Annotated in this window: 52 protein-coding genes and 3 pseudogenes (2 of these 55 cut by a window edge); 25 read left to right on the forward strand and 30 right to left on the reverse strand. The window is 67.5% G+C overall.

Annotated elements, in window-relative coordinates; translation table 11 throughout:
- Positions 1-2,332, reverse strand: the start of a protein-coding gene (locus tag ON22_RS31745) for an ATP-binding protein (RefSeq protein WP_033244820.1). The gene continues 3,134 nt to the left of window position 1, outside the view; the window shows 2,332 of its 5,466 coding nt (coding positions 1-2,332); the start codon lies at positions 2,330-2,332; its stop codon lies off the left edge, out of view.
- A 311-nt stretch (positions 2,333-2,643) separates the two neighbouring features.
- On the opposite strand from ON22_RS31745, the pseudogene ON22_RS37045 reads away from it, so the two are divergent.
- The 4 genes and pseudogenes from ON22_RS37045 to ON22_RS31765 all read left to right on the forward strand — a co-directional run.
- Positions 2,644-2,922 (forward strand): annotated as a pseudogene (locus tag ON22_RS37045) (LLM class flavin-dependent oxidoreductase); the annotation flags it as partial.
- A 73-nt stretch (positions 2,923-2,995) separates the two neighbouring features.
- A pseudogene (locus tag ON22_RS37050) lies at positions 2,996-3,268 on the forward strand (SDR family oxidoreductase); the annotation flags it as partial.
- A 153-nt stretch (positions 3,269-3,421) separates the two neighbouring features.
- Entirely contained in the window at positions 3,422-4,402 is a 981-nt protein-coding gene (locus ON22_RS31760; RefSeq protein ID WP_373280902.1) for an alpha/beta hydrolase, read from the forward strand.
- Between the two features lie 246 nt (positions 4,403-4,648).
- Entirely contained in the window at positions 4,649-5,350 is a 702-nt protein-coding gene (locus ON22_RS31765; RefSeq protein ID WP_033244823.1) for an MspA family porin, read from the forward strand.
- A gap of 66 nt (positions 5,351-5,416) precedes the next feature.
- On the opposite strand, the gene ON22_RS31770 is transcribed toward ON22_RS31765, so the two are convergent.
- The gene (locus ON22_RS31770) at positions 5,417-5,848 is read right to left on the reverse strand and encodes a hypothetical protein (RefSeq protein ID WP_033244824.1); all 432 of its coding nucleotides are present in this window, start codon (positions 5,846-5,848) and stop codon (positions 5,417-5,419) included.
- A 123-nt stretch (positions 5,849-5,971) separates the two neighbouring features.
- Positions 5,972-6,277, reverse strand: coding sequence for an ElyC/SanA/YdcF family protein (locus tag ON22_RS37715; protein WP_051158341.1), 306 nt, complete (start codon positions 6,275-6,277; stop codon positions 5,972-5,974).
- 284 nt (positions 6,278-6,561) lie between these two features.
- On the opposite strand from ON22_RS37715, the gene ON22_RS31785 reads away from it, so the two are divergent.
- Entirely contained in the window at positions 6,562-8,868 is a 2,307-nt protein-coding gene (locus tag ON22_RS31785) for an esterase-like activity of phytase family protein (RefSeq protein ID WP_033244826.1), read from the forward strand.
- A gap of 234 nt (positions 8,869-9,102) precedes the next feature.
- Here the strand turns inward: ON22_RS31785 and ON22_RS31790 are convergent, their stop codons facing one another.
- Entirely contained in the window at positions 9,103-9,891 is a 789-nt protein-coding gene (locus ON22_RS31790; protein WP_231508623.1) for an oxygenase MpaB family protein, read from the reverse strand.
- Between the two features lie 500 nt (positions 9,892-10,391).
- Between ON22_RS31790 and ON22_RS31795 the strand changes: the two genes are divergently transcribed.
- Complete coding sequence (locus ON22_RS31795; RefSeq protein WP_033244828.1) at positions 10,392-11,150, forward strand: PaaX family transcriptional regulator C-terminal domain-containing protein; 759 nt, start codon at positions 10,392-10,394, stop codon at positions 11,148-11,150.
- A gap of 346 nt (positions 11,151-11,496) precedes the next feature.
- On the opposite strand, the gene ON22_RS31800 is transcribed toward ON22_RS31795, so the two are convergent.
- On the reverse strand, positions 11,497-13,128 hold the full coding sequence (locus ON22_RS31800) for an acyl-CoA dehydrogenase family protein (RefSeq protein ID WP_033245308.1): 1,632 nt from the start codon (positions 13,126-13,128) through the stop codon (positions 11,497-11,499).
- Between the two features lie 207 nt (positions 13,129-13,335).
- Between ON22_RS31800 and ON22_RS31805 the strand changes: the two genes are divergently transcribed.
- The gene (locus ON22_RS31805; protein ID WP_081595980.1) at positions 13,336-14,007 is read left to right on the forward strand and encodes a DUF3159 domain-containing protein; all 672 of its coding nucleotides are present in this window, start codon (positions 13,336-13,338) and stop codon (positions 14,005-14,007) included.
- Between the two features lie 9 nt (positions 14,008-14,016).
- Here ON22_RS31805 and dhaL read toward each other — a convergent pair whose 3' ends face one another.
- Together dhaL and ON22_RS38290 are read right to left on the reverse strand one after the other, a co-directional pair.
- Positions 14,017-14,691 carry a dihydroxyacetone kinase subunit DhaL gene (dhaL, locus tag ON22_RS38285; RefSeq protein ID WP_051158343.1) on the reverse strand — a complete coding sequence of 225 codons (675 nt, stop codon included), beginning with the start codon at positions 14,689-14,691 and terminating at the stop codon, positions 14,017-14,019.
- A 12-nt stretch (positions 14,692-14,703) separates the two neighbouring features.
- Positions 14,704-15,699 (reverse strand): dihydroxyacetone kinase subunit DhaK, encoded by a 996-nt coding sequence (locus ON22_RS38290; protein ID WP_033244829.1) that lies wholly within the window; start codon positions 15,697-15,699, stop codon positions 14,704-14,706.
- A 399-nt stretch (positions 15,700-16,098) separates the two neighbouring features.
- On the opposite strand from ON22_RS38290, the pseudogene ON22_RS36160 reads away from it, so the two are divergent.
- Positions 16,099-17,054 (forward strand): annotated as a pseudogene (locus ON22_RS36160) (alpha/beta hydrolase); the annotation flags it as partial.
- Positions 17,035-17,385, forward strand: a complete 351-nt coding sequence (locus tag ON22_RS31825; protein ID WP_033244830.1) for an ectoine synthase — start codon at positions 17,035-17,037, stop codon at positions 17,383-17,385. The pseudogene ON22_RS36160 and the gene ON22_RS31825, both read left to right, overlap by 20 nt.
- A 29-nt stretch (positions 17,386-17,414) precedes the next feature.
- On the opposite strand, the gene ON22_RS31830 is transcribed toward ON22_RS31825, so the two are convergent.
- Entirely contained in the window at positions 17,415-18,659 is a 1,245-nt protein-coding gene (locus tag ON22_RS31830; protein WP_033245311.1) for a cytochrome P450 family protein, read from the reverse strand.
- 425 nt (positions 18,660-19,084) lie between these two features.
- On the opposite strand from ON22_RS31830, the gene ON22_RS31835 reads away from it, so the two are divergent.
- From ON22_RS31835 to ON22_RS31845, 3 genes are all read left to right on the forward strand, one after another.
- Complete coding sequence (locus ON22_RS31835) at positions 19,085-19,900, forward strand: class I SAM-dependent methyltransferase (protein WP_033244831.1); 816 nt, start codon at positions 19,085-19,087, stop codon at positions 19,898-19,900.
- A gap of 256 nt (positions 19,901-20,156) precedes the next feature.
- Complete coding sequence (msrA, locus tag ON22_RS31840; RefSeq protein WP_373280903.1) at positions 20,157-20,618, forward strand: peptide-methionine (S)-S-oxide reductase MsrA; 462 nt, start codon at positions 20,157-20,159, stop codon at positions 20,616-20,618.
- 90 nt (positions 20,619-20,708) lie between these two features.
- Positions 20,709-22,316, forward strand: a complete 1,608-nt coding sequence (locus ON22_RS31845; protein WP_231508624.1) for a bifunctional phosphatase PAP2/diacylglycerol kinase family protein — start codon at positions 20,709-20,711, stop codon at positions 22,314-22,316.
- Positions 22,317-22,374: 58 nt separating this feature from the next.
- Here the strand turns inward: ON22_RS31845 and ON22_RS31850 are convergent, their stop codons facing one another.
- Together ON22_RS31850 and ON22_RS31855 are read right to left on the reverse strand one after the other, a co-directional pair.
- A complete protein-coding gene (locus tag ON22_RS31850) occupies positions 22,375-24,018 on the reverse strand; it encodes an MFS transporter (RefSeq protein ID WP_033244833.1) in 1,644 nt (547 codons plus the stop codon).
- 24 nt (positions 24,019-24,042) lie between these two features.
- Complete coding sequence (locus ON22_RS31855; RefSeq protein WP_033244834.1) at positions 24,043-24,465, reverse strand: VOC family protein; 423 nt, start codon at positions 24,463-24,465, stop codon at positions 24,043-24,045.
- 333 nt (positions 24,466-24,798) lie between these two features.
- On the opposite strand from ON22_RS31855, the gene gad reads away from it, so the two are divergent.
- Positions 24,799-26,241, forward strand: a complete 1,443-nt coding sequence (gene gad, locus ON22_RS31860) for a glutamate decarboxylase (protein WP_051158344.1) — start codon at positions 24,799-24,801, stop codon at positions 26,239-26,241.
- A gap of 88 nt (positions 26,242-26,329) precedes the next feature.
- Here gad and ON22_RS31865 read toward each other — a convergent pair whose 3' ends face one another.
- From ON22_RS31865 to ON22_RS31875, 3 genes are all read right to left on the reverse strand, one after another.
- On the reverse strand, positions 26,330-26,695 hold the full coding sequence (locus tag ON22_RS31865) for a hypothetical protein (RefSeq protein WP_051158345.1): 366 nt from the start codon (positions 26,693-26,695) through the stop codon (positions 26,330-26,332).
- Positions 26,696-26,818: 123 nt separating this feature from the next.
- A complete protein-coding gene (locus ON22_RS31870) occupies positions 26,819-28,015 on the reverse strand; it encodes an NADH:flavin oxidoreductase (RefSeq protein WP_033244835.1) in 1,197 nt (398 codons plus the stop codon).
- A gap of 64 nt (positions 28,016-28,079) precedes the next feature.
- Positions 28,080-28,658, reverse strand: coding sequence for a TetR/AcrR family transcriptional regulator (locus ON22_RS31875; protein WP_033244836.1), 579 nt, complete (start codon positions 28,656-28,658; stop codon positions 28,080-28,082).
- Between the two features lie 214 nt (positions 28,659-28,872).
- Here ON22_RS31875 and ON22_RS31880 point away from each other — a divergent pair, with 214 nt between their 5' ends.
- On the forward strand, positions 28,873-29,727 hold the full coding sequence (locus ON22_RS31880) for a 3-hydroxyacyl-CoA dehydrogenase (protein WP_033244837.1): 855 nt from the start codon (positions 28,873-28,875) through the stop codon (positions 29,725-29,727).
- A 16-nt stretch (positions 29,728-29,743) separates the two neighbouring features.
- On the opposite strand, the gene ON22_RS31885 is transcribed toward ON22_RS31880, so the two are convergent.
- The 10 genes from ON22_RS31885 to ON22_RS31940 form a co-directional block, all read right to left on the reverse strand.
- Complete coding sequence (locus tag ON22_RS31885; protein WP_051158346.1) at positions 29,744-30,187, reverse strand: hypothetical protein; 444 nt, start codon at positions 30,185-30,187, stop codon at positions 29,744-29,746.
- 40 nt (positions 30,188-30,227) lie between these two features.
- Complete coding sequence (locus tag ON22_RS31890) at positions 30,228-30,908, reverse strand: hypothetical protein (protein WP_156052353.1); 681 nt, start codon at positions 30,906-30,908, stop codon at positions 30,228-30,230.
- A gap of 186 nt (positions 30,909-31,094) precedes the next feature.
- Positions 31,095-31,898 carry a CbbQ/NirQ/NorQ/GpvN family protein gene (locus tag ON22_RS31900; protein WP_033244839.1) on the reverse strand — a complete coding sequence of 268 codons (804 nt, stop codon included), beginning with the start codon at positions 31,896-31,898 and terminating at the stop codon, positions 31,095-31,097.
- A 147-nt stretch (positions 31,899-32,045) separates the two neighbouring features.
- Complete coding sequence (locus tag ON22_RS31905) at positions 32,046-33,575, reverse strand: nitric oxide reductase activation protein NorD (RefSeq protein WP_033244840.1); 1,530 nt, start codon at positions 33,573-33,575, stop codon at positions 32,046-32,048.
- Between the two features lie 185 nt (positions 33,576-33,760).
- Positions 33,761-34,378: a TetR family transcriptional regulator gene (locus ON22_RS31910; RefSeq protein ID WP_051158347.1), complete on the reverse strand. Its 618-nt coding sequence runs from the start codon at positions 34,376-34,378 to the stop codon at positions 33,761-33,763.
- 49 nt (positions 34,379-34,427) lie between these two features.
- Complete coding sequence (locus tag ON22_RS31915; protein WP_033244841.1) at positions 34,428-35,588, reverse strand: transcription termination factor Rho, short form; 1,161 nt, start codon at positions 35,586-35,588, stop codon at positions 34,428-34,430.
- A 676-nt stretch (positions 35,589-36,264) separates the two neighbouring features.
- Positions 36,265-37,626 (reverse strand): cryptochrome/photolyase family protein, encoded by a 1,362-nt coding sequence (locus ON22_RS31925; RefSeq protein WP_033244843.1) that lies wholly within the window; start codon positions 37,624-37,626, stop codon positions 36,265-36,267.
- Between the two features lie 97 nt (positions 37,627-37,723).
- Entirely contained in the window at positions 37,724-39,208 is a 1,485-nt protein-coding gene (locus tag ON22_RS31930) for an SDR family oxidoreductase (RefSeq protein ID WP_033244844.1), read from the reverse strand.
- 288 nt (positions 39,209-39,496) lie between these two features.
- A complete protein-coding gene (locus ON22_RS31935) occupies positions 39,497-40,231 on the reverse strand; it encodes an ATP-binding cassette domain-containing protein (RefSeq protein WP_033244845.1) in 735 nt (244 codons plus the stop codon).
- An 18-nt stretch (positions 40,232-40,249) separates the two neighbouring features.
- On the reverse strand, positions 40,250-41,017 hold the full coding sequence (locus ON22_RS31940; RefSeq protein WP_033244846.1) for an IclR family transcriptional regulator: 768 nt from the start codon (positions 41,015-41,017) through the stop codon (positions 40,250-40,252).
- Between the two features lie 121 nt (positions 41,018-41,138).
- Between ON22_RS31940 and ON22_RS31945 the strand changes: the two genes are divergently transcribed.
- The 5 genes from ON22_RS31945 (at position 41,139) to ON22_RS31965 (ending at position 45,497) form a co-directional block, all read left to right on the forward strand.
- Positions 41,139-41,630 (forward strand): SRPBCC family protein, encoded by a 492-nt coding sequence (locus ON22_RS31945; RefSeq protein ID WP_033244847.1) that lies wholly within the window; start codon positions 41,139-41,141, stop codon positions 41,628-41,630.
- Positions 41,631-41,739: 109 nt separating this feature from the next.
- Positions 41,740-42,603, forward strand: coding sequence for a 2-keto-4-pentenoate hydratase (locus ON22_RS31950; protein ID WP_051158348.1), 864 nt, complete (start codon positions 41,740-41,742; stop codon positions 42,601-42,603).
- A complete protein-coding gene (locus ON22_RS31955) occupies positions 42,600-43,571 on the forward strand; it encodes an acetaldehyde dehydrogenase (acetylating) (protein WP_033244848.1) in 972 nt (323 codons plus the stop codon). Before ON22_RS31950 ends, ON22_RS31955 begins: the two co-directional genes overlap by 4 nt.
- Positions 43,568-44,596 carry a 4-hydroxy-2-oxovalerate aldolase gene (dmpG, locus tag ON22_RS31960; protein ID WP_033244849.1) on the forward strand — a complete coding sequence of 343 codons (1,029 nt, stop codon included), beginning with the start codon at positions 43,568-43,570 and terminating at the stop codon, positions 44,594-44,596. Before ON22_RS31955 ends, dmpG begins: the two co-directional genes overlap by 4 nt.
- A gap of 160 nt (positions 44,597-44,756) precedes the next feature.
- Entirely contained in the window at positions 44,757-45,497 is a 741-nt protein-coding gene (locus tag ON22_RS31965; protein WP_033244850.1) for a hypothetical protein, read from the forward strand.
- A 152-nt stretch (positions 45,498-45,649) separates the two neighbouring features.
- On the opposite strand, the gene ON22_RS31970 is transcribed toward ON22_RS31965, so the two are convergent.
- Entirely contained in the window at positions 45,650-46,231 is a 582-nt protein-coding gene (locus tag ON22_RS31970; protein ID WP_033244851.1) for a TetR/AcrR family transcriptional regulator, read from the reverse strand.
- A gap of 192 nt (positions 46,232-46,423) precedes the next feature.
- Between ON22_RS31970 and ON22_RS31975 the strand changes: the two genes are divergently transcribed.
- Positions 46,424-46,699: a hypothetical protein gene (locus ON22_RS31975; RefSeq protein WP_033245318.1), complete on the forward strand. Its 276-nt coding sequence runs from the start codon at positions 46,424-46,426 to the stop codon at positions 46,697-46,699.
- Positions 46,700-46,934: 235 nt separating this feature from the next.
- Here the strand turns inward: ON22_RS31975 and ON22_RS31980 are convergent, their stop codons facing one another.
- The gene (locus ON22_RS31980; protein WP_033244852.1) at positions 46,935-47,729 is read right to left on the reverse strand and encodes a thioesterase family protein; all 795 of its coding nucleotides are present in this window, start codon (positions 47,727-47,729) and stop codon (positions 46,935-46,937) included.
- Between the two features lie 521 nt (positions 47,730-48,250).
- On the opposite strand from ON22_RS31980, the gene ON22_RS31985 reads away from it, so the two are divergent.
- Together ON22_RS31985 and ON22_RS31990 are read left to right on the forward strand one after the other, a co-directional pair.
- The gene (locus tag ON22_RS31985) at positions 48,251-48,904 is read left to right on the forward strand and encodes a GntR family transcriptional regulator (RefSeq protein ID WP_033244853.1); all 654 of its coding nucleotides are present in this window, start codon (positions 48,251-48,253) and stop codon (positions 48,902-48,904) included.
- Complete coding sequence (locus tag ON22_RS31990; protein ID WP_033244854.1) at positions 48,901-50,109, forward strand: MFS transporter; 1,209 nt, start codon at positions 48,901-48,903, stop codon at positions 50,107-50,109. Before ON22_RS31985 ends, ON22_RS31990 begins: the two co-directional genes overlap by 4 nt.
- 163 nt (positions 50,110-50,272) lie before the next feature.
- On the opposite strand, the gene ON22_RS31995 is transcribed toward ON22_RS31990, so the two are convergent.
- A complete protein-coding gene (locus tag ON22_RS31995; protein ID WP_086007839.1) occupies positions 50,273-51,496 on the reverse strand; it encodes an NAD(P)/FAD-dependent oxidoreductase in 1,224 nt (407 codons plus the stop codon).
- A gap of 63 nt (positions 51,497-51,559) precedes the next feature.
- Complete coding sequence (locus tag ON22_RS32000) at positions 51,560-52,033, reverse strand: RrF2 family transcriptional regulator (RefSeq protein ID WP_306306629.1); 474 nt, start codon at positions 52,031-52,033, stop codon at positions 51,560-51,562.
- Positions 52,034-52,276: 243 nt separating this feature from the next.
- On the opposite strand from ON22_RS32000, the gene ON22_RS32005 reads away from it, so the two are divergent.
- Complete coding sequence (locus tag ON22_RS32005) at positions 52,277-53,866, forward strand: AMP-binding protein (RefSeq protein ID WP_051158349.1); 1,590 nt, start codon at positions 52,277-52,279, stop codon at positions 53,864-53,866.
- Here ON22_RS32005 and ON22_RS32010 read toward each other — a convergent pair.
- On the reverse strand, positions 53,833-54,027 hold the full coding sequence (locus ON22_RS32010) for a hypothetical protein (RefSeq protein ID WP_033244856.1): 195 nt from the start codon (positions 54,025-54,027) through the stop codon (positions 53,833-53,835). The genes ON22_RS32005 and ON22_RS32010 overlap by 34 nt on opposite strands.
- On the opposite strand from ON22_RS32010, the gene ON22_RS32015 reads away from it, so the two are divergent.
- Complete coding sequence (locus ON22_RS32015; RefSeq protein ID WP_033244857.1) at positions 54,026-54,871, forward strand: mycofactocin-coupled SDR family oxidoreductase; 846 nt, start codon at positions 54,026-54,028, stop codon at positions 54,869-54,871. The two genes, ON22_RS32010 and ON22_RS32015, sit on opposite strands and share 2 nt — an antisense overlap.
- A 332-nt stretch (positions 54,872-55,203) precedes the next feature.
- On the forward strand, positions 55,204-55,644 hold the full coding sequence (locus ON22_RS32020; RefSeq protein WP_033244858.1) for a hypothetical protein: 441 nt from the start codon (positions 55,204-55,206) through the stop codon (positions 55,642-55,644).
- Between the two features lie 234 nt (positions 55,645-55,878).
- Here ON22_RS32020 and ON22_RS32025 read toward each other — a convergent pair whose 3' ends face one another.
- Together ON22_RS32025 and ON22_RS32030 are read right to left on the reverse strand one after the other, a co-directional pair.
- Positions 55,879-56,610, reverse strand: coding sequence for a TetR/AcrR family transcriptional regulator (locus ON22_RS32025; RefSeq protein WP_081595982.1), 732 nt, complete (start codon positions 56,608-56,610; stop codon positions 55,879-55,881).
- Between the two features lie 10 nt (positions 56,611-56,620).
- On the reverse strand, positions 56,621-57,499 hold the 3' portion of the coding sequence (locus ON22_RS32030) for a thiolase C-terminal domain-containing protein (protein ID WP_033244859.1). It continues 321 nt past the right edge of the window; only the last 879 of its 1,200 coding nucleotides appear in the window; its start codon lies off the right edge, out of view — the gene reads right to left on this strand; its stop codon occupies positions 56,621-56,623.

A 57,499-nucleotide genomic window follows, 5' to 3' on the forward strand; every position in this document is an offset into this window, starting at 1 on the left:
GGCTCTGCAGATAGGTGTGGAAGTATTCGCGGGCGCTGTGGACATGGCTGCGGCCGCCGCCGTCGTCGTCGAACGACCGGTTGTGGCTGAGTTCGGCCAGGTCGGCGAACACCTGCATCAGCTCGAGTTCCTCGGCGAGCGGCCGGTGATTATCGGCGACGGCCGCGCGGCGTGCGGTGAGGTAATCGTCGAGGACGCGGCGATCGTCGTGCGGGTCGACATCGAATCCCAGCAGCAGGCTGCGCAGATCCTGCAGGCCGCGGGTCATCCGCTCGTGCGGCAGGACCTGGGCGGATTCGGCGGGCAGATCCAGCTCGACCGATACGGTGGCGGCGGTATCCGCGGCGGCATCGTCCTCGGCGAGCGGTTCCAGGCGCAGCAAGGGGGCACCCGTCTCCACCTGGGTGCCGACGGAGACACCGATTTCCTTCACCCGGCCGCGGAACGGCGCACGCAGCACCGTTTCCATCTTCATGCTCTCCAGCACCAGAACCGGGGCACCTGCCTCGACCTCGGCACCGGCCTCCAGCGGGGTCGCCACCACCAGCGCCGGGGCGGGTGAACGGACGACGCCGCCTTCGTCACGGCTGATGCGGTGGGTGACGCCGTCGATATCGACCAGGTGCACCGGCCCGTGCGTGCCGGTGATCAGGCGATACCGCACACCGTTGACCACGACCTGCCCGGTGTGCCGGTCGAAACGTTCGAGGTCGACATCGGCGGTGCGGGTATCGGCGCCTCCCTCGAGCCCGACCCGGAACCGGTGCGCACCGATCCGCGCGACCCGCACCCGGTAGCTCGCACCGCGCAACTTCAGGTCGAGGGGCCGGCCGCTGTCGTGCTGAACCTGGGGGCGGCCGCCGGCGGCGGTGGACAGCAGCCGATGCTGTTCGACCCGCTCTTCTTCTTCGTAGGCATCGATGGCGGCGGCGGCCAGGGCGACACTGGAGTGGCGGTGCGAGACCAGTCGGCCTTCGACGCGCACCCGGTCGATCCACCCGGTATCGGCGCTGGCGTCGATCACCTCGGGCTGATCCAGCAGGTCGAGGACGAAGCTCTTGTTGGTGGCGCCGCCCTCGATGATCACCCGGGTCTGCGCGACGGCGCGACGCAACCGGCCCAGCGCCTGGTCACGGTTGCTGCCGTAGGCGATGATCTTGGCGATCATGGAATCGAAATCGGCCGGGATGGTGTCGCCCTCACTGACGCCGGTATCGACGCGGATACCCGGACCGGCCGGCAGGTCGAGATGCGCGATGCGGCCGGGAGCGGGCGCGAAATCGCGGTCGGGATCCTCGGCATTGAGCCGGGCCTCGATGGCGTGACCGCGTTCGGCCGGCGGTTCACCCTCGAGCTTGCCACCGGAAGCGACATGCAACTGTGCCCGGACCAGATCGAAACCGGTGGTGTATTCGGTGATCGGGTGCTCGACCTGCAGCCGGGTGTTGACCTCCAGGAACGCGAACAGCTGCTCACCGGGGTGGTAGAGGAATTCGACGGTCGCCGCGCCGCGGTAATCGACCGCGATCGCGAGCCGTTCGGCGGAGGCCTTCAGTTCGGCCGTCTGCTCCGGGCTCAGCACCGGTGAGGCCGATTCCTCGATGATCTTCTGATTGCGCCGCTGTACCGAGCAGTCGCGCACACCGAGCGCCCACGCGGTGCCCTGGCCGTCCGCGATCACCTGGACCTCGACGTGCCGGGCCCCGGTGACCAGCCGTTCCAGGAACACCACGCCGCTGCCGAAGGCGCGCACGGCTTCCTGCCGGGTGCGTTCGTAGGCGTCGGCGAGTTCCGACTCGTTCGTGATGACGCGGATACCGCGGCCGCCGCCACCGGCGGTCGCCTTCAGCATCAGCGGGTAACCGATAGTGCTCGCCGCGGCGAGCGCATCGTCGAGCGATTCGACCGCGCCGCGGCTCCACGGCGCCACCGGCACGCCGACCTCCTCGGCGATCAGCTTCGCGCCGATCTTGTCGCCGAGTTTGCGCATGGCGTCCGGGCTGGGGCCGACGAAGGTCACGCCGATCTCTTCGCACAGCTCCGCGAACGCCGGATCCTCGGCGACGAAGCCCCAGCCGACCCAGGCGGCCTCCGCCTTCGTTGCCAGCAGTGCGTTGCGCAGGACCTTCAGGTCCAGGTACGGGCGTGCAGACGCCGGGCCGAGGTCGTAGGTCACATCGGCTTCCCGTACGAACGTCGCGTTCCGGTCGACGTCGGTGTACAGGGCGATCGTTTCGATGGGTTGCCCGGTTTCCGCGGACAGATCCCGGGCGGCGTGGATGAGCCGCATGGCGGACTCTCCACGGTTAACGATGGCGATGCGGTTGAACACTCGCCGACTCCTTCCTGCGCAAGCACGAGCCCGGTCGGGCGGGGTTGCGGGTTCCGTTTGGGTCAGTGTGCCTCGTCACGACGCGAAAATGCACAGCGTGTGGGAGCTACTCGCACGTATTTTTGCGGAGCCGGTCCGGTCGCGCTCGCCGGACACGGTTCAGCGGCCGCGTCAGGGCGGCCCTGGAGCCGGTTCCAACCTTGTAATAATTGCAATACTGAACCGGACAGGGGTCCGCGCTGTTACGTTCCTGGAGGTACGCAGAGCACAGCTTCACGCGGGTCGTGGAGGCGCAGAGAGATCGGTACAGCATGGCCGAGTTCGAACTGTCGTGTGGCCTGCCGCCGGGGCCCGATTTCGCCGACCTGGTGGTGCTGGCCGAATCGCTGGGATATTCGCGGGCGTGGGTGTTCGATTCGGCGCCGCTGTGGGCGGACCCGTTCGTGCACCTGGCACTCGCCGCGCAGCGGACCGATCGGATCGGGCTCGGCGCGGCAGTGCTCATTCCCCAGCAGCGGTCCGTCATGGCGACGGCGTCGGCGATCGCCACCGTGGCCCGGCTCTCCGGAAACCGGTTCCGCCCGTGCTTCGGCACCGGCTTCACCGCCCGTCTCGCGCTCGGGCAGCGGCCCATGTCGATCGACGCCCTCGGCGAGTATGCCGGGTCAGCATTTCATTCGGGTCGACTCGGTGCTGCCCACCAACGTCAACACCCCGATGTTCATGAACGAAGGAACGATGAAACTGTTCCGCCCGGATCTGGAGAATCCGGGCCCCGCGGATTTCGAACCGGTCGCGCAGTTCATGCACGTCCTTCCGGTGGGCTGGGTCGAACCCGTAGATATCAGTAACGCGGTGCTGTTCCTGGCCTCCGATGAAGCTCGCTACCTCACCGGGTTGCCGCTGCCCGTCGATGCCGGAAGTCTCCTGAAGTAGCGGAAGCGGCGCCCCGCCGACCTCGTGCTACCGGACGGCGGGTCCCGGGCTTTGACGCAATCGCGTCGGCTGCCCGGATCCCACGGGCGCAATCGCGGCCGGTTCGGTAGCGTTCTCGTCGAGCAGGAGACGAGACTGAATACGGGGTACGGAGTGCGAGCAGGGAATCCGGCTGCGCGGGGGCGGTGGCGAAAGTTCGGTGCGGTGGTCGCGGCGGTACTGCTGATGACCTGGTTCGGTGGGGCAGTGGTCGCCGCTGCGCCGGTCCGCGCTCCGGTGCTGCGGGCCCCGGCCGGTGGATACCAGGAGCTCATGGTGCCGTCCGGTATGGGGCCGATCGAGGTGCAGGTGCAATGGGCGGCCCGGGGCGGAAGTTCGGCGCTCTATGTGCTCGACGGCTTGCGGGCGCCGCAGGATCACAGTCAGTGGGTCAGCGATACCGATGTACTGAAACGGTTCGCCGGCGACGATGTGACGCTGGTGTTCCCGGTCGGCGGGCATTCCAGTTTCTACGCCGACTGGTATCGGCCGAGCAGCACCAACGGTCAGGCCGTCACGTACAAATGGGAAACCTTCCTCAGCGAGGAGCTCCCCGCATTCCTGGCGCGGTACGGGGTTTCGCGGACGAACAACGCCGTCGTCGGTGCCTCCATGGGTGGTGGGGCAGCGCTGACGCTGGCCGCGCACCATCGCGACCAGTTCCGGTTCGCGGGCTCCTTCTCCGGTTTCGTGAATCCGACCTTCCCGATGTGGAACGAGGCGGTACGCGCCGCGATGTGGGACGAGGGCCGCTTCGATGTGGACGATATGTGGGGGCCACCGGATGATCCCGCGTGGCGTCGGCACGATCCGACGGTGCAGGCCGAATTGTTGCGCGGCCTACCGATGTACGTTTCGGCCGGCAACGGCGTCCCCGGGCTTCCCGATGTGCCGTACGGCGCGGGGAACACCGTGAACGCGATGGGACTGGAGGCGATGGCCATGACCGCCGCCCGGATCTTCGCCGACCGGGTCGCGTCGCTGGGGATCCCCGCGCGGGTCGATATCGGCAACGGCACCCATACCTGGCCCTACTGGGAGCGGGCGATCGCCACCGCCCGCCCGATGATCCTGGACGCACTCGGCGCCCACTGACGAAGGGCCGCAGTTCAGGATTTGTCGGCGACTCGCCGCAGCGACCCGACCCGCTGAGCTGCGCAGCCGGTATCCTTCCGGTCTGCACACGCCATGTTGCCCGTGTGCGCTGCTCATCGGGCATGAGTGAGCCGGAGACCGGCGCGGAAGCCGGAGTACAGGCACCGCGTCCCTGTTTCCGGGCTCGACTCGCTGATGCCGGTCCGTTGCCGAGTTCCGTTGCTGTGCCCACTCGACTGGAGCGCGATGAACCGCAAGCATTCCCGTACCGCTGCAGCGATCACCTTGGCGTCGGTGGCTGCGGCCGCTGCCGTGCTCGCCACCCCGGCTCGGGCCGCCCCCGGCCAGGTCGGCGTCGGTGGGATGCACCTGGTCGCGTCGGTGGATTCGACGAATTCGGTGCCCGCCGGCGATATCGCGGCGGGTGTCCCGTTCAGCCACGCGACCAAGGTGTCCGGGAACTTCTCGGTCGCCCTGGACGGGACACCGGCGCTGCAGGGCGGCCGGATCGTGGTGGGATATCTGGTGGGTTGCGCGGTGGATGTCTCCGAGGGCATGTCGATTGCGATAGTCCCGGAAATCGGTGGCGGCGCATCGATCGCGCCCTATACCGAACTCGAGGTCGCCACCACCTTCGAGGAGGGCGCCGCACCTGTCGTCACGGTCGCGCCGCTCGTCGGCGTGGAGCCCAGTGTCGGAGTCGAATCGGCGCTCGCGGGTGAGGTAGGGGTCAATCTGGCGCCGGGTACGGTGGCGCCGGTCGTCGTCGGCGAAACCGAGCTGACTCCGGAGACGACCTTCCCGTTCACCTTCGCCCACGCCGACACCCCGTTGAATATCGACGGATGTCTCTCCCCGGCCTCTGCCATACCCTTCGTCACCGTCGACGCCCGCACTCCTGGTGGCGCCGCCCAAACCACCGGCTACGGAACCGCTTTCGAGTTTTGATCGGATCGATCGGTTCGCCGGCCCGGCGCGGACCGGCCTCGCTGCGTGCGGCCGGTCCGCTCGGGGTCAGGGGAGCGGCAGGCAGGTACTTCCGGCGCCGACGCCGTATCCGGTCACATCGACCTCGATGTATTTCGCGGAGGTGTACTGCCCCGGCGTGAACTGCTGTGCGGTGATGTTCTGGCGGCCCGTATGCTCGGGCGTCCACGCGAACGTCGCCGTCCCGTTCTCGGGGTGGTAGGTGGCCTGGCCGAGACGCACGCCACCGCCCGGTACTCCGCCCCCACTGTTGATGATCGTGACCTCGCCCGCCTCGGATGGTGGCGCATCGACCGCGGCCGTCACCGTATAACTGCAACCCACCCGCAGCCCTTCCGGTCCGGCCGCAACTTTCACGTCGGTGACCTCCGCGCCGGCTCCCGGCGCAGCCAGTACCGTCGCCAGACCGGCGATACCGAGAACCGCGGTGGAGTTGAACAGCCGGATGGATTTACGCATACATTGACCTTTCTCGTCATACGGTCGGATCCTTCGAGTGTGTCACGCGGCCGGAGGTGATCTCACCGCGGCGTTACCGCGAGATGATCGATTGAATGACGTAAATGCTTGGGGTCCAGCAACTTACATTCGAGTTGTGACGAAGCGGTGCTTCGTGAGCGCATAGAGGGTCACCAGCGGCTTCAACGGCATCCACTCCCCGAACCGATACTCCGCACCCCGGGTCAGGCGGTGCGCCAGATCCGGGCGCTGCTGCGCCAGATATCGGCGGGCTTTCTCGGCATGGACGGGCAGCGACACGATTTTGATCCGGTCCGCGTCCTCCAGGTACGGAATCGCGAACGCGACGTTCTGCCAGGTGCTGCGGCTCTTCTCTTCGAGTACCGGCTCGCCGCGGTACCCCCGGACATCGATTGCGTAATCGGCCATGAGCGCGGCCTCTGACCGAGGACGGTTTCGGAGCCACCGGTGGCGGTGGTTCCGGTGCACCTGCGGGAGGCGCGCCAGTTCGTCCACTCGCCCCAGAGCAGGAACAGCAGCGCGGCGGCGATGGCGACCCGAGTCCTTTTCCGCACCTGCCCAGTCAAGCACGTGTCACAGTTCGCCATTTATTGGACGCGTGTCCGTCTCCGCGCCTTCACCGACGGGCCCCCAGCGGCTCATCTGGTCGCGGCAAGCTCACGCGACTACCTGGCAGAGCTGAATGAGGACCTATGACGACGTCGAAGACGAGCCGAGTGGTGGCAGTGGCCGCCGCCGTCGCACTGTTGGCCGCCGCCTGCGCGAGCGACGAGCACGACGGAGCCGGTTCGTCCACCGCGTGGCGACTGCCGGATGCCGAGCGTTACCACCGGGCGGCCACGTATCCCGTGTACCTGAACCGCCCGGACGGGGAAGCTGCCGATACCGAGACGGTCGCGGAGATCTCGACGGTCACACCGGACGGCAATACCGTCATCTACACCGATGCCACCGCCAAACGCATCGGATTCCTGGATATCCGCAATCCGGCCCGGCCCGCCGGCCTGGGCACACTCTCCCTGTCCGAGCTGGGACATGCGGACGATCAGCCCACGTCGGTGGTCGCGCACGGCGAGTTCGTGCTGGTGGTGGTCGACACCACCGGTGGTGATCACGCGAAACCCTCGGGCCGCGTCGATATCGTGCGGGTCGCCGACCGTACTCGCGTGCACAGTATCGATCTCGGTGGGCAACCGGATTCGATCGCCATCGGCCCGGACGGCGCGTTCGCCGCGATCGCGATGGAGAATCAGCGCGACGAGGAATTCACCCCGGCCGGTGGCGAGGAAGGTGATCTGCCGCAGCCGCCGACCGGGTTCGTGCAACTGATCGATCTCACCGGTGCGCCGGACGCGTGGACAGCGCGGAAGGTCGATTTCGACACGGCGGCGGCGCGGGCCGCGGGCCTGGATACCCCCGAAGATCTCGAACCCGAATACGTGAGCATCAACTCCCGCGGCCAGGTCGCGGTGACCCTGCAGGAGAACAACGGTATCGCCGTGATCGACGGAACCACGGGCGAGGTGACCGCGATCTTCGATGCCGGATCGGTGGCCGTGGACGGTGTCGATACCGCGGAAGACGGTGTGCTGGACCAGACCGGATCGGTTCCCGAGGGTCCCCGCGAACCCGACGCGATCGGCTGGATCGGTGACGACCATCTGGCCACCGCCAACGAGGGGGACTGGAAGGGCGGCACCCGCGGCTGGTCGATCTTCGACGCCGCGACCGGTGCGGTGGTGTGGGACGCCGGTAATTCGTTCGAACAGCTCGCCGTGCAGACCGGCCTGCATACCGAAGGGCGTGCCGAAGCCAAGGGCCCGGAGCCGGAGGGACTCGCGATCACCGAGGTCGGCGGGCGGCCGGTCGCCTTGGTCGCCACGGAACGCAGCAATTTCGTCGCTGTGTACGACATCGGCGATGTCACCGCCCCGGAGTTTCTCCAGATCCTGCCGACCACCCCGGGCCCGGAAGGAATCGTGCCCGTCCCGCAGCGAGATCTGCTGGTAATCGCCTCGGAGAACGATGACGCCGAGGCCCGGGTTCGTGCCGCCGTGAACATCTACGGATTCGGCGACGCCTTCGCGGAAGGTGCGGGAACACCGGCGTTCCCGTCGATCGTCGCCGCCGAGGCCGACGGCACCCCGATCGGATGGGGTGCGCTGAGCGCGTTGTCCGCCGACCCCGCCGATGCGCACCGGCTGTTCACCGCAACCGATATCGCCTACGGTCCGGCGCGGATACTCGGTGTGGATATCACGGATTCGCCCGCGGTTATCGACCGTGAGCTGGCGATCACCGAGAACGGAGCGCCGGTCGCACTCGATATCGAAGGGTTGTCGGCTCGGCCCGACGGCGGGTTCGTATTGGCTGTCGAGGGGGAAGAGGGCTCCGGAAACGAGCTGGTCACCGTTGCCGCGGACGGCGGTATCGAGCAACGGGTCGCGTTACCTGCCGATATCGCGGCCGGGCTGGGCGGTCAGGGACTCGAAGGTGTCGCGGTCGACGGTGACGCGATCTGGATGGTGTTGCAGCGCGAACTCGAGGGTGATCCGGAGGGGGTCGCCCGGATCGGTCGGTACACACCGGCGAGCGGTGAGTGGGAATGGTTCGGCTACCGGCTGGAGAAGACCGACGTCGACGGTGATTGGCTCGGGCTCTCCGAAATCGCTGTGCACGACGGCGGATTGTTGGTGCTCGAACGCGATAAGTTGAACGGCCGCGACGCGGCTCTGAAAGCGATCTACCGCGTCGATATCCCGGCCGGCGGCGGTGTGGCAGCGGCCGGCGAAGTCCCGGAGGTGCTGCCGAAGACGCTGGTGCGTGATTTGCTGCCGGATCTGCAGGCCACCAACGGGTTCGTCCAGGAAAAGGTCGAGGGTCTCACTGTCGGCGGTAACGGGAATCTGTACGTGGTCACCGATAACGACGGGCTCGACGACGCCAACGGAGAAACCGTGTTCCTCGATCTCGGACCTGCCGACGCGCTCGGGAATTGATACCGGGCACCGGATCGGTGGCCACATCGAGATGGGTTGTGCTGTAGCGGGAGTTCTGGGAGGCCAGGGCACGCTGCCGCGGCGACTCCTGCCCGCCCCCTCGATTCACTCGAGCGGCCGGCTGCTGTCGACGTGGATTACCGGCTCACGGTGACAGGCGCTGAGTGTTTGCGCCTGTCACCGGCCGGTCGTGGTCCGACCGGCCGGACACGACCCACCACGGTGCAGCCGAGGTCAGACAAGGGGTTTGCCCAGCTCGCGGCGCCTTCTCATATCCGCGAGATGCCGGTTCAGGGGGTACAGCCGCCACTGTTCGGGGCCGGCCGCCGTGACCAACCCGATGGCGCGCAAGACCAGTTCGAAGGCTCGCTGCCGCCGCGGGCCCCAGTCCAGGCCCAGTTCGTCGCGGAAACGTTGCGGGAGGAATCCGGTGGTGAAGAACCTGTTGACGCGGCGGAAGGCCAGCCGTTCGAACCGGCCGTAGGGTCCCAGATCGACGACTTGGCCGAGCAGGTAGTTCTTGACCTCGTCGTCGAGGGAGATCTCCGCGCTTTTGCGGTCCCAGTATTCGGCGAACGCGGCGCGGTCGGCGGGCCACATCTCCGGGCGCATCTGCAGAGTGGTGCCGAAGCGGGCCGATTCACGGTAGAGCTCGTCGGCGTCCTCGTCGTCCGGCGGGCCGAAGAGGTAGGTCACCGAATCGACGACGCCCTTGTAGATGCAGGCCGCGACCCATAATTGGAGTTCTGGGTCGAACGCGTTGTACTTCACCGGACTGCCGGGTTGTGAGCGCACCTGGCGGTGGGACGTATTGGTTGCGGCGCGATAGGCCTCGCGTTCCTCGTCGGTGCCGAGCATGGCGACGGCGAGGTAGGTCAGCGTGGTGCGCCCGCGTTTGCGCGGGTGGAGATCGAAACGGCCGCTGTCGACCGTGCTCTCGACCACTCCGCGGCCGACCGGGGCCAGGCTCAGCTGCATGATGACATTCGCCGGACCGCCGAGCAGTGCGCCCGGGCCGGCCATGTTTCTGCGGCGTGATTCCGCATCGGGTTGCGGTGTGTGCGACTCCGTCGACGCTGGGCGCGGCATCTCGACCCCCTGAATGAGTGAGAGAATTGCTATTGAATTCTCTCATAGCTGTGGGGGGTGATTCAACGGCCGCGGCTGCTTTCCACGTCCCACCGCCGATAGCTCGGTCGACTTGGGGACGACGGCGCGAAATCCCGGGTCCCGAGCCGCGCTGTTCGCTCCCTGGCTGCGACGTCCGGTCCCTGGCCGGTGCTCACCCAGCTCCGGCCTTCGAACTGGGCTCACTGACCTTCACGCTGACATGCCGATATCGACCCGACCCTGCCGCCGCGCCGAATCGGCCGGGCCGAGCACGCGCACTGGCGCCGTGAGCTGGAGGTGATGCGGTGTGTGGCCGGGGAAGTGGTGAGCTGCGGCTCTGGCGCGGCCGGTGAACGTCCGGCGTCGCGGCCGACCGGTACTGGGTTATCGGTGCAGGTCGATACGATCGGCCCATGTCTGCGTCTCCTGCCCGGGTCCGGGCGCTCACTGCGCGTTCGGCGATCCTGAGTGTTCTGCTCGGATCGCATCCGGCGCAGGCACCGGCCGGCTGGATCGTCCGCGTCGGTGCGGGGCTGGGGTTGCAGGAATCCGCGGTACGGGCCGCGCTGACCCGGATGGTCGCCGCCGGTGATCTCGAACGCGAGGCCGACGCGACCTACCGGCTTTCCGAACGGCTGGCCGAGCGTCAGCGGCGGCAGGACCGGGCGATCTCCCCGGACCTCCGCGCATGGCAGGGTGGCTGGATCCTCGCGGTCGTGACCGTCGGCGCCACCGATTCCACCGACCGCGCCGCGTTCCGGGAAACCTTGCGGCTGGCCCGGTTCGGGGAACTCCGCGAAGGCGTCTGGTGCCGCCCGGACAATATCGCCGCCGACCTTCCGGAAGTAGCACGGCAGCGGGTGGACCTGTTCACCGGGCGGCCGGAGGAACCGGCCGTCGCACTGGCCGGCCGCCTGTTCGCACCGGAGCTGTGGGCCCATCGCGCCCGCGAACTACTCGCGGCTCTCGACGACGCCGAGACCATCGGGGACCGTTTCGAAGTCGCGGCAGCGGTCGTACGTCATCTCCTGGACGATCCGGTGTTACCGCCGGAACTGCTGCCGGAGGATTGGCCCGGCGCGGTGATCCGTGCGCGCTACGAAGTGTTCCGCACCGAGTTCCAGGCCTTCGCCGATGGGCTCATGGAAGAGAACCCGGTCAGGCCGCAATGAGATAGGTCTGCGGTGGATCGTTATCGCCGGTAGTTCTGCTGTCGGCGGGGTTCCTCCGTTGTGGCGGGCGTGCTACCTGATCAGGTCGGCTGATTCGGATCAGCCGACGGCGCCCTCGGGCCGCCGCGGCAGGTCAGCAAGGGTCGCGGCAGCGAAAACGCGATACGGCGGTGCGTTTCGAATCCGAGGTCATGCGGCCGCGGTGTGTCGCCGCAAAACAGCGGATGGTGGTACCAGCCGGAGGCCCGTCCGCCGGCATGCGAAACGGGGTACGACGGGTTGGGCCGGGCACGACGGACTCCGGGCCGTGGGCCCACCGCAGCCCGAAAATGGCTCGCGCCGAGGCTCAGCCGACCTTCGGTGTCAGCCGTTCGATGATCGCGCCGGTGTCCAGGCCGACCGGCAGGGTGCCGAAGACGTCGCCGCGGTCGCGCCCGAGGCGGGACCGGGTGAAGCCTTCGGCGACAGCGGGATGCCCGTAGCGGACCAGCAGGGAACCCTGCAGGACCAGCGCCATATCGCCGACGATCCGGCGGGCGCGGTGCGGCAGGGTCTCGAGGTCGGTGAACTCGGCTTCCAGCCGGCCGATGGCGCTATCGAGCGCGGAATCGGCGCCGGTGGCCAGTTTGACCTCGTCGAGGAACGCGGTGAGGGTCGCCGGCTGTTTGGCGAGCGCGCGCAGGACGTCCAGCGCGGCGACATTGCCCGAACCCTCCCATACCGACATCAGCGGTGCCTCCCGGTACAGGCGCGGCATCCGTGACTCCTCGACATAACCGTTGCCGCCCAGGCATTCCAGGGCTTCGGCGGCGTGGATGGGCCCGCGTTTGCAGACGTAGTACTTGCTCACCGCGAGACTGATACGGCGCAGCAGGTCAGCAGCCTCGTCGCCGGTGGTGGCGCGGTCGGTGAGTTCGGCCAGCCACAGGGCGGCCGTGGTCGCGCCCTCGGCTTCGATCGCCAGGTCGGCCAGGACATTGCGCATGAGTGGCTGGTCCACCAGGTTCGCGCCGAACGCGCGGCGATGCTGGGCGTGGTGGATCGCTGTGATGGTTCCGGTACGCATGCCGGTGGCCGAGGCGAGGGTGCAGTCGAGGCGGGTCAGGTTGACCATCTCGATGATCGTGGGCACGCCGCGGCCCTCGTCACCGACCAGCCAGCCGATGGTGTCGTCGTATTCGACCTCACTGCTGGCATTGGAGTGATTGCCCAGCTTGTCCTTCAGGCGCTGCAGGTGGAAGGGGTTGCGGGTGCCGTCGGGCAGTACGCGGGGCACGAAGAAACAGGACAACCCGCCGGGTGCCTGAGCCAGTGCGAGGAAGAAATCCGACATCGGCGCGGAGGTGAACCATTTGTGCCCGGTGATCCGGTAGGTGCCGTCCGGCTGCGGGACCGCGGTGGAGGTGTTGGCCCGGACATCGGAACCGCCCTGTTTTTCGGTCATAGACATCCCCGCGATGAGACCGGGTTTGTCGGCGAGCGGGCGCAGAACGGGGTCGTAGTCCCGGCTGGTCAGCAGCGGCTCGTACCGGGCCGATAGTTCGGTGTTCGCGCGCAGGGCGGGGACGACGGCGTAGGTCATCGAGATCGGGCAGCCGTGCCCCGCGTCGACCTGCGACCACACGCTCGTCTTCGCCGCCCGCACCAGATGCGGTACAGGCCGGGTATCGGCCCAGGGTGCGCCGTGCAGGCCGAAGCGGACCGCGTGCCGCATCAGTTCGTGATAGCTGGGGTCGTAGCGAACCTCGTCGATGCGGTGGCCGTAGCGATCGTGCGTTTGCAGGAGCGGCTGATGTTCCTCGGCGAGATCGCCGAGTTCCTGGGCGTGGGCGCTACCGGCCAGCCGGCCTATCTCGTGCAGTTCGTCGAGGGCGTGGCCGGCGCCGCCGCGTTCGAGGGCCTCGAGAATGACGGGCACCTCGGCGGCGTCGTAATCGACCAGCGGGGGGACCTGGTTGGTCACGGTGTGGGTGGGCACGACTTCTCCTTCGCGTACGACGAACCAGGGCGGTGCGGATACGAGCACATCGTCGTTCATTACGATTCTGAAGCGCACGATGGAATTTTGCAATACCCGATCCCTCGACTCGGGGCCGGATACTTCCGGTTGCGGCTTGAGTATGCCCTTACGGCACAGGTTCCACTGGAGGCATCGCACAGTCCGCACAGTCGGGAGGACGCAACAATGATCGACCACAAAGACCTTCGCGCGGCAGCCGAGCCCACGGACCCCGCGGCCGACGCCGACGGGCCTGCCGTGCCGCCGACATTGCTCGACCAGATGGGCGGGCCCATGGGGTTCGTCTACTCGACCGTCCCGGTAGTCGTCTTCGTCGCAGCGAACGCGGTCCTGCCACTGGCGGCGACGGTCGGTGTTTCGGTCGCGGTCGCGATCGCGCTGACCGGGTTCCGGCTGTGGCGCGGAGAGCGGTTCTCCTCGGCGCTCGGCGGGCTGCTCGGCCTCGCGGCCGCCGTGGGGATCGTGCTGTGGACCGGGTCGGCGAAGGATTTCTTCGTTATCGGGATCTGGGCCGCGCTGGCCGGTTTCGTCGTCGCGTTCGCCTCATTGCTGGTCCGCCGTCCGCTGACCGGTGTCATCTGGAATGCCGTCCACGGCGGTAAGCACGCCTGGCGCGACGACAAGGTCGCGCTGCGGACGCACGATATCGCCACCGCGGCCGCGGCACTGGTCTTCGGCGCCCGGTTCGTGGTGAAGGAATGGCTGTATCTCACCGATTCCACGACCTGGCTCGCCGTCGCGAAGGTCGCCATGGGCACGCCGTTGACCGTCCTGGCCGCGCTCGTCGTCGTCTGGGCGTTCCGGCGCACCACGAAACGTTTCATCGCACAGCCCTGATCCCCCCGGTCAGGCGGTGTCGAGCCATCCGGTGTCGATATCACCCGATCGGTCGGCACAGGCCGCGGCGGCGGTTTGCAGGATCAGCGCCGCGGCGGCCGCGCCCGGGTCCAGTACGCCCCGCGCCACCTCGCCCACATAGCTGGCGCGGCCGCGCTTGGCGACCAGGGATGCGGTACCGGCCGCGCCCTGCACCGCGGCGTCTGCGGTGGCGTCGAGCGCTTCACCGGGATCGCTGCCCGCCGCGACGCGGGCGGCGAGGGTTTCGGCCGCCGGGGCCAAGGCGTCGACCATCGTCTTGTGTCCGACCTCGGCATTCCCGTACCGCTGCACCGTGGCGAGCCCGGCGCTCAAGCCGCCGGAGAAGTCCGCCAGGCTGGGCTCCGAATCGCTTGTGCACCGGGCGAGTTCGCGGAAGAACATTCCGAACAGTGGTCCGCTCGTCCCGCCGGTGCCGAGGAAGCCCCGGGACACCGCGGTGAGCCACGCCCCGTAGGAGACGGGTGGTTCGGTATCGATATTCGTGCGCGCCCGGCGCAGGGCAGCGGCGATATTGGCGCCGAAATCGCCGTCACCGGCGCGGCGATCCAGATCCGCGAGGGCTTCGGTGCGGTCGAGGAAGGCCGCGAACATCGTGTTCACCCAGCGTTCGCCGAATCCGGCGGGCAATGTGGTGTCGTTCATGGGCGGGCTCCTTCACCAGGTCAGGGCGGGGGTGCGCACGGGCGCGTCCCACAGCGGAAGCAGATCGGCATCGGCGGGCAGCAGGGTGACCGAGACGCCGACCATATCGAGCGAGGTCACGTAGCTGCCGGCGAGCGAACGGGCGACGGTGATGCCCTGCCCGGAGAGCCGGTGGTGCACGGCACGGGCCGCGATCGACAGTTCGATCGGGTAGGCGCCGCCGAGACCGTTCACGATCGCGATCACCGCGGACCCGCGCGTGCAGCCGAGTTCGGTGACCAGCGGGTCGACCAGCCGTGCGATCAACGCATCCGCGTCGGCGAACGGGATGCGCCCGGTACCGCGTTCGCCGTGGATTCCCACGCCCAGTTCGACTTCGGCGTTATCGAGCGTGAACGCGGGACTCGTCTCGCCGGGGTGGGTGCCCGCGCTGAGCGCGAAACTCAGGGTGCGCGCGTTACGTGCGACGCGGCGGCCGAATTCGGCGACAGCGCGCAGATCCGCGCCTGCTTCCGCGCTCGCCCCGCAGATCTTCTCGACCGCGAGAACGGCCGCGGTGCCGCGGCGGCCCGGCCCGTCCTCGCTCTGGGTGGCCAGATCGTCGTCCACCAGCACGGTTTCGGTCGCGACCGCGTTATCGTCGCCGGCGAGTTCGCCGGCGATCCGGAAGTTGAGCACATCGCCGGTGTAGTTCTTCACGATCTGTACGACACCCCGCCCGGAATCGGCCGCGACCGTGCCCTCGTGCACCTGCAGTGCCGTCGGGCTGGCGAAAACCGCACCCGGTACGGCCACGTCGAGCATGCCGCTGCCGACGAAACCGGCGTGTAGCGGTTCGTGCCCGGACCCACCGCCGGATACGAGTCCGACCTTGTCGCGCGCCGGCGTGGCCCTGGTGACGAGGCCGCGTTCGCGGTCGTAGGCGATGAGCGTGGGATTGGTGAGGGCGAGCCCTTCCAACGCCTCCTCGGGAGCGTTCTCGGGCAGGTTGAGAATCTGTCGGCGCACAATGCTCCTTCGGATCGGCTCCGACCGATGCTAGTTCAGGGCAGCGGCCGAACCTGTTGCCGTCCGGCTGCGCCGGCCCGGGCGACCTACCGTCCACGACCGGCGCAAGTATCCGGCGCTGACCACCCATCGTGGTGACGGTGAGTCGGTCCGGACGGCCGGTCCGCTCCTCGGGCGTGGGCGCCGGCGGGTCGAGCAGACCTCGTCCGCGCACACCCGCTGTTTAGTTGTCGGCTCAGCGGTAATGCCGACGGCACGGGGCCGGTGGCTGCTCGCCTGGGGGCGGGCGAGTACCCGCCGGTCGTCGAACGCGATGGGACGGAGGACGCCTATGCCTGAACCGGGCGCTCACCACGATGCCCCGCGCCCCCTCCGGGCTCGCATATGGGCAGGCAGCCCATGACCTCGTGGCGTGCGCGGGCGCTGTTCGCCCGGATGTGGTTGCGGCAGAACAAGCGGTTCTACGCCGATCCTGCGGCCATGCGCGACGGATTACCGTGGCATCAGGAGCCGAAGCGTGCCCGGCCCCCGCGGCGTATCACGGCGAAATACCAGGTGACCTGCCAGGAAGTCGACGGCCGCCCCGTCTACACCCTCACACCACCCGGCGGGCCGAGTTCGCCCTGGCATATCTTCCATATGCACGGCGGTGGTTTCGTGGAATCGCCCGAACCGCACCATTGGCGGTTCGCGGGCCGGATCGTCGCGCAGACCGGCTGCACCTACACCCTGCCGATGTATCCGCTGGCGCCCGAGAACGACCACCGGGCGATCATTCCGATGGTGGAGCGGGCCTACGACCGGGTGACCCGCGAGACCGCACCCGGCAACCGCATCGTTTTCGGCGATTCGGCCGGCGGCACGCTCGCTCTCACCCTGGCCCGCCACCTGCACGAACGCGGACAACCGCAACCGCGGCCCTGGCGTTGTTCTCCCCGTGGATCGATCTGGCCACCGACGATCCGCTGTCGCTGACCATCGACGACCGCGATCCGGAGCTCGGCGTCTCCGGTTTGAAACAGGCCGGTCGATGGTATGCGGCCGACAGGGCCCTGGACGACCCGCACATCAGTCCGGCGTTCGCCGATCTCACCGGTCTCGCGCCGACCGTCGTCTTCATCGGTCACCGCGACATCCTGCTGCCCGATGCCCGGAGGGTGGCCGAACTCGGCGATGCAGCCGGTGTGCCGGTCGAGCTGCACGAATATCCCGGGATGTTCCACAACTGGTTGATGAAGAAGATTCCCGAGGCCCGGCAGGCGACCGGCGAACTACTGCACTTCCTGCGAACAGTGCCCACCGCACTCCCTGCGAACAGCGAAGGAGGAACCGGCAATGATCGTGCGGACAACCCGTGACATCACCGGAACCGATCGGCAGGTCGATACCGATCACTGGACCTCGAAGCGGATCGTCCTGTCCGACGACGAGGTCGGTTTCTCGTATCACGAGACCACCGTCGCCGCCGGTACCGAGACCCCGCTGCACTATCCCGACTACGTCGAAGCCGTCTGGCTCATCGACGGTCACGGCCACCTGATCGACCGGGACAACGGAACGACCCATACGCTCGCCCCCGGCACCATGTATCTGCTCGACGGGCACGAACGCCACACCATCATCGCCGACACCCAGCTGCGGATGTACTGCGTATTCGCGCCCGCGGTACCGCCCGGCAGCGACTGATCCGGTAGCCGGCTGCGGTGGGCCCGGTGTCAGACGGGGAAGGGCGGCGACGGCGGGAACTTCACCGGCAGGGTGATGAGCGATCGGTGGAAGGGGCCGGGGCGCCAGTCCGGTCCGCCGGGCATATCCACTTCCATCTCCGGGAGGGCGTCGAGCAGCTGATCGATCGCCTCCTGGGCCACCAGATACGCCGGGGTCTGTGCGGGGCAACTGCGCTGGCCCAGACCCCAGGACAGATGGGAGCGGTTACCGCGGTGATCGTCGGACCGGATCGCCGGGTCGTGGTTGCAGGCGGCGATACTGATGACCACCGGCTGGTGGGCGGGTAGCCAGACATCCTCGATCAGGATCGGCTGCCGCGGATAGGTGATGAGGAAGTTCGCCATCGGCGGATTGTCGAACAGTACTTCGTCGAGGGCGTCGCGGGTGGACAGGCTGCCGCCCAGTACGCTGCCGCCGAGCCGGTCCTCGGTGAGGATCAGCAGCAGGGTATTGGCGATCAGGTTCTGCTGGAGTTCGATCACCGCGCCGTACAGGCCGGCCAGCTGGTGCACCATCTCTTCTTCGTCGAGCTTGGCCTCGTGCTGCAGTAGTCGCGTGGTCACATCGCTGCCGGGGTTCGAGCGCTTGTAGGCGACCAGTTCGGCCAGGGCGGCATTGATCAGCTGGTTCGCCTCACCGGCATCGGCGCCTTCGAACATGGCGGCCATCCCGGCGGATACCCGCTGCCCGATCTCCGGCGGGCAGCCGAGCAGCGTATTGCAGACCCCGAAGGTCAACGGGAACGCGTACTGGCGAAGGAGATCGGCGCTACCCGTTTCGCAGAAGGTGTTGATCAGCGGGGTCGCGAGGCCGGATACCGCCGCGCGCAGCCCGTGCAGATCCACATCGGTGAGAGCCGTGAGATTGGCCGACCGGTAGCGCCGGAACGCCTCGCCGGTGCTGCGGGCGGGGACGGGCCGCCACTGCATGATCGGCAGGACGGGGCAGTCGGCGGGCATATCCTTCTGCCAGGTGCGCGGATCGGCCGGAAAATGTTCGTGATCGTTGAGGATGCGCACCGCCACCGCATGCTCGATCACCAGCGTCGCGGGCACACCGGGAGCCAGATCGACCGGCACCATCGACCGATGCGCGCGGCGCATCTGCCCGTATATCCGGTGCGGGTTTTCGGCGAACTCGGGCGCGTACAGCGGGAACCGGGGGCCACCGTCGGCAACCGGGGAACCGTGCACCGGTCGGGCGGCAGGGGTGTCGAACTGTCGGGTTGTCAACGAGGCTCCATACTTTTTCGCACTGTGGGCCGAGGATTCCCGTGTCCCGGCGCCGAGATGAAACACTACGCGAACGATGCACATATTGTGTTGCGCCTCAGTGGTTTTACCGAAATTGTCGCATCCACGTCACCATCGTTCGGTGGCGCCGGTGGGCAGACGCCTCGAGGCCGGCGAGCGATCGAATTGCTGAGGTTCATGGGCCCCGCGTGCGGGCGGCGGACAGCTGCGCCGGGGCAGCGATCGTCGCCATTGTGATCCGCTCGGTGTCGAGCGTTGTGATCTGCCGTATCGAGTCCGACAATGGGACGGTCCGGTAGCGATCCGACCGGGTGTTTCGACAACCGCACGGACGGCCGCGAGAGGTGTTCTCCGGAGGGCGCGACATGCCGTGAAATCAGCAGTTCCGATGTGAGGAGCAGGCGATGACACAGTCCGCAACCGGGGACCTGAAAACCAAGCACAGAGCAATCTGGGCGTCCGGCGATTACTCCCGGGTCGCCGATGACGTCATACCCGGGCTGGGAGAACGTCTTGTTCGGGCCACGCCGATCGGGCCGGGCACCAAGGTGCTGGATATCGCGGCCGGAACGGGGAATGCCGCTGTACCGGCCGCCGCCACCGGCGCCGAGGTGGTGGCCGGTGACCTGACCCCCGAGTTGTTCGAGGCCGGCCGCCGCAAGGCCGCGGCGGCCGGGGTGCAGCTGCGCTGGGAGCAGGCGGACGCGGAAGCGCTGCCCTACGCCGCCGGCGAATTCGATGTGGTGATCTCGTGTGTGGGGATCATGTTCGCACCGTTCCACCGGGCCGCCGCCGACGAACTGGTCAGAGTCACCAGAAGCGGTGGTTCGATCGGGTTGGTGAACTGGACGCCGACCGGGTTCATCGGGCAGATGTTCGCCACCATGAAACCGTTCGCCCCACCGCCACCCGCCGGTGCGCAACCGCCGCCGCTGTGGGGGTCGGAGGCGCACGTCACCGCACTGCTCGGTGACCGGGTCGGCGGGCTGGAAATGCGCCGCGAGCACGCCGTCGTCGACTGCTTCGCCGACGCCGACGCTTTCCGCACCTTCTTCAAAACCAACTACGGACCCACCATTGCTGTCTACAAATCCTTGGCCGGTGATCCGGAACGCGCCGGGCAGCTGGACCGTGAACTCACCGACCTCGCGGCCGCGCACGACCTCGGCGGTGGACGGATGGAATGGGAGTATCTGCTGGTCACAGCGCAGCGGACCTGACCTGGCGGCACCTGCCGGTCACAGTGCAGCACAGTCGACCTACCCAGCACAGCGGACCTGATGGACACGGTGCGGCGAGGCCGACGTAGACGGCGCAGTTGATCCGGTGGGCACGGTGCGGCGACGTGCGCCGAGCGGTTCGGGGACTTTCCCGGGTGCCGTCGGCGTTGTACCGGGGACGCATAATGTGGGGGACGAAGGAGGAAGCGTGACCGAAACGCGTAAGGCGATCCTGGCCGGTGGGTGCTTCTGGGGTATGCAGGAGCTGATCCGTAAGCAGCCGGGGGTCCTCGGCACCAGGGTCGGGTACACCGGCGGACAGAACGATCACCCGACCTACCGCAACCATCCCGGCCATGCCGAGGCGGTGGAGATCGTCTACGACCCGGCGCAGACCGACTACCGGGCGCTGCTGGAATTCTTCTTCCAGATCCACGATCCGACCACGAAGGATCGCCAGGGCAACGATATCGGCACCAGCTACCGCTCCGAGATCTTCTATCTCGACGACGAGCAGAAGCGGGTCGCGCTCGAAACGATCGTCGATGTCGAGGATTCCGGGCTGTGGCCGGGTAAGGTCGTCACCGAGGTATCGCCGGCGCCCGAGTTCTGGGAAGCCGAACCCGAGCACCAGGACTACCTGCAGACTTTCCCCAACGGCTACACCTGTCATTTCCCGCGACCCGGCTGGAAGCTGCCGCGGCGGACCTCGGCATAGGTGGGGTCCGAGTTCCGCTGTCCGACCGGTGAATCCGACGGTAACCCGTGGAGTCGCGGTGGTGGGCGTGCGCTGGGTAGTGTCGGTCGGGTGAGTAGGTGGACGCGCCGTAAGTTCCGCAGGATCGGCCGGATCGATCGCGCGGTGGGCGATACGGTGGCGGCGCTGCCGGCCTCGAAGGCCGATATGGGTTTGCTGCGCCTCACCTCGGGGGCCGATCACGGTGTGCTGTGGATGGCCTGCGCGGCGCTGCTGGCTTCGCGTGGCGGATCGCCGCGGCGGGCCGCGGCGCGTGGGGTCGCCTCGGTGGCCGGTGCCAGTTTCGTGACGAACGTGGTGCTCAAATCCGTTTTCGCGCGCCGCCGGCCGGCCGCAGAACTGATGCCCGCGCATCGGCGGCTGGTACCTGCGCCTGCCTCCTCGTCCTTCCCTTCCGGGCACAGTGCCAGCGCCGCCGCATTCGCCACGGCGGTGGCGATGGAGAGCCCGCGTACCGCGCTGTTCGTGGCGCCGGTGGCGGCGGCCGTCGCCTACTCGCGGGTACACACCGGTGTGCACTGGGGTTCGGATGTGCTGGTCGGCGCGGCCGTCGGCTCCGGGATCGCCCTGGCCACCCGGCGCTGGTGGCCGGTGCGCGAATCCGACGAGGCGGAGGCGGGCATCGTCCCCGAGGTACCCGTTCTCGCGGACGGCAAGGGGCTGATCGTGATGGTCAACCCGGTCTCCGGGGACGCGAACTACGACCCCACCGACGATATCGCCGCCGCCCTGCCTGCGGCGACGGTACTGCGGACCCGCCCGGACGTGGATTGCGCCGTGCAGTTGGAACAGGCCGTGGACGCGCGGCAGGAGCCGGTGCAGGCCGTCGGCGTGGCCGGCGGTGACGGCACCGTGGCGGCAGTGGCCGCCTACGCGCTGCGCAAGGACCTGCCGCTGGTCGTGATCCCGACCGGAACGCTCAACCATTTCGCCCGCGATCTGGGTGTCTACGATCTGCGCGAAGTGATCGACGCGACCGGTGTCGGCGAGGCTGTGGCGGTCGATATCGCCTCCGTCGAGTACGGGGACGAAAACGATACCCGCACACGGCATCTGATCAACACGTTCAGCCTCGGGTCCTACCCCGACCTGGTCCGTTTGCGGGAGAAATGGCAGAAACGGTGGGGTAAATGGCCGGCCTTCGCCGCGGCACTCGTGGTCACCCTGCGCCGCGCCGAACCCATCGAAATCTTCCTGGACGGTCGCTGGCAGCGGGTGTGGTTCCTGTTCGTCGGCAACGGCCCCTACCACCCGCACGGCGCCGTGCCCGCGTTCCGGGACCGGCTCGATTCCGGACTGCTGGATGTGCGGTGGCTGCGCGCCGATCTGCGGTGGTCGCGGACGCGCGCGGTGGTCGCGCTCGTATCGGCCGCGATCGGGCACAGCCGGGTATACGGCGAACGCCAGCTGCCCGAGTTGCATGTGCATCTACCCGAGCCGGAGGCGCTCGCCGCCGACGGTGAGGTGATCGGCAGCGCGACCCATCTGCGCTTCACCGTGGCCGGGCAGCTCGCGGTCTACCGCCGGGACGAATCCAATCCGCTCTGGGCCAACCGCAGCCGCCCGCACCACCGCCGGGCCCCGTGGCTGCCGGAGGTATTCCGGGTCCCGGTGAGCGGCCGGATCGCCTTGGCGATGCGCGGTTTCGGCCGGGTGTAGGCACCGCGCCTCAGCCGGATTCCGTCTTCCCTCGGGTGGTCGATACCGCCGGCGCCGGTCAGCTTGCCCGAGATGGCCGGGCGGGGGCCGTCGGCGAACGCACCGGAAGTAGCCGGGTTATCAGTAGCGCGGCCACCGCGAGCAGGGCAGTGACAGCGAATGTGGTGTGCAGGGCGTTCAGGCGCGCATCGGAGTTGATTGTGACCACGGCGTCCGCGGTGGCCCCTTCCACACCGGCGGCGCCGAGCGCGTCGCGCAACTCGGTATCGGAGAGGAACGGCACCCCGTCGGCCAGCTCGGTGGCTGCCTGCTGCTGCACTGTGGCAGGAATCTGCGGGTTGTTCTCGATGCCGTCGGTTACCGATGTCGTCAGAGTCGCGATCAGCACGGAGCCGATCAGCGCGGTGCCCAGCGAGGCGCCGAGATAGCTCGCGGTGTTCTGCAACCCGCCCACTTCGGCGCTGCGTGATTCGGGGACCGCCGAAACCGTGATCGCGCCGAGCTGTGCGGCCAGCGCACCCAAACCTGCCCCCATCAGCAACATCGGGACGGCGACGACCTGCGCGTCTGCCCCGGGGTCCATACCGGCCGCGAGCAGCAGAATGCCGGTGATCATCGAAACGAGTCCCAGCCGGACCACTCGGCGGGGGCTCGCCCGGGCAGCGAATTTCGGAATACCCACCGCGGTGACGATCAATGCCACCGATAGCGGGAGCAGGCGCGCCCCGGTGCCGAGTGCGCTGAGTTGGAGGACGACGGAGAGGAACAGTGGAATGGCGAAGAAGACACCGGCCTGCACACAGAACTGGGCGAAGAACATTCCGAGTCCGCCGGTGAGCTGCCGGTTGCGCAGCAGCGCAGGGTCGAACAGCGGTTCGTGTCCGGCCCGGATCCGTAGCGCGAGCCATTCCCGTAGGAGATACAGCAGGACCAGGCCGCCGAGCAGTAGCCAGATCACCGGAGAGAGGCCGAATATCGCTGGGGCGCCGGGCTTTTCCTGGATCCAACCCCAATTGCTGGAGCGGAGCACGCCGTACACGATCATGCCGAGTCCGCCCACCGACAGGAGCGAACCCACGATATCGAGCCGGGCTCGCTCGGCAGGGCTGTCGGTCATCCGGCGGAGGAACAGCATGATCACCACGACGACGAGCACCTCGCCGAAGAACACGAGCCGCCAGGAGGCGTAGGTGGTCACGGCTCCACCCAGCAGCGGCCCCACCGCCACCGCCGCGGCTCCCGCGGCGGCGACCATTCCGTAGGCGGCATTACGGCGTTCGGCCGCGATATTCGCGGCGACCAGGGACACGATCGCCGGCATGATCAGTGCGGCGCCGATTCCTTCCAGTAGCGACCAGCCCAGCAGGAGAACGCCCAGATTCGGCGCCAGTCCGGTGACGAAGGATCCGACGCCGTAGACGATCAGGCCGATACCGAACACCCGCCGTCGGCCGACTATTGCGCCGATCTTGCCGCCGGTGATCATCAGCGATGCCATCACCAGGGTATAGAGCGTGATGGCGGTTTGGATACCGGTGATGGTTGTGCCCAGGTCCTGTGCCACCGTCGCCATCGACACGTTCATCACCGAACTGTCGAGCGTCATAAGGAACTGCCCGGCGCACAGCACCGCGAGTACCAGCCCGGAGCCGGACCGGGTCGCCGGCCCGGCTCCGGGCTGGTCACTTGTCGGCGGACTCATCGTATCGGCCCGGCTCCGGGCGGCCTACTGGTCGCCGAAATCGAACATCCACGGGATGGCGAACCGGTCGGTCATCATGCCGAACAGTTCGGTCCATTCCGTCTTGGCGAGCTGCATATCGATGGTGCCGCCGACGGCGAGGGCGTCGAACAGCCGACGCGCCTCGTCCTGATCGCTGAGTTCGAGACATACCGTGAAGTTCGGGCGCGTGGAGATATCGACGGTCTGCCCGGGCGGGCAGTCCGAGCCCATCAGTATCTGTTCGACACCGTTGAGCGGAAGCGCCACATGCGCCACCAGGTTCTTGGCCTCGGCGGGCAGGTTTTCGGCCTCGCCCATATCACCGAAGCGGATCAGCTGGAGGTCGCCGCCGAATACGGACTGATAGAAGGTGAACGCCTCCTCGGCGTTACCGTTGAACATGAGGTACGGGTTGACGGATTTCATGCGGATCTCCTTCTCGGCTGAATGCGGATTTCGGAGGAACGCCGGGACCGGGCGCCGGGGACGATCTGGGCCGTCGAACCGTACTGCCGAGTCCGGATGATGTACCGGGGGTCCGGTCCACTGCCGAACCTAACTCCCCCTCGCCGATTCCGCAGCAGAACGCACCCATGTATTCCGGTTCGGTACAAGCGCTGCGCCGCGGGCTCGCCGAGCCCAGCGGTGCTCCGCCCGCAACACCCGTGACCAGGGCATACTCCAGGCGTACGCCGAAGTCACCAAGGGGAGGGGCCGGACCGAGCGCGCCGGCGGCGCGCCGACAACCCAGAGGTTTCCATGGCGCTGACGCATCCGGCCCATTCGCCGGACAACGATCGTGACCGGGTCGCGGTGAACCCGGTCTTCACGCGCGAACCGCTCGAGGTACCGCGTAACCGGCTACCCGCCGACGAAATCGACAGTGATACCGCCTACCAGATCGTGCACGACGAACTCTTGCTCGACGGTAACGCCCGGCTCAATCTGGCGACCTTCGTGACCACGTGGATGGAACCGGCGGCGCAGACACTGATGAGTGAATGCTTCGACAAGAACATGATCGACAAGGACGAGTATCCGCGCACCGCGGAACTCGAACAGCGGTGTGTGCGGGTGCTCGCCGATCTCTGGCATGCCGAGGACCCGCAAAACGCCGTCGGTTGTTCGACCACCGGGTCGAGTGAGGCGTGCATGCTCGCCGGGCTGGCGTTGAAACGACGGTGGCAGCGGCGGCGGCGCGCGGCCGGGCAGCCGGCGGACCGGCCCAATCTGGTGATGGGCAGCAATGTCCAGGTGTGCTGGGAGAAGTTCGCCGAGTACTGGGATGTGGAAGCGCGCCTCGTGCCGATGTCGGGGGAGCGGTTTCATCTGACGGCCGACGAGGCGGCGGCACACTGCGACGAGAACACCATCGGGGTGGTCGCAGTGCTCGGTTCCACGTTCGACGGTAGTTACGAACCGGTCGCCGAGATCTGCGCGGCACTGGACCGGCTGCGCGACGAACACGGCTGGGATGTTCCGGTACATGTGGACGGCGCGTCGGGCGCGATGTTCGCCCCGTTCTGCGATCCGGATCTGGAATGGGATTTCCGGCTGGCGCGGGTGGCCTCTATCAATACCTCGGGGCACAAGTACGGGCTGGTCTATCCGGGCGTGGGCTGGGTGCTGTGGCGGGATGCTGCGGCGCTGCCGGACGAACTGGTGTTCCGGGTCAACTACCTGGGTGGTCAGATGCCGACATTCGCGCTGAATTTCTCCCGGCCCGGCGCGCAGGTGGTGGCGCAGTACTACACGTTCCTGCGGCTCGGCCGTCGTGGTTACGAACGTGTGCAGGGTTACTCCCGGGAAGTTGCCGCGGCGCTCGCCGACCGGATCGCGCAGCTCGGCCCGTTCCGGCTGATCACCGACGGCCGCCAGCTCCCGGTTTTCGCCTTCACACTGGCGCCGGAGGAGACCGGGTATTCGGTGTTCGATGTCTCCGCGGCGCTACGTGAACAAGGCTGGCTGGTGCCCGCCTACACCTTCCCGGCCGACCGGCAGGATCTGGCGGTGTTACGCATCGTGGTGCGCAACGGTTTCAGTCATGACCTGGCGGATCTGCTCGTCGGCGCATTCGAACGGGCGTTACCGCGGCTGCGCGCTCAGCAGGCACCGCAGCGGGGTGCGGAATCCGCATCGTTCTCGCACGGTGCCGATATCGGTGTTCAGGGCGTGGACCCGCCGGTGGGTGGCGGCCGCTGAGCTCGGCCGGTGTGGTGGAGCGGAGCCGATCGCCGGCTGCTCCGCCCCACCACTCAGGTGTCCGTTGAATGGTGAACCGCCGGCCGGGTCAGAAGGCGCTGCCGGTACGCGGGAGGAGCCAGTGCAGCGGCAGCCCGTGGCCGAGGCCGTGGCCGTGGTTCCAACCGCGATTCCAGCCGGGATGGCCGTGACGGTGGCGGTTGCGATGGCCGCGGTCCCACCCCGCGCCGTGGCCGTGCCGCCCGTTCCAGCTGTGATCGTGCCGGCCGTGATCACGGCCGTAACCGTGACCGTGACGGCCGGGACGACTGACGTCTTCGGCCTCGCTGCTCGCCGTGACCGCCACCGGATCCGCCAGGGCCGGGGCGGCGGTGACGGCCAGCGGTGCCACCGCGATCACGGCGGTGGCGGCGATACGGGTGACGAAGCGGTGGGTGCGTGAACTACGGCGCATGGTTCGGTCCTCTATCGTTTGCCCCGCCGCGGCGGGTGCTGTACGGGCAATCGCACTGTGGGACGCGCGATTTCGATAACCGGAACCATACCGTTGAACAACGGCACATTCAACAGGTGTCTGTTAACCCGTCTTGTCGGCGGTCAGAGGCTTCGGCGGATCGAGCCGTAGCACGCACCGGGTGCGACTGTAGATCGTCGGCATACATTCGTTGCAATGCACACAGGCCGATTCGGTGGCGGCATCGGACTGGATACGCCGCAACAGGTCCGGCTCGCGCAGCAGTGCCCGGCCCATGGCGACGAACTCGAACCCCTCCGCCATCGCCAGCTGCATCGACTCCAGATCGGTGATCCCGCCCAGCAGTACCAGCGGCATGGACAATTCACGACGGAACTGCCGGGCCCGCTCGAGCAGGTACGCCTTCTCATACGGATATTCGCGCAGGAAGGCCTTGCCGACCATCCGGAAACCCCACCGCGTCGGCGCCGGCAGTGTTTTCGCGAACTCCCGGCGCGGGGCCGCGCCGTGGAACAGCAGCATCGGATTCAGCAGCGAACTGCCCGCGGTGAGCTCCAGTGCGTCGAGGGCGTCGTCGGCCTCCAGCCAGGAAGCCACCTGCAGCGATTCCGGGAGCGAGAAACCGCCCCGGATCCCGTCCTCCATATTCAGTTTCGCGGTCACCGCGACCCGATCGCCGACCGCTTCGCGTACCGCGCGGGCGATTTCGCGGGCGAACCGGGCCCGGTTCTCGAGCGAGCCGCCGTAGACATCCTTGCGCCGGTTCAATATCGGGCTCAGGAACGAACTCGCCAGATAGTTGTGCCCGAAATGGATTTCCACCGCGTCGAATCCGGATTCGACCGCGAGTTTCGCCGCATCGGCGTGGGCGGCGACGAGTTCACCGATCTCGCCGATGGTCGGCACCTTCATCGGGGCCATACCGAGCGGGCTGAAGAACCGGCTCGGTGCCACCGCCGGGACGCGGTTGGAGGCGGCATTGGCGACCGGGCCGGCGTGCCCGATCTGCGCACTGGCCGCCGCGCCCTCGGCATGGACCGCATCGGTGAGCCGGCGCAGGCCGGGGACGGCTTCGGGGCGCATATAGATCTGGTGCCGGTCGGTGCGGCCGCCGGGAGCGACCGCGCAGTAGGCCACCGTCGTCATCGCGACCCCGCCGGCGGCCACCTCGCGGTGGAATTCGATGAGATCGTCGGTGACCAGTGCGTCGGGGGTGCGTCCCTCGAAGGTCGCGGCCTTGATCACCCGGTTGCGCAGGGTGAGTGGGCCCAGGGTGGTGGGGGCGAATACGTCGGTCACCGTGACTCCTTGGTGGCTGGTATGTGCGGTTCGCGGAGGCCGTGGCGAGGGTGGAGATTTCGCCTCATCGGTTGTCTCCGGTCGGTGCGGTGAGCCCGGCGACGACGAAATCGCGCAGGGTTGCCGCGGTGTGCGGGGAGAGCGGCCGGTCTTCGGCGGCCGCGGCGCCGAAACGCATGATGATCAGGTCGAAGGCGAGCATCCAGCGGTACCGGCTCTCGCGTTCGTCCACCTGTGGAAGTAGTCCGGACCAGGAATCGATGCGGAACCACTGCTGCTGCCAGTGCAGGACCTGCCGGCCGATAACGCATTGTGCGAGCAGCCGCAGATGCAGCCGGCCCAGCGGGTCGGCCGCCAGATCGGTGAAGGGCGCGAGGACCGCGTCCACGATCTCGGCGACCGCGCGCGGTGCGGCGGTGGCCTGGGCCAGCCGGTCTGCCCACAGCGCGCCGAGCCGATCTTCCAGCAGTGCCGCGAGCAGGGCCTCTTTGGAGCCGAAGTGGTAGTGGACGGCCGCGGCGTTGGCGCCCGCCTCGGCGCAGATGCGGCGCACCGAGACCTCGTCGTAGCGCTCGGCCAGCAGGAGCTTTTCGGCGGCCGTGAGCAAGCGTTCCCGGGTGGCGGCCGAGACGTTCTGGGGCATACGCGTAGTGAACCACCGCGCCGGGCAAATTTCAATCAGTGATTGAAATACTGATTGAAACCCCTGGCTGTCGCATACCGCGACAGTCGTTACGCGATCGCAATCGCTCGGGTCTTCAGGACCCGGCGCCGCCTCCGCCGATCCTGGTCTACTGGTGTACGTATGCCCCGTGATTGTCCCGAAAGCCCGTCGATCGACCGGTAAGGAGAACACGATGGCCAACGAGATCCGCGCGGTCACAGTCCTGGGCACCGGGGTGCTCGGCTCCCAGATCGCCTTCCAGACCGCCTACCACGGATACCCGGTCCAGGCCTACGACATCAGCGAGGCCGCTCTGGACGCGGCGTCCGACCGGCTTGCCGGTCTCGCCGCCACTTACCGCGACGAGGTGATGGGCGCGACCGCCGAGCAGACCGAGCAGGCCCGCGCGCGTATCGCCCTCACCAGCGATCTCACAGCTGCGGTTGCGGATGCCGACCTGGTGATCGAGGCCGTTCCGGAAGTACTCGAGATCAAGAGACAGACCTATGAGAAGCTCGCCGCCGTGGCCCCCGACCACACGATCTTCGCCACGAACTCCTCCACCCTGCTGCCCAGCGATATGCGCGGGTTCACCGGCCGGCCGGACCGGTTCCTGGCCCTGCATTTCGCCAACCACGTCTGGAAATTCAACACCGCCGAGGTCATGGGCACCGACCGGACCGAAAAACAGGTCTTCCGGGCAGTGGTCGATTTCGCCTCCTCGATCGGCATGGTTCCCATCGAGGTGCACAAGGAGAAGGCCGGTTACGTCCTGAACTCGCTGCTGGTGCCGTTCCTCAACTCCGCGATCGAACTCGCCGCCGGCGACTACGCCGAACCGGAAGCCGTCGACAAGACCTGGCGGATCGCCACCGGCGCGCCGATGGGTCCGTTCCAGATCCTCGACGTGGTCGGGCTGAACACGCCGTACAACATCCTCGTCGCCGGCGAGGACACCCGCGAGCTCGCCGCATGGCTGAAGGACAACTACATCGATAAGGGCAAGCTCGGGGTCGCGACCGGCGAGGGGTTCTACAAATACTCCTGAACCCGCCGCCGCCCGTTCACCGCGGTGGGGGTGCTTTCTCCTGCGCGGCTTCCCGGGCCAGGCGGTCCTCGTGGATCTGCACCAGTTCGCGGAACCCGATCCGGTCCCAGCCGGGTTTCGGCTGGATACCCCATTCGTCCTGCGCGGTTCGCTGACCCGCGGCTTCCGGAGGTCCGCCGAACGGCGGGCCGGACAGCGGGTACGGATGCCGGCATTCGAGGGTGTCGTCGGAATATCTGACCTTCATCAGTTCACTGCAGATCTCGGTGAACGACAGCGTCGGCCAGCCGTACCAGAGGGCGAGCGCCGGCACCGTGAATGCGCCCTCGATGACGAGCGCGAACAAGCAGACGAAAATGGCGCGGCGTAACCATTTGTGCATCCGTGCGAACGGCGCGGTGGTGCCCGGCGGCAGCTCGGATTTTCCGGGATCGTCGGTGGCAGGGGTGGGTGTGCTCATGGGAAGTCCTTCGAGCGGAAAGGATTCGGCTACCGGTCGGTCAGTCGGAGAAGATTTCGCGGTTGACGGTGTGCAGGTAGGGGATCGCCAGGAACGGCGTGATGTAGAAGATGTCGTAGAGCCACCAGCCGATCACCGGCAGCACGACCCCGTCGTAGCGCACATCGGCGTACATGGTCATGTTGAACGTGTAGCCGATCCAGATCACCAGGCCGAACCAGCAGGTGACGATCATCCACTGGTGTCCCCAGCGTTTCATCTGCAGGAAGGCGATGGCGGCGGCGATACGCATCGGGAAGACGGTCAGCATCAGGGCCACCTCCCAGCCCTTCTCGCCCGGCGCCCCGGCTCCGCCGATCCACAGTTCGTTGTAGTGCCAGAAATAGCCTGCGTCGAAGAAATTGCCCCATGCGGTGAGGATGACGCGGTTGATCAGCGTGTGGTTGGCGATGAGGTCCAGCGCCCAGCCGAGGCTGTTGAGTGCGGCATCGAGAATCACCAGATAACCGATCAGCGTGACGATGATCGGCCGGACCGACAACCCGGACTGCTGCGCCCGCCGCTGTAGCCATACTCCGCGCAGGAAGATCGGCAGGCCGACGATACCGAGAACAAGCGTGCCCATCAGCAGTGTTCCACCGGTGAGCCACCAGTCGGCTTCGCGCTGGGCGCGCCGGGATCCGTCGTGGTGTTCGTCGTAGGCGTCCTTGGGCCCGGCCACCGCCGGGGAGCCACGCCAGGGCAGGGAGAATGCCGAGAGTTTCACGAGGCCTCCTACCAATCCCGGACGGAATACATGTGCAGCTGGATGAGAAACATCGCCAGCAGGAATCCGTAGGCGAAGATCTGGACGGCGATCAGCGCGCGCCGCCGCCGGCGATCCTGTTCGTTCATACTGTTTCTCCTTCTAGAACGACTGCGCGGCGGGGGTTTGCGCGCCGGCCGAGGCGGCCGCCGCGATCTCGCGCAGACCTTCGCTGATCGCGCCGTTACTGCTCAGTGGCGCGAGAATGCAGGCAAGGGTGGCCTCCCACTCGTCGGCGCCGGCCGCGATGAGATGTGCCGTGGTGACCAGCACCCGGGTGGAGGGCGGCTCGAAATGGAAGACCTCGTCGGCCTCCCGGATCGTGCGGGCACAGGCCACCAGACGCCGGGCGGTCTCCGGCGCGACACCGGTCTCGGCGACGACCACCGCCGCTTCCGGGTCCGGATCCAGGTAGTCCATGGTCAGTGTCATGAACCGCTGCCGGAACGACGGTTTCAGTTCCTTGAGGGAACTGCGGTAGGCCGGATTGTAGGAGCACACCAGCATGAAGGTTTCCGGCGCGGACACCACCTCGCCTGCGCGGTCCAGGTACAGCGTCCGGCGATGATCGGTGAGCGAATGCAGGACCGCCAGCGAATCGTGCCGGGCCTCGACCACTTCGTCCAGATAGCAGATCGCTCCGTTCTTCACGGCCGTGGTGAGCGGACCGTCGCGCCACACCACATCACCGCCGGTTACCAGGAATCGGCCCACCAGATCGGCGCTGGTGAGATCGTCGTGACAACTGATGGTGACCACCGGCCGGTCCAGCCGCTGTCCCATATGTTCGACGAACCGGGTCTTACCGCAGCCCGTGGGCCCGGTGAGCATCACCGGTATCCGCCGTTGAAATGCTTTGTGGAACAATTCGATATCGGTTCCGGTCGAGTAGTATTCGGCGCTCATCCTCACCCCTTGTCCGTCCGCCGGCGTGCATTTCGGCACGCCCACCACCGCTCACGACGCCGAGCGGTGTGAACCTCGCAGTACCTCCGTATTCGTTCCGGCTGTGGTCTTCCACGCCGGGGGCTTGCTTGCTGCTGCCCGGGCCCATCACACGGCGACCAGTTCGCGATGGACGTGGGCGAGTACGCGCGGTAGTTCCTCCACGCGGCGAATCCGCTGGGAACGCCGGTCGCCGAATACGGTGGGCAGGGGATCGACCCGCACGGGCCCGATGCCCAGGTAGTACACGGCGACGCCCGCCTCTTCCGCCTCCACGACGGAATGCGCGACATCCGCCCAGGCGTAGCGGCCCTCGTAACCTTCGTCGGAGATCAGGCCGTCACCGATGATCAGCAGCAGTCGCCGCTGCGCAGGCTGGGTGAGTAAACGGCTGGTCAGATGCCGTATCGGCGCGCCGAGGCGCGTGTAGCCGCCGGTCTGCAGGCCGAGGCCACCCGGGTCGACGAAACTCGGCTCGTCGAAATCCTTCAGGCAGCGGACCTCCACCCGATGCCGGGTGTTGCCGGTGAAAACGAAGATCCCGTGCCGTTCGCGGGTGACGGCCATGGCATGCGACAGCGCATCCGCGCAGGCCAGTTCGAGCCGGAAGGCGCGGCCCTGGTGCAGCCCGAGTGACGAACTACCGTCCAGCAGAACGGCGGTCGCCACATCGCGGGTGTCGGGGAGTAGTTCCCGGAATACCCGCGGTTGCGGTGCGGCACCCGCCGCCAGGTCGACGTAGTAGCCGATATAGCGGTCGGTATCGAGATCCGACCCGTCCTCGAGTCCGCCGGTCATGGCGCGGTGGGTGCGTTCGCGGAACCAGCGCCGCACGTCCACTGCTGCGGGAGCGGGGTGGTGCGCCGGTTTCGGCTGCCGGCGTTCCAGGACGGCGACATGGCCGGGCAGGAAACTGCCGGACCACATATTCCATTCCGGGTACGGGATGCCCGCGCGACGGACGGGTGCGATCTCGAGATCGTCGTTCTCCGGCCGGCTCGGCGGCGGGAGGTTGGGGTTGCGGACACCGCCCTCGCCGCCCACAGGTACCGACATGGCGCGGTAGGAGTCGGTACGCGGCGTGGTCCACGGCATCCGCCCGTACATGCGCCGCGCCGCGACCGATATCCGGCTGCGTGCCGGGAAGGTCAGCGGGGGCGTGCCGAGAATCGGGTCCGGAACCGGGGAGCGCGCGGAGCGGGCCGCCGCGACGGCCTGGTCCAGTATCGCCATCCCGTCCAGCTCGGGGTCACCGATTTCCAGGTCCGGCAGTACCCGGCGCAATTCCGGGATCAGGCCGGGAAACCTCGCGGCGATCCAACCCAGCGCGACCGTCCCTTCGACCACTGCCAGACTCGCGAGTTCGCGGGGTGAGAGTTCGTGCAGCGCATACCGGGCGATACGTTCCTTCGACGGCGCGCATTGCAGCGCGACCCCGCAGGTCACCGTGCGCCGGGTCCACTCCGGCAGCGGCGGGTAGGGCACGTGCACGACGCTCTGCGCCGAATTCAGTCCGAACGACCGGCGTTCACCGGTGATCAGCCGGGCGCCGCTGCGGCGCCGCGCGGAGAACGCGACGGCGGTGACAGCGCAACTACGTTCCAGCGCTGCGGCATTCGTGGTTTCGCGGACATCCATGGCCGGCACCCGTGCCTCGGTCGCTCACTGACCCGGTGGCTCAGAATGTCCCGATATTGCGCATGACCCAGTACCAGAACCCGATCACGGCGCCCATGGAGCCCCAGGCGACGATCAGGCGCACGATGTCTTGCCACATGGGGACCTCCGAGGTGTTCTGTTCCCGATAGCCGGATGGCGGATGCTCATCTCGGCTCCATCCCGCGCAATGCGACGGTGACATAGTTGTCGAGCATCGCGGCGCGTACGGTTTTCGAATCGCTGGTGGTGGTGAGCAGCGCATACAGCCCGAGCAGGAAGAACACCGCGCTGTGGAACGGATCGACTTCCTGCGCGGCCTCGCTGTTGTCGCGCGCCCGGCCGATCTCCTCGACCACCAGCACGATCAGTGGATGGTCGGTCCATTCGTCGTCCGGCGGACGAGTCGGGGCGAAATGCAGCCCGAGCACATCTTTGAACAGGATCGCACCGACCCGGCGTTCGACCGACAGAACCAGCTGGACTGCCTTCCGGAGGGCACCCGGGAGATCGTGCGGGCGGGCGACGAAACGGGCGAATTCCTTCGCGATCCGGGTTTCTTCGCGGCGCTCCAGCTCCAGCAGTACATGCTCTTTGCTGGGGAAATGGAAGTAGAAGGTGCCGCGTGCGACGCCGGCGGTGTCGATGATGGCGCCGACATCGGCTCCGGCGGTACCGGTGCGCTTGAACTCCGTGACAGCAGCTTCGAACACCCGTTTACGGGTTTCCAGTCGTTGAGCTTCCCGGCCCCGGGGCCGCTGCGTCGGCGCGTTCACAGCCTCCATGAGACCGCGGTCACTGAAAGATATCAATAAAAGATGTCAATGACGATTGTCAGTGAGATCGGTCCGCGGTTCGGATCTGGGTGAGGAATTCGGTATTGGTTTCGGTTTGCCGCAGACCCGTCAGCAGCAGTTCCAGTGCCTGTCCGGGATCACGGCCCGCGAGCGTCTTACGCAGTGATCCGGTGGCGGTGCGCTCCTCGGGGGACAGCAGTAGTTCCTCTTTGCGCGTACTCGACCGGTCGATATCGATCGCGGGGAACAGGCGCCGGTCGGCGGCGTGGCGATCCAGCTTGAGTTCGGCGTTCCCGGTGCCCTTGTATTCCTCGAAGATCACCGTATCGGCGAGCGAACCGGTCTCGACCAGGGCGCTGGCGATGATGGTGAGCGAGCCGCCGTTCTCGATATTGCGGGCGGCACCGAGGAACTTCTTCGGTGGCGCCAGGGCCGCGGCGTCGACGCCGCCGGAGAGAATACGCCCGGACCCGGCGGCGGCCAGGTTGTATGCGCGGGCCAGCCGGGTCAGCGAATCGAGGAGCACCACCACATCGCGACCCATTTCGACGAGGCGTTTCGCGTGCTCTATGGCGAGTTCGGCGAGCGCGATATGGTCGCGGGCCGGCTGATCGAAGGTCGCGGCGGCAACCTCGGCCGGGACCGCGCGGGACAGATCGGTCACCTCTTCGGGGCGTTCCCCGACCAGAACCAGTAGCAGCTGGCATTCGGGATGGTTCTTGGCGATACCATGCGCCATGGATTGCAGGACGGTGGTCTTACCCGCTTTGGGTGGTGCGACCACCAAGGCGCGCTGCCCCTTGCCGATCGGCATGACCAAATCGGTTACGCGCGTAGTCAATTCATGGGGTTCGGTTTCGAGACGTAAACGGTCCTCCGGGTAGATGGGGACCAGATCGGCGAAGTGCGGCCGCGATTTCGTGCTGCCGGGCGGCAACCCGTTGATGCTATCGACACGGACCAGCGGCGGCAGCTTGGCGCTATTGCCTTCCGTCGCGACCGTGCCGGTGAGGGTGTCGCCGCGGCGGAGTCCGTACTCGCGGATCAGCCGGGGTGGGACATGTGCATCACGAGGTCCCGGCAGGTAGCCGTCGACGCGCAGCGAACCGTGATTGTCGGTGATGTCGAGGATGCCGGCGACCGATATGCCACCGTCCTCGGTGGTGGGAGCCTGTGTGCGAATAGTATTGTGCTGCATGGAAGTTCTCCTGAGGTGAGGTTTCTGAAAGGGATCGGGGTTCCGCGAAAGCTGCACGCTGTAGCCGGCGCTCGCCGCCTACAGCGGAGGCCGAGTGCGGTGTCGTCGTGGGCGGAATCCGTCCGGCCCGGACGCTGTGCCGATTCGACGGCATCGAACACCGAAGTGAGGAATGCGGAGTCTTGTGGGAGGGAACTCGTCCACCTACATCCACAAGCTGAAGACTGCACCCACAGTAGCGGGCACTCCCTACAACACGCAACAGTGCCGCATTGTTCCCTGGCCGATCCGGCCGCTTCGACGGTGGTGGGAAGGGCATCTCCTCGAATAGTTCGCGACGAACTTCTACTAGAGAATCGTCCGGCGAGGTCAGTAGCTTCGGGCTCGGCTTACTCAGTTGTTCCGAGAGGTTATCGATGATCCTGTTGACCGCGATGCCACCCAGCCGGAACGCGGGCGCCGTGCCGACCGCACCCTTGGTCCGGCTTCTCGCCGCGGAGCTGACCCGCCGCGGTGGCGAGGTACGGGTCCTGACTCCAGCGGCCGAAGCTCACGACTGTTTTACCCAGTGGGCGAACGGATTCGCCACTCGGGACGTGGATCAGCGACATGACTGAGCGCGACATTTCACCTCGGACAGCAAGGTACTGGCGGCGGCCGGACTGCATCACTTTCCCTATTCGTGCTGCCGTATTCCCGCGAAGTCGCGTGCCGCCTGCTCGTGATCGACAATCCGGGCCGGATATCCGCCGACCCCGTCCGCGTGCCATCGCCATGGGCGATGGATATCGCGGCCGCGCAGGTGGGCGAGTTCCGGTATCCAGCGGCGTACGTAGGTCCCGTCGGGGTCGTAGCGGTCGGCCTGCCGAATCGGGTTGAGCACTCGATTCGGCCTGGTATCGGCGCCGGTACCGGCCACCCACTGCCAGTTGAGCTGGTTGTTGGCCAAATCGCCGTCGGCCAGGAGTCCCATGAAATGCCTCGCGCCGCGACGCCAATCCAGATACAGCGTTTTGGTCAGGAAGCTCGCAGTGATCATCCGGGACCGGTTGTGCATCCAGCCCTGTGCGGCGAGCTGGCGCATTCCGGCATCCACAATCGGATAGCCGGTCCGGCCGGTCTGCCATGCAGCCAGTGACGCCGTGTCGACGTGCCAGTGGTCGTTGCGCGTGCGGTAGTCGCTGTGGGCGGTTTCCGGGCGGGCGGCGAGCATTTGATGGTGGAAATCGCGCCAGCACAGCTGTCGCACGAACGCGGCGGCGCCAGGTGCCGACAAGTCGCTGCGATGCACCAGTTCGGTTGCCGACAGGCAACCGAAGTGCAGATAGGGCGAAAGTCGTGAGGTCGCGTCGCCGGCGAGATCGTCGTGGCGATCTGCGTAGGTGCTGATGTCCTCGCGGAACCAGTCCCGCGCCAGGCGCCGGCCCGCCGTTTCGCCTCCTAGGGGCAACTCCGGCGAAGTGGCGCCGGTCGTGAGGTCCGTCGCGGCGGGTACCGGCTCGCTTCCGGCGCCGTGCGGCAACCGGATGTGTTGCGGTACCGGAAGCGGAGTGCGCACCGGGAGCTGGGCCCAGCGACGGTGATAGGGAGTGAAAACCGCGAAATGGTCTCTGCCGCTGCTGGGGGCGAGCCGGCCGGGTGCGGCCACAGTGATGCTGCCGGTATGTACGCGTAACCCGCAATTCGCCGCGGCCAACTGCGTACGCAGCTGATCTTCGCGACGGCGGCTGTAGGCGCTGACGTCCTCGGCGATATGTACTTCGTCGACTGCGTACTGCCGGACCAATCGGCAGACTTCGCGCACTGTATCGCCGTGACGCACCATCAGATGCCCGCCTGATCGGCGCAGGCCTTCGTTCAGATCGGCCAGTGCGGTCACCAGGAACCCGGCCTTGTTCGGACTGAGATAGTCTGTGGCACATATCGTTTCATCAAGTACAAACAACGGGAGCATCTCTGCTGCCTGCGCGGCTGCGGCCAGGACCGGGTTGTCGTGGACGCGCAGGTCCCGTGTGAACAACGCCATCGCCACTGCCATGAGCCACCATCCTGTTCTGGTCTGCCGTTTCGATGCGCGCGAAGTCGATCGATGTGCGACCTCCGGATGATGCGCAGGTACGCGGCCGGTCTCGGCTTCAGCGAGAATCCCCGGTCGTTGCGTCCGGTGCCCGATGTTCGGCCGTGCCGATGATATTGCGGACCATCCCACCGAAGACGATGTCATGGAACGGCGTGATCGCCTTCCAGTAGAGATGCCCGGCCAGCCCACGCGGCTGGAAGATCGCACGCTGGTGATAGCGGGCGCCGCCGCCGGGTTCCGGTTCGACGGCGAGTTCCAGCCACGCCAGTCCCGGGACCTGCATTTCGGCACGCAGCCGCAGTAGGCGTGGACGGTCGATCAGCTCGACGCGCCACCAGTCGAGGGCTTCGCCGGTGTGCAGCCGCTGCGGATTCTTCCGGCCGCGACGCAGGCCGACACCACCACTGAGCCGATCGATCCAGCCACGCAGCGACCACGCCAGCGGGAACGAATACCAGCCGTTTTCCCCGCCGATCGATTCGATGACCGCCCACAGTGTGTCCGGGTCGGCGTCGGTGGGCTTTTCACGGATGTCCTGGTAGAGCGAGCCACCGGACCAGTCCGGATCGCTGGGCAGTGGGTCCGACGGGGCGCCCGCGATGTCGGCATCCGACCACCGTGTCGGCACCTGTGCATTGCGGATCCGCGCCAGCGCCAGTTCGACCGCGCGCTCATATCGCGTCGTCCCGCCTTCGGGGTCGGGAATGCGATCGGCAATATCGTTTTCGTGACACACCATTTCGTGCACGAGGGATTCGATCAGCGGGATCGCGAGGGCACGCGGTACGGGCGTTACTACGTTGACCCACTGGGCCGAAAGCCACGGGGTGAGTGCCGGGACCGGTAGCACCAGCCGCCGTGGCAGCCCGGCCACTATCGCGTATTTCCGCATCATCGTCAGATAGGTCAGCACATCCGGTCCGCCGATATCGAAGGCGCGGTTGACGTCGGTGGGTAGTTCGGCGGATCGCACGAGATAGTAGAGAACATCGCGGACGGCGATGGGCTGGATCCTGTTGTGCACCCAGCGCGGGGTGACCATCGCGGGTAGGCGTTCGGAGAGGTAGCGCAGCATCTCGAAGCTGGCCGAACCGGAACCGATGATCACCGCGGCACGTAGTTCGACCGTGGGTACTCCCGACTCCCGGAAAATGGCCCCTACCTCGGCGCGGGACGCGAGATGGCGCGACAGCGGGACGTGCTCCGGGACGATACCGCCGAGATACACGATGCGCCGGACCCCGGCCGATCCCGCCGCGGCCGCGACAGTCCGTGCGGCGCGCTGATCGATACCGGTGAAATCGCGTTGCGTCAGCGAGTGCACCAGGTAGTAGACGACCTGCTGGTCGGCGACCGCTGACCGCACATCGCCGGCGGCGGTGACATCACCGCGCACCACTTCGACCCGGTCCCGCCACGGGACCTCCGCCAGCTTCCCCGGGGTACGCGCCATGACCCGGACCTCATGCCCGGCCTGCACGAGTTCGGGCACCAATCGCCCGCCGATATAGCCGGTCGCCCCGAAAACCACACACCGCATATCCGATCACCCTTCTTCTGGGGAAGGCATTGTCTGAGCTGGAGAGGTATGTGCTGGTAGGGACATTACGCAATCGACTACCCAGCGGCCGTGCTCCGACGCACGATCAGCACGAGAGAAGAAAATCGAACAGTCCCTCAGCGGCTACCGCCGGGGTTGCCGCACTGGTAGTGGCGGGGGCCGCCGTCGTCGCCCGGCTGCGGCGGCGCGACAAGGTTGTGCCCGGATAGCCACACGGCAAACCGCAGCGTGCCTGCGTCGACCGAGGCGTTGGTGGCCGCGGAGGTTTCAGAGACCGGATCGGATGAGGGCCCGAACGTGTGGGTCGTCCGATTCGGCCAGTTGTGCCGGTGATCCGGCGGCCAGGATGCGGCCGTCGTGCATGATCACCATCCGGTCGGCGAATCCGCCGGCGATCAGCATCGGTACATCGTTGCTGATGGCGAGGACAGCGGCGCCGGAGTCGGCGTAGTCGCGTAGCGATTTCCACACGTGATAGGCGGTTTCCCGGTCGAGGGAGGCGGCGGGGCTGTCCGCGATGAGAACGGCCGGTGCGGGGATCAGCGCGGCGGCGAGCGCGGCTCGCTGGATCTGCCCGCCCGAATTCTCGTGCGGAAGCAGGTCTGCAGCGTATTCCGGGTAGTGGGCCGCGGCGCATGCTTGGTGCACACTCCATGCACGGTGGCGCTGTTCCAGTTCCCGCAGCTGTGCGCCCACGGTCTTGCCCGGGTCGAACGCAGTAACACCCTCCTGCGGGATGTAGCCGACGGTTCCCCCGCGCAATTCCGGCCAGCTGTCACCCGGTACGACCTCGCCGTCGATCAGCACCTCTCCTCGGCTGTGTGCCGTGCCGGGCAAATGGCCGGTGAGTGCGTACGCAACCATCGTCTTGCCGGCGCCGGGACCGCCGAGCAGCGCGGTGATGAGGCCGGGTGGCACGAGCAGGTCCACTGTGGTGAGTACGGTATCGCTCCATCGACCCGTATCGACGTGGACGGTGAAGCACCGTAGTTCAGCGGACATGGTCTGGCGTTCCGTTCGTCAAGGGTTGGTTTGGGCGCGCCGGGCCAGGATGGAGGCGATACCTGCGGCGGCTGCCTGGACGGACGATGCGTGAGCTTCGGGGCGGAACCGGGTAACGGGGCCGGTGACCGAGATCGCCGCGGGTGGCTGTTCGCTGCCGTCGAGGATGGGCGCGGCGACGCAGGCGATGCCGATGGTCGATTCCTCGTGTTCGAAGGTGACCCCGGATTCCACGGCCTGCGCCAGCTGGGCGCGCAGCAGGCCCGGGGCCACCACGGTGCGCGGGGTGCGGCGGACCAGTGGACCGGTGAGAATGCGGTCGATCGTTTCGGGGCCGGAATGGGCGAGCAGTGATTTGCCGATTGCGGTGCAGTACAGCGGCATCCGGCCGCCGATCCGGGAGGGGGAGCGGGCCTGACGGTGGCCGCCGATCTTGCTGATGTAGACGACTTCGTCGCCGTCGCGGACGCCGAGGTGCACGGTCTCGCTGGTCCGGGTGAACAGGTCCTGGAGGAAGGGAATCGCGACCTCGAGCAGGGTACGTTCGGTGGCCGCGCGCATCCCGAGTTCGAACAGGCCGCGGCCGAGGCGGTAGCCGTCGGGGGAGGCGCTGAGCAGACGGGCCGCGACCAGATCGCGGCTCATCCGGTGCACGGTCGCTTTGGGCAGGCCGGTGCGCCGGGTGAGTTCGGACAGTCCGACGGCCTGATCCTCGACACCGAATGCCTCCAGGATCAGCAGTGCGCGGCCCAGGACGGACCGGTCGTCGAGCTGATGTCGGGGCATGACACTCTTCCTCTCAGTCGGTCCGTTCAGTGGACCATTCTATCGCTGAGCTGCGACGCGGCGGTCTGGTGTGTCACGGGGAGCAGCATGGGGCAACACCACCGGAAAGAAAGGCAAGAAAATGTCGGACACCCATCATCTGACCGCCACCATCAACATCGACCACACGCCCGACGAGGTGTTCGCCGCCGTCACCGACGTGCGCAAATGGTGGAGCGAGAACATCATCGGCGACACCGCCGCCCGGTACGACGAATTCGTCTTCACCGACGACAGCAAGTACGCGGGCGAGACGGCCCGGGAGAAGAAGGAGGGCATCCGGTTCAGCCGATTCCGCATCACCGAGGTCGTACCGGGCGAGCGGGTCGTCTGGCACGTCGTGGATTCCGACCTCACCTTCATTGATGACCGGCACGAGTGGACCGGTACCGAGGTCGTCTTCGACATCACCGGCACCCCGGAAGGCGCCACCCTGCACTTCATCCACAAGGGCCTGAACTCCGCCGAGTCCGAATGCTTCGAGGAATGCTCGCGCGGCTGGAAGTTCTATATCGAGACAAGCCTGCGGCAACTGATCACCACCGGTACCGGACAGCCGTTCCCGAAGTACTGATCGGCAGGTCGAGACGGAATCGCGGCGAATCCTCGGCAAAATGGTCCAGTCAGTGGACCATTTCGCTGTTCAGCTGGGGCGCAGAGGTGTGCACTGGTACCACCCAACGATGAGGAGAACGGAGGTAGTGGTGGCAACCACTGTCGAGGACACCAGCGCATCGGGTGTCGACGAGTCCATCGTCGCCCGCGCCGCGCAACGTCTGATCACCGCAGCCGAGACACGTAAGACCTGTGCGCCGCTGCGCGAGGGTTTGATCAGTCCCGACGATGTCGCCACGGCCTACCGGATCCAGGAGCGGTTCAATGCCGCCCGGGTCACCGCGGGCGTCACGGTGGTCGGGCGCAAGATCGGTGCCACCTCGCAGGCCGTGCAGCAGCAGCTGGGTGTGGATCAGCCCGATTTCGGGGTGCTTTTCTCCGATATGGCCTACACCGACGGCGACGTGATCCCGATCGACCGGCTGCTGCAACCCAAGGCCGAGGCCGAGGTCGCCTTCCTCCTGGGTGCGGACCTCGCCGAGGGGCCGCTCGATATCGCCCAGTGCCGCGCCGCGGTCGCCGAGGCGATGGCCGCGCTGGAGATCGTGGACAGCCGGATCACCGACTGGAACATCTCCTTCGCCGATACCGTCGCCGACAACGCCTCGAGCGGGCTCTATGTGCTCGGCACCGAGCGTCGCACCCTCGACGACTTCGATCCCATCGACGTCACCATGAGCATGAGCATCGACGGGGAAGAAGTCTCCACCGGCAACGGTGCCGCCTGCCTCGGCGATCCGCTCAACGCCCTGTCCTGGCTCGCGCAACAGGCCCGCACCTTCGGTGAACCGCTGCGCGCCGGCCAGGTGATTCTCTCCGGCGCGCTCGGCCCGATGCGGCCGCTGCACCCCGGCGCCACCGTCACCGCCGCCATCTCCGGCCTCGGGACGGTTTCGGCTTCCTTCACCACCGCTTCGGAGGTCTCCCAGTGAGTGACAACAACAAACGCACCAAGGTCGCGATCATCGGGTCGGGCAATATCGGCACCGATCTGATGATCAAGGTCATGCGGCATTCCCGGTTCCTGGAAATGGGCGCGATGGTCGGTATCGACCCCGAGTCCGACGGTCTGGCCCGCGCCGCCCGCATGAAGGTCCCGACCACCCACGAGGGTGTCGAAGGCTTGATCGCACTGCCGAATTTCGACGAGATCGAGATCGTTTTCGACGCCACCTCGGCGAAGGCGCACGAGCAGAACCACGCCCGCCTCGCGCCGCTCGGCAAACGCCTGATCGACCTCACACCCGCCGCGATCGGCCCGTTCGTGGTGCCGCCGGTGAACCTCGAGGAGCATCTCGGCGCGCAGAACGTGAACATGGTGACCTGCGGTGGCCAGGCGACGATCCCGATCGTGGCCGCGGTTTCGCGGGTCGTGCCGGTGCCCTATGCCGAGATCGTGGCGTCCATCGCCTCGAAATCCGCCGGTCCGGGTACCCGCGCCAATATCGACGAGTTCACCGAAACCACCGCGCACGCCATCGAAACCGTGGGCGGTGCGGAACGCGGTAAAGCGGTGATCATCCTGAATCCGGCCGAACCGCCGCTGATCATGCGCGATACGGTGTTCTGCCTGGTCAACGCGCCCGATGAGGATTCCCACGCGCAGATCAAGGCGTCGGTGGTGAAGATGGTCGACGATGTCGCGGCCTATGTGCCGGGCTACCGGCTCAAGCAGGAAGTGCAGATCGACCCGATCCCGCAGGATCAGCCGGTGCACACCCTGCTCGCCAAGGACAACGCCCTGTTCCCGACCCACCGCGTGTCGGTGTTCCTCGAGGTCGAGGGCGCGGCCCATTACCTGCCCGCCTATGCCGGCAACCTCGACATCATGACCTCGGCCGGTCTGCAGGTCGCGGAGCGGATCGCGCAGAACAGCCAGGAAAAGGAGAATGCTCGATGACCTCGGTTTTCGTTCAGGATGTGACCCTGCGCGACGGGATGCACGCCATCCGTCACCGCATCACCCCGGAGAACGTAGGCAAGATCGTGGCCGCGCTCGACGCCGCAGGTGTCGACGCGATCGAGGTCGCGCACGGTGACGGGCTGGCCGGCGGTTCGGTGAACTACGGGCCGGGTTCGCACAGTGACTGGACCTGGCTCGAGGCCGCCGCGGCGAATATCAAGAACGCCCGGTTGACCAGCCTGCTGCTGCCCGGTGTCGGCACCGCCGAGGATCTGCGGCGCGCCTGGGGTCTGGGTGTGCGGTCGGTGCGGGTCGCGACCCATTGCACCGAGGCCGATGTCGCCGCCCAGCACATCGCGACCGCCCGCGAGATCGGCATGGACGTCTCGGGCTTCCTGATGATGAGCCATATGGCCGAACCCGCCCAGCTCGCCGAGCAGGCGAAACTCATGGAGAGCTACGGCGCGCACTGCGTCTACGTCACCGATTCCGGTGGCCGTCTCACCATGAACGGCGTGCGCGACCGGATCCACGCCTACCGCGATGTGCTCGATCCGAATACCGAACTCGGTATCCACGCGCACGAGAATCTGTCGCTGTCGGTGGCGAATTCGGTGGTGGCGGTCGAGAACGGCGTCACCCGGGTCGATGCCTCGCTGGCCGGCCACGGTGCGGGCGCCGGAAACACCCCGATCGAGGCGTTCGTGGCGGTCGCCGATGTCCTCGGCTGGAAGCACGGCTGCGATGTCTTCTCCCTCCAGGACGCTGCCGACGATCTGGTCCGGCCGCTGCAGGACCGGCCGGTGCGGGTGGACCGCGAAACCCTCACCCTCGGTTACGCCGGTGTCTACTCCAGCTTCCTGCGGCATGCGGAAGCGGCGAGTGAGCGGTACGGGATCGATGTGCGCACCCTGCTCATGGAAGCCGGGCGGCGCAGGCTCGTGGGTGGCCAGGAGGACATGATCGTCGATATCGCGTTGACGATGGTGGCCGAACGGGAAGGCGAGAAGCAGGCCGTCTGATTCGGCTAGGTCGCCGGAGGGTGCGCATCGTAACGCGTTCCCCCGGCGACCTTTTGCGTTCCCGGACTGTAACGGGTCCCGGCGAGCGCCTGCGAGTATTCCCCCGGCCATCGATGCCGATCCGTTCACCCGGGCAACGATCTCGGGTTTCAATGGAACGATGCAGGTAGGTGGCTGGCCGGCCGAGCCGGAAACGATCTGGGCGCAGACGCGTCCCGAGGACGGGAAGATGCGGCGGCGCTCTGCCCTGCCGCCGTGGAAACGCTACGAGGATTTCTGCCGGCACGTCGACGTTCCTCGGGGATATGTCCTGTTCGCGGCCGGACTGGGACTGCTCGCGGTACTGATCGGCAACAGCCTCGTGACCGGTTGGTCCGCCGACAGCGGTATCGACAAAGGGGCCACCGCGGTGGTGATCGCCGCGTTGGTGTGCGGAGCGGCCTTCGTCTACGCGCGAGGCCGCCGCAAACGAGAAGCCAGGCTGCGCGAAATCCATGCCCGGGCACTGGCCCGAGCCGTCGAGGTCCATGCGTTCTCGACACGGTTCAAGGTCACCGCGGGCGACGGCTACGGCAAAACCGTGCTGCTCGTCGACCACGCGCTGCCCGCGCCGGAAGCGCAGCGTATCTACGCCGCGGCGCGAAACTGGCTGGGTCGCCTCGAAACCGACGACCGCGCCGACGAGGCGGCACGAAAACTGTTCGGCGGCCGGTGGGTTGTGCCGTTGTCGGAAGTGTTCGGTCCTGAGGCCGGCGGTGTCTGGCTGGCGCGTGATCTCGCCAGCGAACCGTCGCCTTGGCGACTACTGCTCCTCGACCCGGATGATCCGGATCTTTTCGACACCGAGGCGATCCTGCCGATCCGGCGACAGCAGGACATGTTGCCCATTCCGAAACGCTGACTCTTACCTGGACCGGGCTACCGGCCGATGCGCGCGCAGTGATGGACCGCATCCCCGGGGACCGGGCGATCCGGATTCGGGACGAGTACCTGTCCGGTCGGGATCTTCCGGTGCCGCGCGGACTTCGGGGCCGGCGGGCAATGGCGGGGGCTTCATGCCGGCAGTTCGTCGTCGGCGGCTCCGTGGGCGATGTCGTGGACGGCCGGGCGGAGGAGTTCGATGATGCGTGCGGGGGTCGCGTCGCGGACGGCGTCCAGGCCGAGGAGGTGGCGGCTGATCACGACCCCGATCGTGAGGGCGCCGATCAGGCCCGCACGCAGGTCCGCGTCATCGGGGTCCAGATGCCGGGCCGCCTGCCGTTGCCGTTCGGTCATCGCGGTGCGCACCGTATCGGCGGTTTCGGTATGCGTGAGCATTGTGCGGAGGGCGGCCAGGGTCGCGGTATCGGGGGTGCGGAGTTTGCCGGCCAATCCGTCGAGAAGTTGTTCGGCGGCTTGCTGTGGGGTGCCGCTGACAGGTTCGTCGGGTTCGGGAACCGAGACTCGCGCGAACAACTCTTCCTTGGAGCCGAAGTGCCGCATGACCAGGCTCGGGTCGGTTTCCGCCGCGGCGGCCACGGCGCGGATGGTGGTGCGTTCGTAGCCGGATTCGGCGAACAGGCGGGTGGCCGCGCGCAGAATCCGCTCGTGGGTGCGGCGGCGTTGTTCGGCTCGGGTCGGCGCTGGTTCGGACACATGACCAGCCTAGGGCCGCCTCTTGTGTGGCCGGCCTTCGTGCCGGGATGACGGTGTCCCGCGGCGCCGTCGGCAGTTCCGGGCCCGCGGTGACGCGGTGGACACCACATCGTTTCGGGCAACAAGTGTTGACCGAAACCGGGCGGCCGTGCTAATTTCAGCCTACAAGCGTTGACCGAATGAGGTGCTCTGATGTGGCAAACGGTTGTTCTGGCTTTTCTCGCGGGTGTGCTCGGTGTGAACGCCTTCCCGCATTTCGCCAAAGGGATGATGGGGGAGGAGTTTCCGAACGTGCTCGGGAACGCCCCGATCCGCAATGCGCTCGCCGGGGCGTTCGGGCTGATCATCGCCGTACTCCTCGGCTACGGGGCCGACCTTGCGGCGCACTGGTGGCCCGGGTTCGCGGCGTGCTGTGCAGGTGGTCTGATGATGACCGTGTTCCACGGTATGCGCGGCGCGTTCCGATAGAATCGAATGCTGGGCAGGCCGCACCCTGTGCCGGCCGTGAGCCGGTGAATGCCGTGCCGCCGGGTGCTCCCGGCGGCGCCTGACCGTCGTGGCACATCCGGATCCGGAAACGCCTCGTCAAGGATGCCCGGGATGGCCGCCAAGGTTGTGTCAGGAACCGGAAGCATCGATGTCCTGTGGGTCTGGGCGCACGGTTCGGTGGCAGCCGGTTGTCCCGCCGGGCGGGCTGTGCGTGTCAGCGGGGGCCGAGGAACAGTGTCTGAGTGCTGCGGCCCAGCGGGCCCTTCTCGTCGAAGAGCGCCGATTCGGCCAGGCCGATCCCGTGCGGCTGCGGGTGGGTGACCGCATCCAGGCATACCCACTCGCCGGCCGGCTGCCGGTGCAGGGTGACCGTCAGATCGGTGTTGATGAACAGGTAGCTGTTCCAATCCAGGACTGAACTGACCCCGTTACCGGAGTCGGCGGCGGCGAGGGTGCGTTCCAGCGGGCTCGGCGTGGTGCCCGCGACGATCGGATACTTCAACCGGATCCAGCACACGGCCGGTCCTGGTTCGGAGAACGAGCCGGCGGCGAAACGGTATTCGATACCGGTGTGGAAACCCACCGGCTGGGTGGAGGGGAACCGCTCCGGTTCGGGGGCCTGCTCGGGGCCGGGTCGCGAGCCGCTGGGCAGGAACTGGGTGGGGAGATCCAGATCCGGATCCGCGAGTTTGAACCGCCAGGCGTTGGCCCGCATCACCGGCCCGCGTTCGGTGGACAGGGTGGCCTCGATCAGTTCGACACTGCGACCGGGCCGCACCACCCGGGCCTCCGCGGTGAGCGGGGCCAGCGGGACCGGGCCGAGGATTTCCACCGCGACCCGCCCCACCTGGAAGCCGGGCCGGGGTTCGCATCGTTCGATCACATGCCCGAGCAGGGCGGACGGCGGGCCGGCGTGCTGGGCGTCGGGTGACCACGGGCCGCGGGTGAGCTCGGTGGAGACGAACCGCCGCGGGTCTGCCGGGTCGGGCAGGTAGAAGGCCTCGTTCACGTGGTTGTCCGTTCTCGCCGCTGGGTCGTACCGGTCTGACGTTACCGAGCGCCTGTACCAGCGCTCCGACCGCTCCCGCGGTGCGGTATGCGGGGAACGAGCCGGCCGATCCGTGGTTGCCGGGTCGTTGCGGCCTCCTCGCACGTCGTCGCGGACCGCGCCGTCGCAGCAGCGGGCACGGTCACAGAGGCCGGGTGATCGGCGGCCGCGGCGTCGGCCGACGTCCGCCGGCGACGAGTGGGTCTGCTGGACGTGGTCACCGGCCCGCAGCCGCACGGATCGGCCTGGCCGAATCGGCGCTCTTCGAGGAGGAGAGTCCGCCGGGCAGGTACCCAGCGCTCATCCGCACTGCGGTGGGGCGATGGTGGTGCCGGTCCCGGCGCTGGGTGCACAGTCCGGGCCCCCGGATCGCACGCGAACCCGGATCAGCGGGGTGATGCCGGCTCATGGCACCGGATCGCGGTAGTGAGATGGGGTACATGCTTGCATACAAGCTTGTATCTATCAGATAGAGTCGCAGGGTGCCGACCGATTCCGACCCAGCCCAGTCCGCGACGAGCGCCGCCGATCGCGCCTACCGGCTCACCAAAGAACTGGTGCTCTCCGGCGAACTCCCGGGCGGCCATCTGTTCAGCGAAACCGAGATCGCCGGCCGGCTCGGCTTGAGCCGGACCCCGGTACGGGAGGCCTTCGTCCGGTTACAGGCCGAAGAGTTGCTGACCCTGGTCCCGAAGCGCGGCGCCATCGTGGCGCCCGTCCCGCCGGGTGAGGCCGAGGATGTGCTGGACGCCCGGGAAGCGGTGGAGAGCGCCGCGGTGCGCCGGCTGCTGCGCAGCCCGGAGCGGATACCGGCGGCCGTGGAACAACTACGGGCCGCGCTCGAGGTGCAACGCGAACGGGCGGCGAACGCGGACCTGCATGCCTTCGCGGAGGCCGACGAACGGTTTCACCGCACCCTGGTCGAAGCCGGTGGGAACGCCCTGCTGATCCGCTTCTACACCGGGCTGGCCGACCGGCAGCGGCGGATGAACGTGGCCGCGCTGGGGCCGATGCCCGACCATATCCAGGTCGTCCTGCGTGAGCACGGTGAACTGATCGAGATCATCGAATCCGGGGATACCGCCGCATTCACCACCGCCCTACGGGCCCATTTGGACGGGACGCACCGGCGATGAGGGACCGTTCCATATCGGTGGTTCTGGCCATGATCTTCGCTTGCGCGTGGGGCGGTAACCAGTTCACGCCGTTACTCGTGATGTACCGGGACGCCGGCTATTCGGCGTTCACCGTGAACGCGCTGCTCGGCGCCTACGTTCTCGGCCTCGTCCCCGGTCTGCTGCTGACGGGCACGCTGTCGGAACGTTTCGGCCGCCGCCCTGTCGCACTCGCCGGAGTATCGGCCTCTCTCATCGCGAGTCTGCTGCTCGCGGCCGGGTCATTCGGCATCGGCTGGATCGCTGCCGGACGCCTGGTCACCGGATTCGGGGTCGCGGTGGCGATGGCGGTCGGGACCACCTGGGTCACCGAACTGAGCGACCGTGCCGGCGCTGCCCCGGGCACCGGCGCCCGCCGGGCCGCCCTCTGCCTCACCGCGGGTTTCGCGCTGGGTGCGGCCGTCGCCGGCGGGCTCGCGCAATGGGGTCCGGCGCCGATGGTCGCCCCCTATCTCGTGCATGCGCTGCTCACACTCGCGGTCCTGCCGTTCGTGTTCCGAGTGCCGGAGACCGGGACGGCCGGGGGGCCTGCCCGTGGTCAGTTCGGCGGTTTACGTCATCCGCGTTTCCGCCGGGTGATCATGCCGATGGCACCGTGGATCTTCGGGGCGGCGGCAGTGGCGTACGCGATCATGCCGCAGCTCGTCGGCGACCGGGTGGGCCGGTGGAGCCTGCTGTATTCGACGACCCTGACCGTCGGCACGCTGGTTGCGGGCACCCTTGTGCAACCGCTGGCGAAACGGCTCGACCGCGCCACCAGCGCCCGCGCGGTGATCGCTTCGATGATGCTGATGCCGCTGGGCCTGCTGGTCAGCATGTTCGCTGCCATCGTCCGCTCACCGGTGCTGGCGCTCGTTGCCGCGATCGCACTGGGTTGTGCGTACGGAATCGCGCTGGTCTCCGGTCTGCTGGAAGTGCAGCGGCTCGCGGCGCCGCACGAACTCGCGGCCCTCACCGGCGCCTACTATGCGCTTGCCTATCTCGGCTTCCTGCTGCCGTCGCTGCTGAGCCTGCTGAACTCGGCCACCGGGTACCCGGTTCTGCTCGGTGGCCTGGTGCTGGTGGCGTTATCGGGCACCGCGATGATCCTGCGCCATTCCCGGGCACATCTGCCTGCGCGTGCGAGGGCCGATGCACATGAGAAAGAACTGGCTCCGGCTGGATGATCGGCGCCACCATCCCTGCGCAGGAGGCTGCGGTGCGGAATTTCGGGCGCCGGAGTGAACTCCAGGTATCTGCGGATCGGCGAGGACTCGCAGCACCGGCAGCTGCGCGCGTATCGGATAGAGCGCGAGACCTGGTCGGGTCCCCGATGACAGGCACGGTTGCTCAAACCGTCGGGTGCTCGGTGATCTGCCGGACCGAGAACCGGTAGTCGGCCTGCCGCAGGAGCTCGTCCGGGTCGTCGGTGGGCGGGTAGATCCACAGTTCGTTCACCTTGCGCTTACGTTCCTTGGCGACCGCCCCGGTCGCCACGACGCGGCGGTCCCACCCGTTGGTGAAGACCGCCCCGTACGAGCCCAGGTCGAGGCAGGTGACGTACGGGGTCGCGGTGAACGGCGCCGCGGGGAGTCCGAGTAGATCGGCAGCAGCGTTGTGGCCCGCGAACTTACCCAGTTGCAGGGCGTGCTGACAGCACTGCATGACCTGTTGCCCCGGTTCGGCCGCCGCGGCGGCGGTATCACCGGCCGCGTACACCGCCGGTACACCGGTAACCGCCAGGTTCGCGTCCACTTCCAGACGGCCGAGCCGATCGCGGACCCCCGGGATTCCGGCGGTGAGCCCACTGGCACGCATCCCCGCGGTCCAGATCACGGTGTGGGTGGCGAGGTGGGTGCCGTCGGACAACGTGACCCGATCCGGCTCCACCGCTGCCACGCTCACACCGAGCCGGTGTTCCACACCGAGGGCATCGAGGGCGTCGGCGATCTCCTGGCGCGGGCCGGGGCCGAGTTCCGGTCCGAGGGTGTCTGCCCGCTCCACCAGCACCACCCGCACCTGCTCGCCGGGCGTGGAGGCCGCGGCAACCGTGCCGAGCCGGTCCATCAGTTCGGTGGCGATCTCCAGGCCGGTGAATCCCGCACCGACCACGACGGCGGTGAACCGGCCCGCGCCGGGTGGCAGATCGGCCAACCGGTTCAGATGCGTATCCAGCTCTGCTGCCGTGGGCAGCGTGTCCACGTCGAACAGTAGGCCGGCGCCGGGTAGTTCCGGGCGGACGAGTTCACTTCCCGTGGCGAGTATCAGACGGTCGTAGCCGATTTCGGCCCGGCGTCCGTCCTTGTCGGTCGTGGTCACTGTCTGTCCGGTGGTATCGATTCCGGTCACCGTCGCCGAGATCCGGCGCACTCCGGCAGGCCCGAGGATCCGGTCCAGTGAGACCCGCATCCGTTCGGGTTCGGACTGGTACAGGCGGGGTCGGATCACCAGATCATCACCGGGGGAGATCAGGGTGACCGGTAGCTCGCGGCCCGTTTCCCGTGCCACGCGCACCGCGCCCGCTGCGCTCCACACACCGGCGAAACCGCCACCCACTACGACAATTCCGGGCACGTTCGTTTCCTGTTCGGTTGAAGGGATCGAAAATTGTCCGGGCCGGTCGCGGGCCCGGAGCGGTCAGGTACCTGCGGTGGCGATCTCGCGACGGGTGCGTTCCGCGGAACCCGCCGGTGCCGCGGCGGCGAGATCGGCAATGGTCTGCGCCGCCAGTTCGCGCCGCCAGGCCAGTTCCGCGCGGCGCATGGCCGCAGCGATACCGCACTGGTGGGCGAAATCGGTCGTAGCGGTGCGCCCGCTGTGTCCACGCTGCCGGATTTCGGTGCAGCGGAACGGGTCCGTACCGCCCTCGATGGCGGTCACCACGTCGAGCAGTGTGATCTGTTCCGGCGGCCGGGCCAGGCCGAATCCGCCCCGGACGCCTGGTGTCGAGGTGAGGATGCCGGCGCGGACCAGGGCCTGCAGGCGTTTTTTCAGGTACTCCACAGGTAGGTCGAACCAGGCGGCCAGGCGCGCGATCGGCACCGGCCAGTGCTCCTCGGCCCAGGTCAGGGTCACGCAGCAGTGCAGGCTCCATTCGACGCCCTCGCCCATCTTCACAATGGGGATAGTAAATGTCCCCTTTGCCCCGTGGCAAGTGTGAGAGGCGGGCCTGGAGAAGTCGAAGATTCCCCGATAGGGCAAAGTAGAACGTGTTATAGTTTTCCTCGGTTTGCGAGCCTCGGTGGACGGCTCCGGGTCGCGGCACCCTGTGGGGCGCCCACGGCTCGGGGCCGCCCCGGAGCGCCGGTCAACTTCGCGGGGCCGCTCGTGCGAGCAGGCCCGAAAGGCAGACGAATGAACACTGAACCGCACGTCGACGACACCGACCTGCTGCACCGCGAGCCCCTCGCGGTGGACCTGCTGGGCAAGGCCCTCGAACGCTATGCCGACCGCACCGCGGTCCATATCGACGACGCCACGCTCACCTACCGCGACGTGCGGGATCAGATCAGCCGGTTCGCGCAGGCGCTGGCCTCGGCCGGGCTCGGCGTGGGCTCACCGGTGGCGGTGCTGTCGGCCAACCGGCCCGAGGTCATCTTCGCCCAGGGCGCGAACAACGTGAACGGGTCGCGGGCGATGGCGCTGCATCCGATGGGTTCGCTCGATGACCACGCCTACGTCCTCGAGGACGCGGGCGTGGAAACCCTCATCTTCGACCCCGCCGGTTTCGATGAGCGCGCCGCGCAATTGCGCGAGAAGGTGCCCGGCCTGCAGAACTTGTTCTCGTTCGGCCCTTCCGAATCCGGCACCGACCTCATCGAGCTGGCCGCCGGATTCACTCCCGACCGGCTGAACTCGCCCAAGGTCGATCCCAATGCGACCATGAGCCTGGCCTACACCGGTGGCACCACGGGGAAACCCAAGGGTGTCGAGATGAGTTTCCGCGGCAGCGCCACCATGCTGCGCATCCAGATGACCGAATGGGAATGGCCGGACGAGGTCCGCTTCCTGGTATGCACCCCGCTGAGCCATGCCGGTGCCGCGTTCTGGAACCCCACAGCGCAGCAGGGTGGCTCCATTGTGGTGCTGCCCTACTTCCATCCCACCAAGGTCCTCGAGGCGATCGAGAAGTACAAGATCACCGCGACCATGTTGGTGCCGACCATGCTGTACGCGCTGCTCGACAGCCCCGACCTGGACAAATACGATCTGTCCAGCCTGAAGACCGTGTTCTACGGCGCCTCCGCGATCTCGCCGACCCGGCTGGCCGAGGCCGTCGAGAAATTCGGCCCGATCTTCTTCCAGTTCTACGGCCAGGCCGAGAGCCCGATGACCATCTCGGTGCTGCGCCGCGCCGACCACGACCTGACCAAACCGGAACGCCTCGCCAGCTGCGGCCGGCCGGTCCCGTGGCTCAATGTCGCGCTGCTCGACGAGAAGGGCAACGAGGTTCCCCAGGGCGAACCGGGCGAGGTGTGTGTCCGCGGCCCGCTGGTGATGAACGGCTACCTCAACAAACCCGAACAGACCGCCGAGGCAACGGAATTCGGCTGGCTGCACACCGGCGATATCGCCCGCCAGGACGAGGAGGGTTTCCTCTACATCGTCGACCGCAAGAAGGACATGATCGTGTCCGGCGGGTTCAATGTCTATCCGCGTGAGGTCGAGGACGTCCTGTCCGCTCATCCCGCGGTGAGCGCGGCCGCGGTGATCGGTGTGCCCGACGAGAAATGGGGCGAAGCCGTCAAGGCGGTCGTGGTGCTCCGCGACGGGCAGTCGGTGGAGGTCGAGGAGCTGCAGGCCCTGGTGAAGGACCGTAAGGGTGCGGTCTACACGCCCAAGACGGTCGATTTCGCCGACAGTATCCCGCTCAGTCCGCTCGGCAAACCGGACAAGAAAGCGCTGCGCGCTCAGTACTGGGGCGACGGCCGGCAAGTGAACTGATACCCGGTGGCGACTGCGGACTCGTGCGTACGGCGGGCCACGAGCTGTCCGGCGTGGACGAGCGGTAGTTGCCACCCGTGACCGGCCGGGGTAGCGCCGTCCCGGTTACCGCCCAGCAGGATCCGGGCGACCAGCAGTTTCGACATGAAGAGGAGTGCCATGGGCAAGCTCACCGGCCAGGTTGCGTTCATCACCGGCGCGGCGCGCGGGCAGGGCCGCGCGCATGCTGTGAAGATGGCGGCGGAAGGCGCCGATATCATCGCCGTCGACCGCTGCGCCCCGATCGCGACCGCGGGATACGAGATGGCGACGGAGGCCGATCTCGCCGAGACCGCGAAACTGGTCGAAGCCGAGGGCCGCAGCATCGTCACGGCGGTCGCCGACACTCGCGACCTGGAGCCGTTGCAGCACGCCGTGGACGCCGGTGTCGAACGTTTCGGCCGGCTGGATATCGTCGTCGCCAACGCGGGTATAGCCGCCTCGCCGAAGGCATCCTGGGAACTCACCCCGGACGAGTTCCGCGAGATGATGGACATCAATGCCACCGGCGTCTGGCAGACGACAAAAGTCGCTGTGCCGCATATCATCTCCGGCGACCGCGGCGGATCGATCGTATTGATCAGTTCGATGGCGGGCCTGCGTGGGGTCCCGGGTATCGCGCACTACGTCGCTGCCAAGCACGCTGTGCGCGGTCTGGCCAAATCGCTGGCCAACGAGTTGGCGTGGGCGAATATCCGCGTGAACTCGGTGCATCCCGGGAACATTCGCACGAGCATGATCGATAACGAGCCGATGGTGCGTGGTTTCCGCCCGGACCTCGAGAACCCGGTACTCGAGGACACCGCGGACATCATGCAGAAGCTCAACCTGCTGCCGCAGCCCTGGCTCGAAGCCGAGGCGATCGCCGACGCCGTCCTGTACCTGGTCGGTGATACCGGCCGGGGCATCACCGGCGCCGCCCTGCCCGTGGACCTCGGCACCTCCGAGAAATTCCCCGGCCTGTAGGACCGGACCGAGGGGAGTGACGAACTCCCCTGACAACCCAGCGGAACGCACCCCCACCGGATCTCGGTGGGGGTGCGTCCGAATTCGAGGCAGTTGATACCGGGCCGGCCACTGAGGGATGCGCCCGGGGCCACAGGTTCGAGTCGTTATCACACCGATGCCGTCCATCCCTTGGACCCGGCCGGTGTATCGGGGGATAAACTGGGTACCGCCGTTGAGCGCCGTCGACAACGACCATCGCAGCACTGAAACGCTGGACAAGTTCCACGAAAACAGCTCGCGAGCGGGCCGTCCGGGTCCGCACGATGGAACCAGTTGGGATGTGATCAACGATGACTACGACCCACTCCGACAGCAGCTCCCGCATCAGCCACCGAACCGGCCGGTCCGCGGCCGCCGTCACCGGCCTCGGCGCCGTCGTCACCGCGCTCGTCCTGGCGGCCCCCGGCGCCGGTGCGGTCCCGCAGAACGTCGGCGCCGACCCGGGCCGGAGCATGGGCATCAGCACGCCCTTCGGCACCACCTGCACCTATCAGGTGCGGGCCGCGGTCGACAACACCACACAGCCGGTGACCTTCTTCGACAACAACGTCATGGTCGGCTTCAACCCGGCGGTTGTGACGCCGAACGGCATCGTCGCCTCGACGACGTGGACCCCTCCCAACCCGGGAACGCATTTCATCCGCGCCGAACAAGGCGGCGTCACGGTAACCAGCGCACCCATAGAGGTCCGCTCCGGAATCAACGCGGGCACGGGCTGCGCAGTGCCCTGACCGAGCCGACCCGCGAGAAACTTCCGGAACTCAGCGGCTTCCAGGCGGCGAGGACGTGGCGAACAGCCCCGTCCTCGCCGCTGCGCGTGGTCACGGTGACGTGCCCGTCGTTGCTCGCTGCGTTCCGACGGAGGCAAGTTGTGAGTGAGCCTCGCGGAGGCTCAGCTGATCGTTCACAGTGCCGGTGTGCCGCTGATGTGGTCGAGCTCGGCGATCGGCGCAGAGAGCCGTAGTTCAGCGGTCGGGTGGGCCGGTGAGGATCGCGGTGACCGTGTCGATGAGTTCGGCGAGGAGTTCGCCGGGGGAGAGGCGGGTGCCGCTGAGTGCGAGCATGCCCTGTAGACCTTCCGGGTCGCCGAGGGTTTGGAAGGTCAGGTTCATGGCCTGGGTGAGGCGGAAGCGGAGGGTGCGCGGGGAGGTGTCCGGATCGATCTGCTGGAGCAGGGCGTTGAAGCGGCGGGCCTGCGGGGCGAAACCTTCGGTCAGCCTGGTCAGGGCGGGGTGGTTACCGCTCATGATGCCCGCGACCAGGCGGATCCACGGTGTGCCGCCGGCGGCCGCCAGTTCGCCGACCGGGCGGACGAAGGCGTCGGCGAGGGCGCGGGCGTCGGGTGTCCCGGATTTCTCGACCGCGTCGAGCAATTCGGCGCGGCGGGCGTGCAATTGTTCGCTGCGGCGGCTGATCAGCGCTTCGACCAGGGCGTCCTTGGAGCCGAAATGGTAGTGGACCGAGGCGACATTCGCGCCGGCCTCTGCCATCACCGAGCGTAGTGACACTGCGTCGATACCGCGTTCGGCGAACAGCCGTTCCGCGGCGAGGACGAGGCGTTGATCTGTCGGCAGGTCCGGATCCGGGCCTGTGTAATCCCCGGCCGGATCCGGCTGCGCTGTGGTTTCCCGGTGCGCGCGCGAGGGTGCGGCGGCCGGGCGTGCCTCCCGGCCGGTCCGCACCCGGCTTCGCGTCATGGTCGAAACTCTAGGAGACCGCGCCGGGCGCGCCGTAGAGGGTCACCACACAGGCGCCGCCGAGCCCGAGGTTGTGCGCCAACCCGAGCCGTGCGCCGTCCACCTGCCGGTCGCCCGCGCCGCCCCGCACCTGGGTGACCAGTTCGGTGCACTGGGCCAGCCCGGTCGCGCCGAGCGGATGCCCCTTGGAGATGAGCCCGCCCGACGGGTTCACCACCCAGCGCCCGCCGTAGGTGGTGGCGCCCGAGGCGACCAGCTCGCCCGATTCACCTTCACCGCACATGCCGAGCGCCTCGTAGGTGAGCAGTTCGTTGATCGAGAAGCAATCGTGCAGTTCCAGGACGTCGATATCGTCGATCCCGACCCCGGCGGTCTCGAGCACCCGCTGCCCGGCGATCCGGGCCATCGGCGCACCTACCACGTCGATCATCGAATCCGATTCGAAGGAGGCGCCGGTATCGGTGACCAGCTCCTGGGCGAGGATCGGCACCGCCCGGTCGAGGCCGTGTTCGCGGACGTAACGTTCGCTCACCAGCACCGCGGCACCCGCGCCGTCGGACATGGGGGAGCATTGCGAACGGGTGAGCGGATCGGAGACCAGTTTGTCGTTCAGTACCTGGTCGAGGGTGTAGGCGTCCTGGAACTGGGCTTTCGGATTGCGGGTGGAGTGTTCGTGGTTCTTCACCGCGACCTGGGCGAGCTGTTCGCGGGTCGTGCCGTACCGCTTCATATGCTCGTTGGCGGCGGCACTGAAGAATTGCGCGGTCATCGGGGCGGCGCTGAATCCGGCGGCGGCTTTCAGGGCGCCCATATGCCGGTCGACGGTGGTGACCTTCGGCATCGAACCGTCACCGGCCATCGCCTGTTTGGTCATCTGCTCGAACCCGAC

This window comes from Nocardia carnea NBRC 14403 (assembly GCF_000308515.1).
Lineage (GTDB): Bacteria > Actinomycetota > Actinomycetes > Mycobacteriales > Mycobacteriaceae > Nocardia > Nocardia carnea.

Coding starts and splice junctions, on each gene's coding strand:
- ON22_RS31765 (WP_033244823.1), top strand. CDS start 4,649: ATGAACCGCAAGCATTCCCGTACCGCTGCAGCGATCACCTTGGCGTCG.
- ON22_RS31770 (WP_033244824.1), bottom strand. CDS start 5,848: ATGCGTAAATCCATCCGGCTGTTCAACTCCACCGCGGTTCTCGGTATC.
- ON22_RS37715 (WP_051158341.1), bottom strand. CDS start 6,277: ATGGCCGATTACGCAATCGATGTCCGGGGGTACCGCGGCGAGCCGGTA.
- ON22_RS31785 (WP_033244826.1), top strand. CDS start 6,562: ATGACGACGTCGAAGACGAGCCGAGTGGTGGCAGTGGCCGCCGCCGTC.
- ON22_RS31790 (WP_231508623.1), bottom strand. CDS start 9,891: ATGGCCGGCCCGGGCGCACTGCTCGGCGGTCCGGCGAATGTCATCATG.
- ON22_RS31795 (WP_033244828.1), top strand. CDS start 10,392: ATGTCTGCGTCTCCTGCCCGGGTCCGGGCGCTCACTGCGCGTTCGGCG.
- ON22_RS31805 (WP_081595980.1), top strand. CDS start 13,336: ATGATCGACCACAAAGACCTTCGCGCGGCAGCCGAGCCCACGGACCCC.
- dhaL (WP_051158343.1), bottom strand. CDS start 14,691: ATGAACGACACCACATTGCCCGCCGGATTCGGCGAACGCTGGGTGAAC.
- ON22_RS31825 (WP_033244830.1), top strand. CDS start 17,035: ATGATCGTGCGGACAACCCGTGACATCACCGGAACCGATCGGCAGGTC.
- ON22_RS31835 (WP_033244831.1), top strand. CDS start 19,085: ATGACACAGTCCGCAACCGGGGACCTGAAAACCAAGCACAGAGCAATC.
- msrA (WP_373280903.1), top strand. CDS start 20,157: ATGCAGGAGCTGATCCGTAAGCAGCCGGGGGTCCTCGGCACCAGGGTC.
- ON22_RS31850 (WP_033244833.1), bottom strand. CDS start 24,018: ATGAGTCCGCCGACAAGTGACCAGCCCGGAGCCGGGCCGGCGACCCGG.
- ON22_RS31855 (WP_033244834.1), bottom strand. CDS start 24,465: ATGAAATCCGTCAACCCGTACCTCATGTTCAACGGTAACGCCGAGGAG.
- gad (WP_051158344.1), top strand. CDS start 24,799: ATGGCGCTGACGCATCCGGCCCATTCGCCGGACAACGATCGTGACCGG.
- ON22_RS31865 (WP_051158345.1), bottom strand. CDS start 26,695: ATGCGCCGTAGTTCACGCACCCACCGCTTCGTCACCCGTATCGCCGCC.
- ON22_RS31875 (WP_033244836.1), bottom strand. CDS start 28,658: ATGCCCCAGAACGTCTCGGCCGCCACCCGGGAACGCTTGCTCACGGCC.
- ON22_RS31880 (WP_033244837.1), top strand. CDS start 28,873: ATGGCCAACGAGATCCGCGCGGTCACAGTCCTGGGCACCGGGGTGCTC.
- ON22_RS31885 (WP_051158346.1), bottom strand. CDS start 30,187: ATGAGCACACCCACCCCTGCCACCGACGATCCCGGAAAATCCGAGCTG.
- ON22_RS31900 (WP_033244839.1), bottom strand. CDS start 31,898: ATGAGCGCCGAATACTACTCGACCGGAACCGATATCGAATTGTTCCAC.
- ON22_RS31905 (WP_033244840.1), bottom strand. CDS start 33,575: ATGGATGTCCGCGAAACCACGAATGCCGCAGCGCTGGAACGTAGTTGC.
- ON22_RS31910 (WP_051158347.1), bottom strand. CDS start 34,378: ATGGAGGCTGTGAACGCGCCGACGCAGCGGCCCCGGGGCCGGGAAGCT.
- ON22_RS31915 (WP_033244841.1), bottom strand. CDS start 35,588: ATGCAGCACAATACTATTCGCACACAGGCTCCCACCACCGAGGACGGT.
- ON22_RS31925 (WP_033244843.1), bottom strand. CDS start 37,626: ATGGCAGTGGCGATGGCGTTGTTCACACGGGACCTGCGCGTCCACGAC.
- ON22_RS31930 (WP_033244844.1), bottom strand. CDS start 39,208: ATGCGGTGTGTGGTTTTCGGGGCGACCGGCTATATCGGCGGGCGATTG.
- ON22_RS31935 (WP_033244845.1), bottom strand. CDS start 40,231: ATGTCCGCTGAACTACGGTGCTTCACCGTCCACGTCGATACGGGTCGA.
- ON22_RS31940 (WP_033244846.1), bottom strand. CDS start 41,017: ATGCCCCGACATCAGCTCGACGACCGGTCCGTCCTGGGCCGCGCACTG.
- ON22_RS31945 (WP_033244847.1), top strand. CDS start 41,139: ATGTCGGACACCCATCATCTGACCGCCACCATCAACATCGACCACACG.
- ON22_RS31950 (WP_051158348.1), top strand. CDS start 41,740: ATGAGGAGAACGGAGGTAGTGGTGGCAACCACTGTCGAGGACACCAGC.
- dmpG (WP_033244849.1), top strand. CDS start 43,568: ATGACCTCGGTTTTCGTTCAGGATGTGACCCTGCGCGACGGGATGCAC.
- ON22_RS31965 (WP_033244850.1), top strand. CDS start 44,757: ATGCAGGTAGGTGGCTGGCCGGCCGAGCCGGAAACGATCTGGGCGCAG.
- ON22_RS31975 (WP_033245318.1), top strand. CDS start 46,424: ATGTGGCAAACGGTTGTTCTGGCTTTTCTCGCGGGTGTGCTCGGTGTG.
- ON22_RS31990 (WP_033244854.1), top strand. CDS start 48,901: ATGAGGGACCGTTCCATATCGGTGGTTCTGGCCATGATCTTCGCTTGC.
- ON22_RS32000 (WP_306306629.1), bottom strand. CDS start 52,033: ATGGGCGAGGGCGTCGAATGGAGCCTGCACTGCTGCGTGACCCTGACC.
- ON22_RS32005 (WP_051158349.1), top strand. CDS start 52,277: ATGAACACTGAACCGCACGTCGACGACACCGACCTGCTGCACCGCGAG.
- ON22_RS32015 (WP_033244857.1), top strand. CDS start 54,026: ATGGGCAAGCTCACCGGCCAGGTTGCGTTCATCACCGGCGCGGCGCGC.
- ON22_RS32010 (WP_033244856.1), bottom strand. CDS start 54,027: ATGGCACTCCTCTTCATGTCGAAACTGCTGGTCGCCCGGATCCTGCTG.
- ON22_RS32020 (WP_033244858.1), top strand. CDS start 55,204: ATGACTACGACCCACTCCGACAGCAGCTCCCGCATCAGCCACCGAACC.
- ON22_RS32025 (WP_081595982.1), bottom strand. CDS start 56,610: ATGACGCGAAGCCGGGTGCGGACCGGCCGGGAGGCACGCCCGGCCGCC.